The sequence below is a fragment of the Frankia sp. CeD genome, from assembly GCF_000732115.1.
Classification (GTDB): Bacteria; Actinomycetota; Actinomycetes; order Frankiales; family Frankiaceae; genus Frankia; species Frankia casuarinae.
Genome location: NZ_JPGU01000005.1, coordinates 1 through 45,099, shown reverse-complemented (window position 1 = coordinate 45,099; position 45,099 = coordinate 1). Strand labels below are relative to the sequence as shown.

The window sequence follows — 45,099 nt, the reverse complement described above, 5'->3', positions numbered from 1 at the left end:
CGGATGGTGCCTGCCGGCCGGATGGTCGCGGTGTCGGCTCTACTCCCAGTCGGCTCTACTCCCAACGGAAGGTGCGGGCGGCGAGCGCCAGACTCGCCACCGCCCAGGCCACGAGCACGATCAGGGGGCGTGCCCCCGGACCGTCGCCCTCTGCCAGGACGGCCCGCAGCCCGTCCGACAGCGCCGCGGTCGGCAGCGCCTCGGCGACCGCCCGCAGCCAGCCGGGAAGCTTCGACAGCGGGAACNCCNCCCCGCCGATCAGCAGCAGCACCAGGTAGACGCCGTTGGCGGCGGCGAGCGTCGCCTCGGCCCGCAGGGCTCCGGCCATCAGCAGGCCGAGCCCCGAGAACGCGGCTGTGCCCAGGACGAGTAGCGCCAGCACCGCCGGAACCCCGACCGGCCCGCCGGTCGGGTCCCAGCCCAGCGCGAATCCGACCGCCACCAGGAGCACCAGCTGGATGACCTCGACGGCGAGCACCGCCAACGTCTTGCCGGCGAGCAGGACCACGCGCGGCAGCGGGGTCGCCCCGAGGCGTTTGAGTACGCCGTAGGAGCGTTCGAAGCCCGTCGCGATCGCCTGCCCGGTGAAGGCGGTCGACATCACGGCCAGCGCGAGCACCCCGGGGACGAGGAAGTCCACCGGCCGCTCGGTGGAGCTCGGCAGCACGTCGACGGCGGTGAAGAAGGCCAGCAGACCGACCGGGATGATCAGGGTGAGCAGGACGGACTCGCCGCGCCGCAGGGTGAGTACCAGCTCGAGCCTGGTCTGTGCCGCCAGCATCCGGACCCGTGAGGCGGGCGCCGGAGCCGGGCGCAGATCGAGCAGCGGGACGCCGGTCATGAGCGCAGCTCCGATCCGGTCAGTTCCACGAAGACGTCCTCCAGCGTGCGTTGTTCGACCCGGAGATCCTCTGCCAGGATGCCGTTACCCGCGCACCAGGCGGTCACCGCGGCGAGCAGTTGCGGGTCGACCGTGCCCTGCAACAGGTAGTGCCCAGCCGGGCCCTCCTGCACGGTGGTGCCGTCGGGCAGCGCGAGCAGCAGCCGGCCGAGATCCAGCCCGGCGGGGGCCCGGAAGCGCAGCTGCCCCTCGGCGCCGCCCCGGGTGAGCTCCGCGGGGGAGCCGACCGCCACCACCCTGCCGTGGTCGACGATGATCACCTGATCGGCGAGCCGTTCGGCCTCGTCCATGGCGTGGGTGGTCAGCACGACGGTGACCCCGGCCGTGCGCAGCTCCTCGACGAGTTCCCAGGTGTCCCGCCGGCCCTGGACGTCCAACCCGGCCGTCGGCTCGTCGAGGAAGACCAGCTCCGGGCGGCCGACCACGGCCATCGCCAGCGACAGCCGCTGCTGCTGGCCGCCGGAGAGCCGGCGGAACGGGGTACCGGCGGACCCGGCCAGCCCGAGCCGGTCCAACAGCGCCGCGGGATCCAGCGGGTGGCGGTAGTGCGAGGCGACGAGGCGCAGCATCTCGCCGGCGCGGGCGCCGGGATACATCCCCCCGGACTGCAGCATCACCCCGACCCGGGGGCGCAGGGCAACGGCGTCCGCCCAGGGGTCGAGTCCGAGGACCCGCACCTCGCCCGCGTCGGCACGGCGGAATCCCTCGCAGATCTCCACGGTGGTTGTCTTGCCGGCGCCGTTCGGCCCGAGCAGCGCCGTGACCGTGCCGGTCGGGACGGTAAGTGACAGTTCGTCCACGGCGCGTATCCGACCATCGGGTGTCGTCGACGGTCGAGCGGCGTCGCCGGAAGGGACCGGCGGCGCCGGGGGCGCCTGGCGCACGGGGGGCGTAGGGGACGGCGTAGGGGACGTGGAGAACGCCGCGGGACCGCGCCCGGCCCGACCGGTGCGGGTCCGCCGCCCGGACCCGTGAGGACGACGACCGGAACGCGGGGAAGCGGACCGCGAGGAATACGTCTTCACGAGGTCCGTGACACTGACTGCCAGGATCTCGGCCACCTTGCGATCCTACGGACATCGCGGGTCGGGCGGAGGGCCGGTCCGCCCCGGCACGAGGCCTTCGGCTGGGTGGAACGGGCACCACCGGGCGGCCGTGCCCTAGTCCCGTTGCCAGTCCCGTTGCTAGCCCCGTTGCTGCGGCGGGCGGNCGGGCAGCGCCCGGCGGCGCCCGCCGACCGCCACCGGCTCGCCTGGCTCCACCAGCGCTCCCCAGGCGCCCAGCCGCTCGTACAGCATCGCCGGCGTGGTGCTGTAGAGCCGGGACAACGACTGCAGGTCGGAGCGACGCAGCCGCAGGACGTCGCGTGAACTGTCCGACCGCAGGACCTGCACGATGGCGATCCAGCGCCGCAGCGGTCCGGTGCGGGTCGGGGGCAGCTTGCGCAGCCGGCGCAGGTCGATGACCAGCGGCGGCAGATGGTCGGTCTCGCGGCGATCGGCGGCCGGCGGTACCAGCAGCGTCGCGGGAACGTCGTACAGCTCGGCGAGCTCGACCAGTCGATGCACGCGCAGGGTCCGAGAGCCTCGCTCGTAGGCGCCCAGGGTCCCGGCAGTCCACCGGCCATGCGTGCGCTCCTGGACGTCCAGCAGCGACAAGCCACGCCGGTTGCGCGCCGCGCGAAGCCGGCGGCCGAGCTCCAGGGCGTAGTCCGCCTCGGTCACGGTCTCCGTCCGGGTCAAGGTCGACAGGAGACGCCAACCGCCCCCTGTGACAGATTGTCAGGCCTCGGTTCGTCTGGCAGCCGGTTCGACCAAGAAGCCGCGAGGGAACGTGGCCCTGGCGTGGTCCCGCGGTCGCGGGGCGCAATCCGGGAATCGCGACAGTGTTTTTCCGGCCGCGCCAGCCCCGTCAGCCCGGTCGGCCGGTCAGTCCCGGTCGGCCCGGTCGGCCCGGTCGGCACCGTCGGCCCGGTCAGTCCCAGTCGGCGTCGTCGGCGTCCTTGGCCCAGTCCCGGGCCCGGTCCACGGCGCGCAGCCATCGCCGGTAGGACCGGTCCCGCTCGGCCCGGGACAGCCTCGGCCGGTACCGCTCGGCGCTGCGCCGATGCCCGGCGAGCTCCTCGCGGTCGGCGAAGAACCCGGTCGCGAGCCCCGCGAGGTAGGCCGAACCGAGCGCGGTCGTCTCGATGTTGTCCGGGACGTCGAGCTCGACGCCGAGCAGGTCGGCCTGGAACTGCATGAGCCAGTGGTTGCGGGCGGCCCCGCCGTCGGCCCGCAGCTCGCGCACCGGGAAGCCCGCGGCACCCATCGCCTCGACGACGTCCCGGGTGCGGTAGGCGATGCCCTCGAGCACCGCGCGGACGACGTGCGCCCGGGTGGTCCCCCGGGTGATCCCGAGCAGTGCGCCGCGGGCGCGGGGATCCCAGTGAGGGGCGCCGAGGCCGGCGAGCGCCGGGACGAAGTAGACGCCGTCGTTGCCGGTCAGGGAGGCGGCCAGGTCGGCGGTCTCGGTGGCATCCCGGATGATCCCCAGGGAGTCCCGTAGCCAGTCGACGGCGGCACCGGTGGACAGGACCGCTCCCTCCAGCGCGTACCGCACCGGTTCGCCGTCGAGCTGGAACGCCGCGGTCCGCAGCAGCGTCGACTGCGGCGCCGGCAGGGCCGAGCCGGTGTTCACCAGCACGAAGGAACCGGTGCCATAGGTGTTCTTGGCCTGGCCGGGTTCGAAGCAGCCCTGGGCGAACAGAGCGGCCTGCTGGTCGCCGATCACGGCCGCCACCGGGATCCGCACGCCGAGGAAGGCGTCCGGATCGGTCTCGGCGTAGACCCGCGAGCTCGGCGCGACAGCGGGCAGCACCTCGGCGGGAACGCCCAGCAGATCGAGCATCTCCGGGGACCAGGTCGCGGCGGCGAGGTCGAGCAGCAGGGTGCGGGAGGCGTTCGTGACGTCGGTGACGTGCGCGGCCCCGGCGGTCAGCTTCCAGACCAGCCAGGAATCGACGGTGCCGAAGGCGATCTCCCCCCGGCCGGCGCGCCGGCGCAGCCCGGGGTCGTCGTCCAGGATCCAGCCGATCTTGGTACCGGAGAAGTAGGGGTCGAGTACCAGCCCGGTGCGTTCCCCCACCGCACCCGCGTGCCCCTCGGCGGTGAGGCGTTCGCAGACCGCGGCCGTCCGCCGGTCCTGCCACCCGATGGCCGGGTGGACCGGGGCGGAGGTCCGCCGGTCCCACAGCACGGTGGTCTCGCGCTGGTTGGTGATGCCGAGGGCGGCGAGCTCCCCGGCCCGGCGACCGCAGCCGGCCAGGGCCGCGGCGACGGTGTCGACGACGCTGCGCCAGAGCTCGTCCGGATCCTGCTCGACCCAGCCCGGCCGGGGGAACCCGGGCCGGATCCCGGTGTAGCCGCGGCCGACGACCACCCCGTCCCGGTCGAGCAGGCAGACCGTGGTCCCGGTGGTCCCCTGGTCGACCGCCGCCACCAGGGATCCGCGTGCCGGCACGCTCATCTCGTTCCTCCCGCCCACGGGTCCGCTGACGCATGGTAAGGACGCATGGTAAGGAGGCATGGTAGGGGAGCGATGCACGGTAAGGAGAGGGACGCGGGGGAGGAAAGATAGACAAGGGGTAGGTAAGGCGGACCCGGCGTGCCGGGAACGGCGGCTCAGCCGAGGTTGGACAGGTCGACGACGTCGCCGGGCGGGGTGCCGGTCGCGGGCGTCCCGTAATCGTCGAAAGTGATCTCGTTGGTGGAGCGGCCGGCGACGACCACCTTCAACGGATAGCCGGGCCCGGTGTTGGCCGCCCAGAAGGCTGTTCCGTCGGGGCCCGCGGCCCGGACGGCCTGGGTGCCGGCCAGCTTCTCGGTCCGCACCGGGCCGGACAGCCCGACGACGTAGCTGGTCAGCGACGCGGCGAGCCGGTCGAGGGTAAAGTAGCTGTATTTCGCGGCGTCGGCGGGGGCTAGGCGGACCCAGCGGTCGGCGAGGAGGTTCCCGGCCGCGGCGTCACCGGTCCCCTCGTAGTAGGCGCGGCCGCGGCGGACGTAGGTGTCGTCTTTGATCTTGAAGATCTGGGTCCGTTGACCGTACTCGTCAATGGTGCCGCGGGTGACCGTGCCGGACATCACCAGGTCGTAACCGGCGGGGGCGTCCGAGCGCGGGTCGGCCTCGGTGCCGACGACGTGGACGCCGGTCGCGGTGCGCAACGCCTGCAGGGTGCGCGTGCCGACCTCGCCGGCAGGCAGCTTCTCCAGCCCGTTGCTCTTCTCCCCGCCGCCACTGCAGGCCGCCGAGGTCGCGAGCAGGAAAGTCAGTCCGAGGGAGAGCAGCGCCCGCCGGACCCCGCCGCGCCACAGTTGTGATCGCATCCGCCCGTCGCCTCCCGCCTGAGATCGTCTCCGGGTCGGTGGCGGCCGGGCGCGACCGCGCGTCGCGACCGTCGGCCCGCTGGTGTGCCGACCTGGTGTGCCCACCCGGGGTGCGCGCCCGGGTGGGCGCGCAGGTATGGCAGTGGGCGCAAGTCTGGCATTCCGCCGCCTGCGGTCGTCGGTCGGGTACGGCCCGTGGGTATCCGTTGTGTGCTCACGTCCGGCGGATGTGATCTGCGTCATGGCTGTGGCGAAGATCGCCCCATTGGGCTGTAGTTCCGGCGACCCCGGTTCGACTGCGCCCAGGAAATAAGGCACACTGGCGTTGTGAAATACGACCACGACGGGACGAGCGGGACGGCGGACGGCCGTACCCGCGACCGGGTCGTGCGTCTGCTCCTGGAGGGCGGCTCGGCCACGGCAGCCGAGCTGTCCCGTCAGCTCGGGGTCTCCCCGGCGGCTATCCGCAGGCATCTCGATGCCATGGTCGCGGATGGCATCATCACGCCCACGGAGAGCCGGTCCCGGGGGCCGCGTGGCCGGGGACGCCCGGCCCGGCGTTACGCGCTCACCGAAGCCGGCCATCAGGCCGGTCCCAACGCCTACTCCGATCTCGCGGCCGGTGCGCTGCACTTCCTGGCCGAGGTGGGTGGCGCGAGCGCGGTCACCCAGTTCGCCGATACCCGCGCCGTCGACCTGGAGCGGCGGGTGCGCGAGGCGGTCGTGGCGGCGGAGCCGGCGGATCGCCCGGCGGCGCTCGCCGAGGCGATGACCGCCGCCGGGTACACCGCCAGCGTCTCCGAGCTGCCCACCGGTCTGCAGATCTGCCAGCATCACTGCCCGGTCCAGTTCGTCGCGGAGCGCTTCCCGGCGTTGTGCGACGCCGAGACCGCGGTGCTGGCCCGCGTGCTCGACACCCACGTGCAGCGCCTGGCGACGATCGCGCACGGCGACGGCGTCTGCACGACCCACATCCCCGCGGGTCACCCGCCCGCGGGTCACCCGCCCGCGGGTCACACTGCCGTGAGCCACACCGCCGCGGATCATCCGCCCGCGGGCACGGCGCCCGGCATGGCTTCGCGTGCCCGGTCCGATCGGAACGGGTCCGATCAGAGCGGGTCCGGGAAGGACGGCTCCGCTCGGGTGCTGCCCGATTCCGCCGTGGCCGGATCCGGCCCGGCCCGGCCCGCGTCCCTGGCCTGTCCACCATCCTCGTCTTCGGAGGGTTTCGCCCTANGACCACCTCTGCCGAGACCGCCCTGGAAGGCCTTGGTTCCTATCGGTTCGGATGGGCTGACACCGACGCCTACGCCGCCGACGTGGAGCGCGGCCTGTCCGAGGCGGTTGTCCGCGGCATCTCGGCCAAGAAGTCCGAGCCGTCGTGGATGACCGACCTGCGCCTCAAGGGGCTGCGGCTGTTCGAGCGCAAGCCCATGCCGACCTGGGGTGCCGACCTGTCGGGCATCGACTTCGACAACATCAAGTACTTCGTCCGCTCCACCGAGAAGCAGGCCGAGGAGTGGGAGGACCTACCCGAGGACATCCGGGCGACCTACGACCGGCTCGGCATTCCCGAGGCGGAGAAGCAGCGCCTCATTGCCGGGGTCGCCGCCCAGTACGAGTCCGAGGTCGTCTACCACAAGATCCGGGAGGACCTCGAGGAGCAGGGTGTCCTCTTCCTGGACACCGACTCCGGGCTGCGTGAGCATCCGGAGCTGTTCCAGGAGTACTTCGGCTCGGTGATCCCGGTCGGGGACAACAAGTTCGCCGCGCTGAACACGGCGGTGTGGTCGGGCGGATCCTTCATCTACGTGCCGCCGGGCGTGCAGGTCGAGATCCCGCTGCAGGCCTACTTCCGGATCAACACCGAGAACATGGGCCAGTTCGAGCGGACGCTGATCATCGTCGACGAGGGCGCCTACGTGCACTACGTCGAGGGCTGCACGGCGCCGGTCTACTCGTCGGACTCGCTGCACTCGGCGGTCGTCGAAATCGTCGTGAAGAAGAACGCGCGCTGCCGGTACACGACCATCCAGAACTGGTCGAACAACGTCTACAACCTGGTCACCAAGCGTGCCGCCTGCCACGAGGGCGGCACCATGGAGTGGATCGACGGCAACATCGGTTCCAAGGTGACGATGAAGTACCCGGCCGTGTGGCTGCTCGGCGAGCACGCCAAGGGCGAGGTGCTCTCCATCGCCTTCGCCGGTGCCGGTCAGCACCAGGACGCGGGCGCGAAGATGGTGCACGCCGCGCCCCGCACCTCCTCGACGATCGTCTCCAAGTCGGTGGCCCGCGGCGGCGGGCGGACGTCCTACCGCGGGCTCGTCCAGATCAACGAGGGCTCGTCGGCCTCCCGCTCGACGGTCAAGTGCGACGCGTTGCTCGTCGACACGGTGAGCCGCTCGGACACCTACCCCTACGTTGACGTGCGCGAGGACGACGCCTCCATCGGGCACGAGGCGAGCGTCTCCAAGGTCGGCGAGGACCAGCTGTTCTACCTGATGAGCCGGGGTCTGTCCGAGGAGGAGGCGATGGCGATGGTCGTGCGCGGCTTCGTCGAGCCGATCGCCCGGGAGCTGCCCATGGAGTACGCCCTCGAGCTCAACCGCCTCATCGAGCTGCAGATGGAAGGTGCGGTCGGCTGATGGTCGTCATCGACGCCACCGGTCGGCCCCCGGCCGCCTCCGGTGCCGTACCCCGTCCCGTACGGTCCCGTAACCCGCTCGACCACGCCGTGCCCACCGGACGCGAGGAGGCGTGGCGGTTCACCCCGCTGCGCCGGCTGCGCGGACTGCCGACCGGCCCCGAGGCCGACGGCAAGGTCTCCGTGTCGGTCACCGCGCCCGCGGGGGTCGAGGTGGAGCAGCTCGCCGCCGCCGACGCCCGGATCGGTCGGGTGCTGACCCCGGCCGACCGGGTGGCCGCCTTCGCCCTGACCCGGTCGGCGGGCGCGCTCGCCGTCACCNTCCCNGCCGAGGCCGCGCTCACCNAGCCGGTGGTCGTGCACCTGCACGGTGAGAGCCCCAGGTCCCCGGCCGGGTTCGTCGCGACGAGCGGCGACGGCGGGCGGCGCGGCTCCCCGGGCGGGGTGGCCTACGGTCACGTCCTCGTCGAAGTGGGCCCGTTTGCGTCCGCCACCGTGGTGCTCGACCACACCGGCAGCGCCACCTACGCCGGCAACGTCGAGGTGTACGTGGGGCACGGCGCCTCGCTCACCTTCATCACCCTGCAGGACTGGGACGACGACGCCGTGCACCTCGGCGCGCACGCCTACTCGCTGGGGCGCGACGCTCGGCTGCGCTCGTTCACCATCACCCTCGGCGGTGATCTGGTGCGGCTCAACCCGACCGTGGACTACCGCGGGCCCGGCGGCGACGCCGAGCTCTACGGCGTGTTCTTCACCGATGCCGGCCAGCACCAGGAGCACCGGCTGCTCGTCACGCACGAGCCGCGTTCCTGCCGCAGCCGGGTCACCTACAAGGGCGCGCTGCGCGGGGACGCCGCCCACGCGGTGTGGATCGGCGACGTCCTCATCGGCGCCGGCGCCGTGGGCACGGACACCTACGAGCTCAACCGCAATCTCGTGCTCACCGACGGCGCGCGGGCCGACTCGGTCCCGAACCTGGAGATCCTCACCGGTGAGGTCACCGGTGCCGGTCACGCCAGTGCCACCGGCCGGTTCGATGACGAGGCGCTGTTCTACCTGCAGTCGCGGGGGATCTCGCCCGAGGAGGCCCGCCGGCTCGTGGTGCACGGTTTCTTCGCCGAGATCATCGACCGGATCGACGTGCCGGAGCTGCGGGAACGCATCATGATCAAGATTGCCGGCGAGCTGTCGGCCGACCTCCCGGACGAGGCTGCGGAGCCGTCGTCGGCGGAGTTGTCGGTGGAGGTGGGCGGATGACGACCGCGACCGGCGGTTCTGCCGCGGGCGGCTCCTCGGTCGCCCCGCGGTGGCACCGGGTGTGTGCCGCCGCGGACCTCGCCGAGGGCACCGCGATCGGCACCGAGATCGAGGGCGTGCCGGTGTGCGTGGTGCGGTCGGGCGGGGCGGTCTACGCCGTGCGTGACGAGTGCTCGCACGCCGACGTGATGCTCTCCCAGGGCGAGGCCGAGGACGGCAAGATCGAGTGCTGGCTGCACGGGTCCCAGTTCGACCTGGCCAGCGGCGTCCCGCTGAGCCTGCCGGCGATTGAGCCGGTGCCCACGTACGCAGTGACCATCGACGGCGACGACGTGCTCGTCGACGTCACACATTCGAACCCGGAACGAGGGTGACGGCAGCGGTGTCCACACTGGAGATCCGCAATCTGCATGTCTCGGTGGAGACGGACGGCGAGGGCACGCGCGAGATCCTGCGCGGGGTGGACCTGACCGTCCGCAAGGGCGAGACGCACGCGATTATGGGGCCGAACGGGTCGGGTAAGTCGACGCTGTCCTATTCGATCGCGGGCCATCCCAAGTACACGGTCACCGAGGGCAGCATCACGCTCGACGGCGAGGACGTCCTCGCGATGAGCGTCGACGCCCGGGCCCGGGCCGGGATCTTCCTGGCGATGCAGTACCCGGTGGAGATCCCCGGGGTCTCGGTGTCGAACTTCCTGCGCTCCTCGGTCACGGCCGTGCGCGGCGAGGCGCCGAAGCTGCGGACCTGGGTCAAGGAGGTCAAGACCTCCATGGCCGCGCTCGAGATGGACCCGGCGTTCGCCGAGCGCAACGTCAACGAGGGCTTCTCCGGCGGCGAGAAGAAGCGTCACGAGATCCTGCAGATGGCGTTGCTCAAGCCGAAGATCGCCGTGCTGGACGAGACCGACTCCGGCCTCGACGTCGACGCGCTGCGCATCGTCTCCGCAGGTATCGAGTCGGTGCGGGCCAAGGGGGAGACGGGCATCCTGCTCATCACCCACTACACCCGCATCCTGCGCTACATCCGTCCCGAGTTCGTCCACGTCATGGCGGCGGGGCGGATCGTCGACGAGGGCGGCCCGGAACTGGCCGCCGTGCTGGAGGAGTCCGGCTACGACCGCTACGTCAAGGGTGGCGGCGCGGCCACGCCGGCCGGCGTGGGAGCGGTGTCATGACGCTGACCGACGCGGCCGTGCGCCCGGGGTCCGGACCCCGGCTCGTCGGCGGGTTCGACGTCGAGCAGGTCCGCCGGGACTTCCCCGTCCTGGCCCGCACGGTGCACGGCGACCGGCCGCTGGTCTACCTCGACAGCGCCGCCACCTCGCAGAAGCCGCTGGCGGTGCTCGACGCCGAGCGGACCTACTACGAGCTGCACAACGCCAACGTGCACCGCGGCATCCACGTGCTGGCCGAGGAGGCCACCGGGCTGTACGAGGCCTCCCGGGACAAGGTCGCCGCCTTCATCGGGGCGGGCGACCGCCGGGAGGTGGTGTTCACCAAGAACTCCTCGGAGGCGCTGAACCTCGTCGCCTACGCGATGAGCAACGCCGGGGCCGCCGGCGCCGAGGCGGAGCGGTTCCGGGTCGGCCCGGGTGACGAGATCGTCGTCACCGAGATGGAGCATCACTCCAATCTCGTGCCGTGGCAGATGCTGGCCCGGCGCACCGGGGCGACGCTGCGCTGGATCGGGCTGACCGACGACGGCCGGCTCGACCTGAGCAACCTCGATTCGATCATCACCGAGCGGGCGAAGGTCGTCGCCTTCGTCCACCAGTCGAACATTCTCGGCACGATCAACCCGGTCGCGCAGGTGGTGGCGCGGGCCCGCGAGGTCGGCGCGCTGACCGTGCTCGACGGCTCCCAGTCGGTACCGCACAACCCGGTCGACGTCACCGAGCTCGGGGTGGACTTCCTGGCCTTCACCGGGCACAAGATGTGCGCGCCCACCGGGGTCGGGGTGCTCTGGGGACGCTACGAGCTGCTTGGGGTCATGCCGCCCTTCCTCGGCGGCGGCGAGATGATCGAGCTTGTCACCATGGAGGGCTCGACCTACGCGGCGCCGCCGCACCGGTTCGAGGCCGGCACCCCGATGATTGCCCAGGTGGTCGGGCTCGGCGCGGCCGTCGACTACCTGACCGCGCTCGGCATGCCGGCCGTCGCCGAGCACGAGCACGCGGTGACGGCCTACGCGCTGGACGCCTTCGCCGAGGTGCCGGGGTTGCGGATCATCGGTCCGCCGGCGGCGGACGCCCGCGGCGGGGCGATCTCCTTTGTGCTGCACGAGGACGACGGCCGGCCGATCCATCCCCACGACGTCGGACAGATCCTCGACGAGCGCGGCATTGCCGTGCGGGTCGGGCACCACTGCGCCCGGCCGGTCTGCCTGCGGTTCGGGGTACCTGCGACGACCCGCGCGTCGTTCCACCTCTACACGACGACCGGCGAGGTCGACGCCCTGGTGGAAGGACTGCACGGGGTCCGGAGGTTCTTTCTGAGGTGAAACTCGACTCCATGTACCAGGAGATCATCCTGGACCACTACCGCAACCCGCTCCACCGGGGGCTGCGGGATCCCTTCGACGCCGAAGTGCACCACGTCAACCCGACCTGCGGCGACGAGGTGACCCTGCGGGTGAAGGTCTCGGACGGGGTCGTCGAGGACGTCTCCTACGAGAGCGAGGGCTGTTCGATCAGTCAGGCGTCGGCGAGCGTCATGAGCGACCTCGTGATCGGCAAGTCGGTCGACGCGGCGCTGAAGCTCGAACGCGAGTTCCTGGCGCTGATGCAGTCGCGGGGCACCATCGAGGGTGACGAGGACGTGCTGGAGGACGCCGTGGCGTTCGCCGGCGTCTCCAAGTACCCCGCCCGGGTGAAATGTGCCCTGCTGTCCTGGATGGCGTGGAAGGACGCGACCGCTAAGGCGATGGATCCGAGTGTCGCCGTCGCCGGCGCATCCACCTCTGTCGCGTACCCCCGCGTCGCCCCCCTCGACGTACCCGAGCAGGAGAAGCCATGAGCGAGACGGTGACCGAGACGCGCTCGGCCGCGACGGGAGAAACCGCCGAGGCGGCGGATCAGCCCGCCGGGGTCCCGAAGCCGGTGCTGGACCCGGACCCGACGGGACCGGACGCCCCGCCGGAGCTCGCCAGCTTCGAGGACATCGAGGAGGCGATGCGCGACGTCGTCGACCCGGAACTCGGCATCAACGTCGTCGACCTCGGCCTCGTCTACGGCATCCACGTCGCCGACGACAACACCGTCACCCTCGACATGACGCTGACCTCGGCGGCCTGCCCGCTCACCGACGTCATCGAGGACCAGACCCGCTCCGCCCTGGTCGACGGCCCGGACGGGCTGGCCGCGGACGTGACCATCAACTGGGTCTGGATGCCGCCGTGGGGGCCGGACAAGATCACCGACGACGGTCGCGAGCAGCTGCGCGCGCTCGGCTTCAACGTCTGACGTCCCCCCGGCCCACTGGATGAACAACCGGTGGGGTTCGCGCAACGTACGGCTGGCTACCCAGCAACCACCGCTCACTCCGCCCGTATCCGCCCGCCAGGCTTGTAGGGTCGGAACCAGGCGATCGGCGTCGTCATCGGCCCATTTCGGCGGGCTTCCCGCCTCGTGGCGTGGTGTCCGGCCCCGCCGGTCGTTCGGAGATCGAGCCGGAAGACGGGAGCCTGTCTGTGCCGAGCCCGCGGGTCCTCGGTCTGGTGCTGGCCGGGGGTGCCGGACGGCGGCTGGCGCCGCTGACCGCGGACCGGGCGAAGCCCGCCGTCCCCTTTGGCGGGCTGTACCGCCTGATCGACTTCGTGCTGTCCAACCTGGTGAACGCGGGCTACCTGCGCATCGCGGTCCTGACCCAGTACAAGAGCCACAGTCTCGACCGGCACATCACGACGACATGGCGGATGAGCAACCTGCTCGGCAACTACGTCACGCCGGTGCCGGCGCAGCAGCGGCTGGGGCCGCGATGGTTCGCCGGCAGCGCCGACGCCATCCACCAGTCGCTGAACCTCGTCTACGACGACGCCCCGGACATCGTCGTGGTCTTCGGCGCGGACCATGTGTACCGGATGGACCCGCGGCAGATGGTCGCCCAGCATCTCGACAGCGGAGCCGGCGTCACCGTCGCCGGGCTGCGGGTGCCGAGATCCGAGGGCAGGGCGTTCGGGGTCATCCAGACGGCGCCCGACGGCCGCACGATCGAGGCGTTCCTGGAGAAGCCCGCCGATCCGCCGGGTCTGCCGGGTAGCCCCGAGGAGACGTTCGCCTCGATGGGTAACTACGTCTTCTCGACGGACGTGCTGATCGACGCCCTGCGCAAGGACGCCGCGGACGAGGACAGCGTCCACGACATGGGCGGGAACATCATCCCGATGCTCGTGGCCCAGCGGGCGGCGGCGGTGTACGACTTCGCCGGCAACGTCGTCCCGGGCACGACGGTGCGTGACCGCGGCTACTGGCGCGACGTCGGCACCGTCGACTCGTACTTCGAGGCGCAGATGGATCTGTGTGCGCTCGACCCGGTGTTCAACCTCTACAACCGGGAGTGGCCGATCCTCACCAGCATCCCCTCGCTGCCACCGGCGAAGTTCGTGCACGACGGCCTGCAGCGCACCGGCACGGCCGTGAACAGCATCGTCAGCAATGGAGTCATCATCTCCGGGGGCACGGTGCGCTCGTCGGTGCTGTCCCCGGGAGTGCGGGTGAGCTCCTGGGCCGAGGTCGACCACACGGTGCTCATGGACAACGTGCTCGTCGGCCGGGGGGCCGTCGTCCGCGACGCCATCCTGGACAAGAACGTGCACGTGCCGGCGGGCGCCCAGGTCGGGGNGGACAAGGACCGGGACCGCGCCCGCGGCTACACCGTGAGCGAGCAGGGCATCACCGTCGTCGGCAAGGGCGTCACGATCGCCGACTGAACCGGCCGCCATCCGCCCCATCCGCCCGCACCCGCCCCGCTCCTCGCCTCCACCGCCCGCACCCGTCCCGTTTGCACCCGTCCCGTCACGGCACCGTTGGGAGAGACCGCACATGCGCGTCGCCATGCTCACCCGGGAGTACCCCCCGGACGTCTACGGCGGGGCGGGTGTGCACGTCGAGTACCTGAGCCGGGAGCTCGCCCGGCTTGTCGACCTCACCGTCCACCGCGAGGGGCCGGCGCCGGGCGGCGGGTCGGCGGGCGGCGGGCCCGCGGGTGCGGCGCCGTCGACCGGCGCCGTCGACCGACCGGTGGTCGAGAGGGCGGGTGCCCCGGGGGTCGCCGCGGTCGCGGCGCACCGGGGCTGGGCCGCGCTCGCCGACGCGAACGACGCGCTGCGGACCGTGTCGATGGACCTGTCCATGGCCGCCGCGGCGGTCGGCGCGGACGTGATCCACTCGCACACCTGGTACGCGAATCTCGGTNGCCATCTCGCCGCGCTGCTCGGCGGCGTCCCGCACGTGATGACCTCGCACTCGCTGGAGCCCCGGCGTCCCTGGAAGGCCGAGCAGCTGGGCGGGGGCTACCGGGTGTCGTCCTGGTGCGAGCGGGTCGCGATCGAGTCGGCGGCCGCCGTGGTCGCGGTCAGCGCGGGCATGCGCGTGGACATCCTCGATGCCTACCCGGCGGTCGATCCGGCCCGTGTGCACGTCATCCGCAATGGCATCGACACCGACGAGTACCGTCCGGACACCGCGACCGACGTGCTGGAACGTCACGGGGTGGATCCGGCCCGGCCGACGGTGATCTTCGTGGGGCGGATTACCCGGCAGAAGGGGCTGCCGGTGCTGCTGCGGGCGGCTGCGGCGATCGACCCCCGGGCGCAGCTCGTGCTCTGTGCCGGGGCCCCGGACACCCCTGCGCTGCTCACGGAGATCACCGACCTGGTCGAGGGCCTGCGCGCAGGCCGCGACGGCGTGGTCTGGCTGCCCGGGATGCTGACGAAGCCGGAGGTGATCCAGCTGCTCAGCCATGCCACCGTGTTCGTCTGCCCGTCGGTCTACGAGCCGCTCGGCATCGTCAACCTGGAGGCGATGGCGTGCGGCACCGCGGTCGTCGCCTCCCGGGTCGGTGGCATTCCCGAGGTCGTCGACGACGGCGTCACCGGTCTGCTGGTGCCGCCCGGCGACCCCGGCGCGCTGGCCGGGGCCGTCAACGAGGTGCTCGCGGACCCGGTCCGGGCGGCCGCGATGGGCCATGCGGGCCGGGACCGGGCCGTCACCGAGTTCGGCTGGGCGGCGATCGCCGAGCGCACCGCGCGGCTGTACGCATCGCTGACCGGCGGCTGACGCCTCAGCTCGGCTGGAGCCGTCAGCTCGTCCAGGCCGTTTCGGAGACCGGGGAGCGACCGAGCAGCGGACGCCACCAGGCTTCGTTCTCCTTGTACCAGGCGATGGTCGACCGCATGCCCTCGGCGAAGTCGATCAACGGCGTCCAGCCCAGCTCGGTCCGCAGCTTGGTGGAGTCCNGCAGGTAGCGGCGGTCGTGCGAGGGGNGGNCGGGNACGATCGTCTTNANCGACGCGGGNAGACCGANNNNGGCNNGCACCGTGTCGGCGATCGTCTCGATGTCCGCCTCGACGCCGGATCCGACGTGGTAGGTCTCGCCGAGCCGCCCACGGTCCAGAACCGCGTCGATCGCCCGGCAGTGGTCCATCACGTGCAGCCACTCGCGCCGGTTCGTGGTGGAGGCGTACATCGGGAGCGACTCGCCCTGCAGCGCCCGGGTTACGANCAGGGGGATGACCTTCTCCGGGAACTGGTAGGGACCGTAGTTGTTCGAGCAGTTGGTGATCGTCACGGGGAGGTTGTAGGTGAAGCCGTAGGCGCGTACGGCGTGGTCCCCGCCGGCCTTCGCCGCGTTGTAGGGCGTGCGGGGGAGGTAGGGGGAGTCCTCGGTGAAGGCACCGGGGTCGTTGAGGTCCATGTCGCCGTAGACCTCGCAGGTGGAGATCTGGTGGAAGCGGGCCACCCCGACCGTGCGTGCCGCCTCGAGCAGGGTCTGGGTACCCATCACGTTCGTCGCGAAGAACTCGCCGGGGCGGATGATCGCCAGGCTGTTGTGCGACTCGGCGGCGAAGTTCACCACCACGTCCACGGAGTGCTCCCGCAGCACCGACTCGACGAGCTCCTGGTCACGGATGTCGCCGTGGACGAACGTGACGCGGTCCGCGACGTCGGCGAGGTTCTCCCGGCAGCCGGCGTAGGTCAGGGCGTCGAGCGCCACGACCGCGTCCTCCGGATGCCGCGTCCGCCAGTAGCGGACGAAGTTCGATCCGATGAACCCGGCGGCTCCGGTCACGAGGAGCGTCGACATGGTGTGCCTTTCGATCGGTGCGCCTGCGCGGCGACGCATGCGGCTGGGCGGTGGACGGACGTCGCCCATGTTCTCGTGGCGGGCGGGCAGCGGCCTGGCCGGCGCGCGGCCACCCGGACGACGGCGGGNGACCGTGGGNGCACGGGGCACCTTACGCTCTGGCGCGTGGCGGACCTGTTCGAGGGCTATCCGGCGGCCACGGCGCCCGATGGCTTCCGTACTCTTGAGGTCATGAGCATCGTCGTATCGTGATCGTCGCGCGCCCGACCGTGCCGTCCCTGGTGGGCACGGTGCGCGGTCTACCCCGTGCCCGACCTNCCCCGTGCCCGNCCTCGGTCGTCCCGGTTCGCCGTGCTCTGGTGGGGTCCCCGCCGTTGTCCGTGTCAACCCGACGTCGCCGGTGTAACGCTCTGACGCTCGCCCGGCGTTGTCTGGAAGCCCGAAAGAGGCCCTACCTCGATGATCATTGTGTCCGAGCTCGAACTGCGTGCCGGAGCCCGCACTCTGATCGAGCCCGTATCCTTCCGGGTGCAGCCGAACGACCGGATCGGTCTCGTCGGGCGCAACGGGGCCGGCAAGACAACGTTGCTGAAGGTGCTTGCCCGGGAGGGGCTGCCGTTCGCCGGCACCGTCGACATCCGGGGTGAGATGGGTTACCTCCCCCAGGACCCGCGTACCGGCGATCTGGCCGACACCGCCCGTGATCGGGTGCTGTCGGCGCGCGGTCTCGACGTTCTCCTGCGCGAGATGGAGAAGCTGCAGCTGGAGATGGCCGAGCTGGTCGACGCCACGGCGCGGGACGCGGCGATCCGCCGCTACGGCAGCCTGGAGGAGCGATTCGGGACGCTCGGCGGTTATGCCGCCGAGGCGGAGGCTGCCCGGATCTGCTCGTCGCTGGGCCTGGCCGATCGGGTGCTCGCCCAGCCCATCGGCACCCTGTCCGGTGGGCAGCGGCGGCGGGTCGAACTCGCCCGCATCCTGTTCGCCGGGTCCGGCAACGCCGACGCGACCCTGCTGCTCGACGAGCCGACGAACCACCTCGACGCCGACTCGATCGGGTGGCTGCGGGACTTCCTGCGCGCCCACACGGGCGGCCTGATCGTGGTGAGCCACGACGTCGACCTGCTCGACAAGTGCGTGAACAAGGTCTTCCACCTCGACGCCAACCGGGCCACCCTCGACGTCTACAACGTGAACTGGAAGACCTACCTCAACCAGCGCGAGCTGGACGAGCGCCGCCGTCGCCGGGAACGCGCCAATGCCGAGAAGAAGATCGACTCGCTGAAGGCGCAGGCCGACAAGATGCGCGCCAAGGCGACCAAGGCGCGGGCCGCCCATCAGATGGACCGGCGGGCCGAGCGGCTCGCGGCCGGGCTCGCCGAGGCGCGCGTCGCGGACCGGGTGGCCAAGCTGCGCTTCCCGGACCCGGCTCCGTGCGGCCGCACGCCGCTGACCGCCACCGGACTGTCGAAGTCCTACGGCTCGCTGGAGGTGTTCACCGGTGTGGACCTCGCGATCGACCGCGGCTCGCGGGTCGTGGTCCTCGGGCTGAACGGTGCCGGCAAGACCACGCTGCTGCGCATCCTGGCGGGCCAGGAGGCACCCGACGTCGGCCAGGTGCATCCCGGTCACGGTCTACGTCTCGGGTACTACGCGCAGGAACACGAGACGCTGGACACCAGCCGCTCGGTGCTGGACAACATGCGGGCCGCCGCGCCGGGGACGTCGGACGTGGAGCTGCGTCGCATCCTGGGCGCGTTCCTGTTCAGCGGAGACAGCGTGGAGCAGCGCGCCGAGACCCTGTCCGGCGGCGAGAAGACCCGCCTCGCGCTCGCCGGACTGGTCTGCAGCTCCGCCAACGTCCTCCTGCTCGATGAGCCGACGAACAACCTCGACCCCGCCTCGCGCGACGAGGTGCTTGCCGCGCTCGCCACGTACCGGGGCTCGGTCGTCCTAGTCACCCACGACCCGGGGGCCGTCGAGGCACTCGACCCGCAGAAGGTCCTGATGCTGCCGGACGGGGTCGAGGACAACTGGTCACCCGATCTGGCCGAGCTCATCACCCTGGCCTGAGCAGGGACCCTGCGCCGGGAACCGAACGGAGAACCTTTGTGAGTACGCAGGGCGGCACCAAGGCGGTAATGGCGGCACTGGCCGCCAATCTGGGTATCGCGCTGGCGAAGTTCGTCGCGTTCCTGGTCACTCAGTCGTCGTCGATGTTGGCCGAGTCCATCCACTCGGTGGCCGACTCCGGCAACCAGGGCCTGCTCCTGCTCGGCCAGAAACGTTCCGTCCAGCCGCCGGACGAGGAGCATCCCTTCGGGTACGGGCGGGCGCGTTACATCGCCGGCTTCCTGGTCGGGATCGTGTTGTTCAGCCTCGGCGGGCTGTTCTCGGTGTATGAGGGCGTCGAGAAGCTGCGCCATCCGCATGAGCTGGAGAGCGGGCTGGTCGCGGTCGTCGTCCTGCTGATCGCGGTGCTGCTGGAGTCCTACTCCTTCGCGACCGCCATGCGCGAGTCGAAGAAGACGAAGGGCGACCGGTCCTGGTGGCGGTTTATTCGGGAGGCGCGGGCCCCGGAACTGCCCATCGTCCTGCTGGAGGACCTGGCAGCCGAGCTGGGGCTGATCTTCGCGTTGCTCGGGGTCGGACTGACGCTGGCACTAGACGACCCGATCTGGGACGGCGCGGGAACGCTGGCCATCGGCGTGCTCCTGCTGATCGTGGCCGTCATCGTGGCGACCGAGGCGTACGGCATGCTGGTGGGCGAGGCCGCAGCCCCGGCAATGGTCGCCACCATCCGCCGCACGCTCGCCGCCGCCCCGGGCGTCGCCACGGTCATCCACCTGCGCACGCTGCACCTCGGGCCGGACGAGCTGCTCGTCGCCGCCAAGATCGGTATCGGGGCGGAACTGGCGATGCCCGAGGTGGCCGCCACCATCAACGGCGCGGAGGCGGCGCTGCGGGCCGCGGTGGCGGTTCCGCTGCGCATCTTCCTCGAGCCCGACATCCTCCGCGACGAGCTGGGTCGACGACGGGATCCGTCAGCCGGTGCCGCCGGCGAGGCAGAGCCGCAGCGCGAGCGCGCTCAGGGCGCCGAGGGACATCAGTACCACCGGCAGGTTTCCCGCCCGTAGCTTGTCCCCAGGCAGTTCCGGTCGGGGACGGGGCGCCACCGCGGCCACCAGCAACCAGGGGAAAACCGGCAGCCAGGACTCTTCGACGTCGCCCTCGGCCAGTCCGAGGACCGTCGCGAACAGCATCGTCGCGCCGGCCCCCACCAGCAGCGGCCAGCCCGGGGTCAGCCGCAGGCGGCGCGCCGCCCGGACGAGAACCGGCCCGCCGACGAGGACGACCACGGTCAGATCCACGGCGATCCAGGCCAGCGTGCCGGCGAGCCCCGGCCGTGGCGCGCTCGCCAGGGCCAGCCCGTCGGGCCAGGAGAAACCCCACGCGTAGAAGAGCCACAGCGGCAGGAGCGCGCCCAGGCCGGTCATGACGTTGAGGATCGGGCGACGGCGGACGAAGTAGGCCGCCGCGACCGCCACGCCAAGCCAGACCGAGGCGTAGCCGAACAGCCCCGCGAGGCCGAGCAGCAGCCCGCTTGCCAGCGCCCACCACATCGAGCGCCGACCCGGTTCGCATCCGACCACCCCCACCGCGACGGCCAGGGTGGCCAGGGTAGCCGTGACGGCGTCCGGGGACGCCGCCATCCATCCGTTCCACGGGGCCAGGACGAGGACGGGGACCAGGCGCCGGGCGGCCGTCTCATGGCACAACGAGCGCACCGCGATCGAGACGGCGGGGACGACCAGCGTGCCCAGGGCGGTGAACAGCATCCCGATCGCGACCGCGCCGTGCATCCCCACCCTGGTGAGCACCCAGACGGTCAGGACGGGGCCCGGAGGATGGGTCGGCAGGACGGCCGTAGTCCCCGCGGCGGCGTGCGTGGTGGTCGCGGTGTAGGAGGCGAGGAAGCCGAGCGGATCGTCACCGACGGCTTTTGCCGCCGCCAGGAGATCCGCCGGGATGCGAAGATCCGCCGTGATCTCCCCGGGTGCGACCAGCGCGAGCGTGCCGCTCCACGCCAGCGATCCGACGTAGCCNAGGACGAGCAGGACGGTCCAGGGCAGCCTGTTCGTCGGGCCGGTCGCCATGGCCGGGGTGTTCGGGGTGTTCGGGGTGTTCGGGATGGCCGGGGTGTTCGGGGTGTTCGGGGTGGCCGCCGGGGGGATGGTCGAGGCCCACCAGGCGGTGAGGGCAATCACGACCACGGCGATCGCGAGCGGGACCAGGACGAGGGAATCGAGACGGGGAGCCCATCCGCCGCGCAGCGGCGGGTCACCGATGCCCAGATCAAGGTCGCCGGTGGAGACGAGGAACATGCCGACGAGACCGCAGGCCACCAGGATGAGCCACAGCGCCGCCTCGCTGGCCTCGGTATGCCCGGCGGACCCAGCCCAGGGCCGGGACAGGCCGCCACGCGGTCCGGGCGACCGGCTGGAGGCGGCGACAGCGGTCGGGTCGGAGGCGCCGTCCGTCGCGCTCACCGGTCCGTACCGAGGCAGGCCGCGTAGCTGGGCACCTTCGGTGCCGACCCGGAGATCATTACGTCACCGACCACCACTGCACGGTAACGAGTCCGGNTCGCTCCCAGCGCCGCAGTTGCTCCCGAGCCGGATGCCGGAGGTGCCGGCGGGGGNGCGACGAGCCGTCCGCGGTCTCGCCGGATCGGGCCTTGGCACGGGAGCGGGCCCGGCCCCGACGAGGTGGACAACCGGTGTCGGATGTGAGGAATCAGTCGAATCGATCGGCCGCGTTCGCGGTCCGTCGGCTCGCTCTGTACAGTGATCGACTGATGGTCGTACCTGCAGCGTTGCATCGAGAGAAGATCTTGATCGCGAAGATGACGATGTTCGTGGCGACGCGCCGATGCTGTTGTCGGGCCGCGTACCGGGGATTGGGGACACTGGTCTCGGTAGCACTGTCGGCCATGCGCGCCTGCTGTGCCAGCGGGTGGGTGCGACCCGTGCCATCGCTGGTGACCGCCGGCATGGAGGAAGGAACGCGAGGGCACGGTCATGCACCGGCGTCGCGTGTGATGGATCACATCTGCTTCGAGTGGCGCGTTTACTCAAGCTGAGTGAAGATCGGTTCGCAGATCATCGAACACGGAGGGGGCCACGTTGGCCGAGCTCAGGAAAGGAACCCGGATCACCGGCGCCGAGCGGGACAAGCTTGCCGCCGAACTTCGGAAGAAGTACGAAGGTGGGCAGAGCATCCGCCTGCTCGCCGAGTCCTCTGGTCGTTCGTACGGGTTCGTCCACCGGATCCTCTCGGAGTCCGGTACGACCCTGCGCGGCCGGGGTGGTGCGACCCGGGGCACCAAGAAGAAAAGCGCCTGAATCATGGCGGTCCCCGCCGCCGCTGTAGCGGCGGCGGCGGCCGGGCTGCGCGTGCGGGTCGCCGGGCCTCTCGTCACGATCGGGATGACGGACCTCGGTGATACCGGCGGGGCCGGTTCGTTCCCGGCTCTCGCGTCGGCGCTGGTCGGCGAACTGCGTCGGTTGACCGGTGAGGTCCGGGTCCTGGTTGTCCGGATAGGTCATTGCCCCCCGCCTGCCGCTGACCTCACCGACCCCGCACCCCGGGTGGGCGAGGGAGGACCTGCGTCCGCCGAGGGGCGGCTGTCCCCGGCCGCGGGCTATCGCGCGTGGCGCGACGCGATGGGGCGGGTCTCCGACCGGTCCGACCTGATCAGTGTGGCCGTCGTGGACACGACGGTCGGCGACCTCGGTCTCGCGGTGACGGTCGCCTGTGACCTGCGGGTCCTCGCCGCGGATGCGCGCTTCCGGCTGACCTGGGCGCGTGACGGCTTCNTGCCCGCGGCCGGTGCCATGGGTCGGCTGGTCGAGCTCCTCGGATACGCGAATGCCCTGGACCTCTGCCTGACCGGCCGTGAGCTCGCCGCCGACGAAGCGGCCAGGATCGGGCTGGCCCAGCGGGTCCTGCCGCGTGAGCTGCTGGACGAGCAGGTCGGCGTGCTGGTCGCGGCGCTCCTCGCGGTTCCCCGCGACATCGCGGCCGAGGTGAAGGCGCTGATGCGCGGCGCGCGGCGTTCCCGTCCCGCCACCCGCTCCGGCCGTCTCAACGAGCGGGCCGAGGACGAGGCCTGGGAACGCGTCGTCATCGCCCGCTCCGCTGCCGGTGACGACCCCGCGGCGGGGTGAGCGGCAGCCAGCACACCCGACGAGCCGCATCCGCTGCGGGAATGCCCGTCCGCAATTCCTGCTTACCTCGTTACACACTAAACACCGCCGCCAGGGAGGGCTGATGCGACCGGGAACGGACGGTTGGTCCACGATGCGTACCTTCCAACAGGACCGTTCGGTCACCCGGACCTCGCTGCGGCCTGGCACCCTGCGCAGGATCGTCGCCTTCGCCCGCCCCCATCGGCGGCAGCTCGCCTACTTTCTCGCGCTCATCGTGCTCAGCTCGGCTGTCGGTGCGGTTGTTCCGATGATCTTCAAGACGATCATCGACGACGGCATCGTGCGCCACCGGGTGGGGTTCGTGCAGGCGCTCGCCGCGGTCGTCGCGGGCCTGGCGTTCCTGGACGCCGGTCTGTCGCTCGCGCAGCGCTGGTTCTCGGCCCGGATCGGCGAGGGTCTGATCTACGAGATGCGCAGCCAGGTGTTCCGGCACGTGCAGTGCCAGCCGCTCGCCTTCTTCACCCGGACCCAGACCGGGGCGCTCATCAGCCGGTTGAACAACGACGTGCTCGGCGCGCAGTCGGCGTTCACCAACACGCTGTCGTCGGTGCTGTCGAATATCCTGTCCGCCGGATTCGTGCTCGCCGCGATGCTGGTGCTGTCCTGGCGGATCACGCTCGTGTCGCTCGTGTTGCTGCCGGTATTTATTATTCCGGCCCGCTTGTTGGCGCCCCGCCTGGCCAGGCTGACCCGGGAGAGCTACGGGTTGAACGCCGAGATGAACACGACGATGACGGAACGATTCAACGTGTCCGGAGCGATGCTCGCGCAACTGTATGGTTCGGCGGAACGGGAGGACGAGAACTTCCGTGTTCGGGCCGGGCGGGTGCGTGACATCGGGGTGACCCAGGCCATGTACGGCCGCATATTCTTCGTCTCGCTCACCCTGGTCGCCTCGCTCGCGACCGCGATCGTCTACGGGATAGGCGGTCGGTTCGCTGCCCAGGGCAGCTTGGAGGTCGGTACCCTGGTCGCGCTCACGGCCTACCTCGGGCGGCTCTACGGGCCGCTCACTCAGCTCTCCAACGTGCACGTCGACGTCATGACGGCGCTGGTGTCCTTCGAGCGGGTCTTCGAGGNGCTCGATTTGGAGCCGGCGATCGCCGACCGGCCGGGCGCTGTCGATCTGCCGGCAGGCGCGGCGACCATCGAGTTCGNTCATGTCGGTTTCCGTTATCCGGCCGCCGACGAGGTCTCCCTGGCGTCGCTGGAGTCGGTCGCCGTACTCGACCCGCGGGTGCCCACGCCGGTGCTGCACGATGTCACCTTCCGGGTCGAGCCGGGGCAGGTGATCGCGTTGGTCGGCCCGTCCGGAGCGGGCAAGACGACGATCAGCCAGCTCGTTCCGCGCATGTACGACGTGCGGTCGGGGTCGGTACGCATCGGCGGGCACGACGTCCGCGATCTCACCCTTCGGTCCCTGCGGTCCGCCGTCGGTGTGGTCACCCAGGACGCGCATCTGTTCCACGACACCATCCGCGCGAACCTGGCCTTCGCCCGGGCGGACGCCTCGGACGAGCAGATGTGGACCGCTCTGGACGCGGCGCGGATCGGGCCGCTCGTGCGCTCCCTGCCGGACGGCCTGGACACGGTCGTCGGTGACCGGGGCTACCGCCTGTCCGGCGGGGAGAAGCAGCGGCTGGCCATCGCCCGGCTGCTGCTGCGCGAACCGGGCATCGTCGTGCTGGACGAGGCCACCGCGCACCTCGACAGCGAGTCCGAGGCCGGCGTGCAGCAGGCGCTGACCGCCGCGCTGGTGGGACGGACATCCCTGGTCATCGCGCACCGGCTGTCCACGGTGCGCGACGCCGACCGCATTCTGGTGGTCGACGACGGGCGGATCGTGCAGAGCGGGACCCATGAGGAGCTGCTGGCCCGCGGCGGGCTCTATGCCGAGTTGTACCGGACCCAGTTCGCCCCGGTCACGCCCGTCGGTGCTGATGCGGGGTGGGCCGAAGGGGCCAGTGCCCCACCGGTCGGGGTCTGACTCCTGGGCCACATCCGGGCGCGCCACGTTCGGGCGGCCGGCGTCGCGCCGACCCGACAGGTGGGCGGCGACCGGCCGTGGTCCGCGGCCGGTCGCCGCCCACGGCCGCCCGTCGTGGCGACACTAAGATCCGGGCTCGGCCGAACGAAGCGCTGCGGCCGTGGGGGAGCTCTCGCCGGCCGCGCTGCCGGCGTGCACCTCCGAGGCGACGACGCTGGTCTCGGCGGGAGCCATGACGTCGGCGACGGCGATGTCGATGTCGCCGGACGGCTGGCGGNGGATGGCGGGNTTTTGTTTCATATCGGCTCCGGGGGGNCTCGATCGTGCCCTACCGACTTCCGCATCCGAGGAAGCGGATCCCAGGAACGTCCGGCGCCCTTGCCGTCTTTCCCGTATCACGCGCGTCAACCGACAGGGGTGTGGCGCGGACGATATGAACGGTACGCCGCCGTGCGACCACGTGCAGCATATAACGGATACGCCTGATCTGACTACTTCTCGGGCCGCCGCGCGCGCCTCCCGGTGGCCCCCGTGTGCAATGACCGACGATCAGTACTTAGGCTCTGGGTGTGCCCCGTAGAGCCAAGATTGTTTGTACCCTCGGCCCCGCGACCAGCTCGCCAGAGAAGGTCCGGGCCCTCGTCGACGCGGGAATGGACATTGCCCGACTAAACTTCTCCCACGGAACACACGAACAGCATGCCGTCACTTACGCGCGGGTGCGCGAGGCCGCGGAGGCGGCCGGCCGCAGCGTCGGCACGCTCGCCGACCTCCAGGGACCGAAAATCCGGCTGGGGAACTTCGCCGACGGCGGGGTCACCCTGCTGCCCGGTCAGCGGTTCACCGTCACGATCCGCGATGTTCCCGGCGATCAGCATCAGGTCGGCACGACCTACCCGGGCCTGCCGGGCGACGTCGCGGCCGGGGATCGCGTCCTGGTCGACGACGGCCGCCTGGTCCTGCAGATCGACGGGGTGACTGACACCGACGTCCACACCACGGTCGTTGTCGGCGGGCCGGTGAGCGACCACAAGGGGATGAACATTCCCAACGCCGCGCTCACCGTCCCGGCGCTCACCGAGAAGGACGCCGCTGACCTGCGGTTCGCTCTCAACCTCGGGGTGGACATGGTCGCACTGTCCTTCGTCCGGAGCGCCGTGGACGCCGCGGCGGTGCATGCGATCATGGATGAGGTGGGGATCCGGGTTCCGGTCCACGCCAAGATCGAGAAGCCGCAGGCGGTCGCCGAACTCGACGAGATCATCGAGGCGTTCGACGGTCTGATGATCGCCCGTGGCGATCTCGGGGTCGAGCTGCCGCTCGAGGACGTGCCGCTCGTGCAGAAGCGCGCCGTCAGCCAGGCCCGGGAGCGGGCCAAGCCGGTGATCGTCGCGACCCAGGTGCTCGAGTCCATGGTCAGCGCGCCGCGGCCGACCCGTGCCGAGGCCAGTGACTGCGCCAACGCCGTCCTGGACGGCGCTGACGCGATCATGCTGTCGGCGGAGACGAGCGTCGGTGCCTACCCCATCGAGGCCACGGCCACCATGGCGCGCATCATCGAGACCGCCGAGGCCGACCTCGGCCGGATACCGCCCCTGCGGACCGAACCGCGCACGCTCGGTGGGGCACTCGCCCAGGCCGCCGCGTCGGTAGGAGCCGCGGTCGGCGCCCGTTACCTCGTGGCCCACACCCTCAGTGGTGACACGGCCCGGCGACTCGCCCGGTACCGTACCGAGGTCCCGGTGCTGGCCTTCACGCCGATTCCGGCTGTCCGCAACCAGATGGCGCTCTTCTGGGGCGTGGAAACCTTCCTCGTGCCGTTCGCGGACAGCACGGACGAGATGGTCCGCCAGGTCGACAGCGCCCTCTTCCATATTGGCCGATGCAAGCCGGGTGAACTGGTGGTCGTCGTCGCCGGGACGCCGCCGGGCGTGGCCGGCATGACCAACATGATGCGGGTCCATCGCATCGGGGAGGCCATCTGACCCCACCGTCTGAACCGACCCCACCGTCTGGTGTCAGCGTCGCATCCCTGATCTTTGATCCCTGACCGAGAACTGGCATACCTCGAGCACCCCGAGCCGCGCCGACGCCGAGTCCGCCGGTCACCGGCGGCCCGCCGGCGCGGCCCCCCGTTGTGCCGTTGCCGTTCTGGCACATGTCAGGCGTGGACCGATGACTGTCATGATGAGGCCCAGCTGGGCCTAGGCGGACAAGCTGGGGGCGTGGTACGGCCCGGGGCCCGGCCGCCTCCGGTCCGTACCGGTCCGTACCGGGTCGGCCGGCGGCCTGTTGCACACGGTGTATGTCAGGAAGTGGTGGGATGGCCGAGCAGGGAAGTGGGACGGACGGTCAGGCGTCCGACGCCCGGTCGACGAACGGCGACGCCGCGGCCAATCCCGAAACCGGAGTACCCCGGACCGGGCAGAGCGGTGGGACCACGGAGAAGACCGCACCGCGCCCGGGGGCCGGGAGGAACGCGGCCGCCACGTCCGCCCGTGCGCCGAATCCGACCTCCTCCCAGAGCGGACGAGCAGCGAGCGCGAGTTCGGCCGATGCGGATCCGGCCGGCCGGAGCGGTGCGGAGCGGGCCGGAAGCCCGCAGGGCACGACAAAGACAGAGAATCCCGGAAAGCCGGGAAACTTCGGAAAGCCGGGAAACCCCGGGAGCGCGGGGAGCGCGGTTGCCGCCCCGCGGCAGGGTACCGGCCGTATCCCGCCGACGTCGGTTCCACCCTTGGGAGGAGCTTCACCGGCGCGGTCCGTGGGCGGCGGGCAGCGGTCGGTGCCGCCGGCTCCCGCCCGGCCAGCCGCGGCGGACACCCCGGAATCATCGAAGCGGTCGACGCCACCGAAGACCGACACACCCGGCCAGCCTGCTTCCGGCCAGGGGCGCGGCGCCGTCCGACGGCCCCCGGCTTCGTGGCCCGGGCCGCCCGTCTCNCCCCCGCCCNCCCCGGCGGCGGCGCCACCGGCCGCGAGCCGTTCGGGTAGTCCCGCGGCACCGCCTCCCCCGAGTCGCGCGGGGAATCCGGTCAGTTCGGCCGGAAGCGCGCGTTCGACGCCCGGCCGTACGAGTGCCTCCCCACCGCCGGTCCCCGCGCCGCTGCCGGCACCGGCGCCGACCCGGGCTCGCCCGCCGGCGCCGTCCGAGCTGTCCGCCAGCCCGTCCCATCCCGCCGGACAGTCCCCGATCCGGGAACGGATCAGCCCGTCGTCGCCCGACGGTCCACTCCCACGTCGCGGGGACGAGGGCGGCCGCGGATCTCGTCCCGACCGGCCGGTACCGCGATCCGGGGCGTCCGGTTCGCCGACGCCGACGCCGACGCCGACGCCGACGCCGACGCCGACGCCGACACCGACACCGACACCGACACCAACGCCGACGCCGACGCCGACACCGACGCCATCCCGACCCGCGTGGTTCGAGCGCGACGTCTCGAGGACCTCCGCCGGTTCCGGTGCCAGGGTGCCACCCGTTCCCGGCGTTGAGGAGGGTCCTCGGCCGCGAGGAGTACCGGCGCCCGTTCCCGTCCGGGATCATCGAGAACCTGGAAGGGATCCCCTGGAGGCCGCGGCCGGGCGTCGGATGGCCGCCCGTACCGACGGGGATGATCATGTGCTCGATCATGATCGTGGTCGTCCACGGGCGTCGCGTTCCACCGACCCGCCGACCATGCAGGTGCGCCGACAGCTCAGGCCCGATCTCGAACCGGATCCGATGCCCTCCGGCACGAGGGACGAGGCGTGGCCCCTACCGGTCTCCGGCGCGGGGCCGGGCGGCGAGCCGGTGACCGATGCCTATCCCTACCCCGACCCGGCCTTTGACCGCCGGCTGCACGCGTATCCCGGGCGGAACCGGGGCGCGGGTGACGACCATGACCTGGAGGGTCAGGAACGGCGTGCGGACCCGGGGCCGCGGCCGGTTGTCCCGCGTCCGCAGGCCTTGCCCGAGGCGCATCGTCCGTCGACGCCGTCCGAACAACCGACGCCGTCCGAACAACCGACGCCGTCCGAACAACCGACGCCGTCCGAACAACCGACGCCGTCCGAACAACCGACGCCGTCCGCTTTCCCGCCGGCCACCGCGCCCCGGCCGGTCGCCGCGCTGATGGTGGTGCTGGCGGCCGTCGGCGCCGGCATCGGTTCCGTCCTGCCGTGGAGCGAGATGTCCAGCGGCGACGAGACACGTACGTTCAGCGGTCTTGTGGTCGGAGACGGGCGCATCGTCGGTGTCCTGGCGGTCACACTCGGTGCCATCGGGGTGGGACGGTTGGTGCGTCGGCCGCTTGCCGGTGCGATCGATGTCGCCCTCGCCCGAATCATCGCAGTTCTGATCGTGATCATCACCGCTCTGGACCGGGTCTACGGGCCGCCGACCCTCGCATCGTTCCGCGCGATTTCCGCGGATGCAATCTCGATCCGTCCACAGGCAGGGATCACGGTGTGCCTCGGCGCCGGCCTCCTCGCCCTGATCGGGGCGATGCTGCTCCAGCCGAGGACGAAGCCCCCTCGAAGATGACCTGTCCGCATCGATCCGGTCTCGGCGGTCGTGCTTCGAAGTCCTTCCNCTGACCCCTTGACGGGGGACAACGGATTCGGTGGATGTGGGTCATGACCGAATCGTCATTGTCCGCGAGGATATTCCTGGTCAAGGAGACACGGGGGAGGCAAGGGGACACAGGGAGGACAGGCCGCCGGGCCAGGGGATGTCCGCCGAGGTGTTCCGTTCCTTGATCGGGCGCGCGCTCTCCCGCTGTGCGGGGGGTGGCGCGAGGGCGCGCGCCGGGTCCACCTCCTCGTGATCACTCTGGTGGCGCGGTCAGGCCGTTCCCTCGGCACCGGGGTTGAGATGACCGTCTTCCACCGCGAGTTTGTAGAGGTCGACCTTGGTGCTCGCGTCCCGCCCGGCCTTGCGGTACTTCGACCGGACCCGATCGATGTACTGCTTCGCCGTTTCCGGGGAGACGTTCATCTTGTGGGCAACCGTCTTCATGGGCATTCCGGTCGCATAGAGACGCAGTGCTTCTACCTCTTTGGGCGACAGATCCGGTTTGTCCGTAGCGTCATCGGTGAGCAGCAGGAATGCCAGCTGCGGCGAGATCCACCCCGTTCCCGCGGCGGCGGCGCGGATCGCGGTGGCCAGATCCTCGATGTCGTCGGTCTTCGGGACGAAGCCCGACGCGCCGGCGCGCATCGCGTCGCGAACCGTCGCGGGAGCCGCCGCGGCGCTGAAAACCACGACCGCGCGGTCCACCGCGAGCAGCCGCTGGATGTTATGGGGCGGCGCGGTGCCATCGCCGAGATCGAGATCGAGCAGGATCACCTGGGCGCCGCGCCCCGGACCGGCCAGCAGGGCTTCGATGGAGTGGGCGGTGCCGATCAGCCTGAAGTCCTCGACGTCGTGAAGGAGGTCCGCGAGGCCGCGAAGCACGATCGGGTGATCGTCCACTGCCGCCACGGTGATGGCGCCAGGTACTGCGGGTACTGTGGTTCCGTTCGCTACGCTCATGCTGGTCCAGTCGTTCTCCCGGACTTGCCGGCCACGAGGCGACAGACCTCGTCAGGCCGTACGGGCGTTGGTGCCCGCTGGCGGAGCGTGGGGGCGCCACCGATCGCTGGGTGCGTCGGGGACACCGCATCCAGCGACGCCAACCATTTCAGCAGATCCCCACCGGGTAGCTGGTGGAGCATGGGGAGGGCCCAGCGTGGCGAGCGTCACGAGGGACACGTCCATCAGAAGACGATCGTAGATCGTCGGCCGTCCACGCCCGAGCGCGGCTCGGACGTGCTAGCGGCTCGTGGCGAGTTCGTCGGCGTCGGCGCGGGCAATGGGTGCTACGCCAGCGGCGCGCCTGGAGCCAGGCCGACCGTGCTGTCGCACGACCCCGGCAGCGGGCGCCGACGACGGCTAGCTCGTCCAGTCCTCCCAGCTCAGGCCGGTGACCCGGCTGAACTCCGAGGTGTTCGCCGTAACGACTGTCAGCCCGCGCCGCAGTGCCTGCCCGGCGATCAACAGATCGTAGGCGCCAATCGGCGTCCCGGCCTTCTCCAGGACGGCGCGCACCTCGCCGGCAGCACGGGCATCCTCGTCATCGAAGTCAAGCAGGTCCAGGTCACCGGAGAGCAGTATCCGCAGGCGCTCGGTGTTCTCCGGCACCTGAGCGCTCTTCGCCACGCCGTACCACAGCTCGAACAAGACGACCGACGAGAGCGCGAGATAATCCTCTGACGCTTCGGCCTCCCGGTACCGTTCCCGCACGCCGACGGGCTTGTTCCGCAGCAGTGCGACCACAGTGCTGGTGTCCAGGAGGCAGTTCACCCGAAGAAGTCCTCCCCGGCGGGCGTCGGCGGCTGGTTCCTGCCGTCCTCGAACAGCGGCACGTCCACGAAACGGTCCAGCTCGGCGAACCAGGCGTCGACATCGGACGCGATCGGCTCTAGCAGCACGCCGTCTCCCATGTGCCGGACGCGCACCCGGTCACCGGGCAGCCGGAACTCCTTCGGGAGCCGCACTGCCTGGCTTCTGCCGTGCATGAAGAGCCTCGCGATCGCCGTGTCCGCCACAACGCCTCCCGCACATGATAGCTATCGATAGTATATACCAGGTGTCCGCGGCCGACTCGGTCAGATGGCGGTAGCGCGGGCACGCTGTGGCATGAGGCGGCGGTGCTGGCGGCACGTACGAGGGCGGCGACAGCCGAAGACGCGCTGGCTGGTCGGCCTGCGGGCAGGTGGCCGCCGGGGCGTCAACGATCGTAGGCGATGCGTTCGAGCCCCATGGCCAGCCTTTCGAACTCCGCCGGATCGGTATAGACGTGCGCGCTCGCGCGGAGGACCGGCCCGGTGAGATCCCGGGAGCGCTCCACGGGGATGGCACTGGTGAGCACCCGGTCCTCTCGGTAGAGCCGGTCCCGGACGGCCACCGGATCGGTGCCGGGGGGCGGTTGCATGGTGATGATGCCGCACGGTGAATCTGGGTCCTCGCGCNCCCGCCAGCCGCCGGCCCCGTCGAGAAGGCGTCTTCCCTGACCGGCCAGCCGCGCGATGCGGGCGAAGACAAGTGACGGGCCGGAATCCGTCAATTCCGTGACGGCCTGCCCCAGGCCGATGCGGGACACGGTCGCCGCCTCGCCTATCCCGAGCCGGGCCAGTCCGGGGAGAGGAACCGGACGGTCGTTGCGGTCGAAGCGTGCGCTGTGCAGGCTCGGCACGGCGATATCAAGAAGATCGACGCTGCCTTTCCGGACGGCGAGAAATCCTGCTCCTCGTGGCCCGCAGAGCCATTTTCTCGACGTTCCGATATAGGCGCTGGCCGCGGTCTGGCGCACCTCGACCTGGCCGAGGGACTGCGCCACGTCGAGTACCAGGGGGACGCCTTCGGCCGCGCAGCGCGCACCGATCGCGGCTGCCGGCTGAACGATGCCCCGTTGGCTTGGCACCTGCGGAAACACCACGAGGTCGAGGTCGGCGAGACCGATGCGCCCGGGTGCGTCGGCGCAGGCTACTCCGGCCCGGTCGAGCGTCTCGACGTCGATGACCCCGGTCTCGTCGACGGGAAGATCGACCAGCGAGACCGCGGTGCGCAGCGCCCGGGCGGCGAGTACGAGCATGTTGGACCCGTACTCGCTTGGTACCACGCCGATCCTCGCCCCGGCGGGGAGCCGCCAGGCCATCAGCAAGCTGGCGAAAGCCGCGCTCGCCGAATGGTGGAAGCTCAGGTCATCAGCGTCGAGTCCCGGGCCCATCAGGCTGACGAGCCTGGCCCGCGTGGCGTGGAGCCCGCTGCCTGCCTCCACCTCGGCGGCGTACGCGCCGAGTGCGCTCTCGCGCTCCAGGNACGCGGCCTCGGCCGCGATCGTGGCCCGACTGGGGCGGGCCGCGCCGGCCGAGTCGAGATGAACCACCGACGACGGTGACCGGGCCGCACGCCAGCGGTGGAAGAGCCGGAGCTGCTCGGGATCTTCGTTCGGCCCGGGATCGTCGCTGTCGGTGAACCGGCGCTGGCGGGGCTGATGGATCGACGGTGTGTCCACGGGAACAGGGTGACACCTCGACGACGCGTGCGGCACCGTGCCGACGGTATGGACGTCGTGGTTGCGACGGTGTTTCCGTCGGTCGTGGGTTCGAGTCCCACCCGCTCCACCAGTTTTTTGATCATGCATCCGACCTGGACGAATGCGGTTTGCGATCTATCACTTTGAGGTCCGGCTCTGTGGAACGGTGCTGGTCAGGACCTCGGCCGCTGGTTCGAGCCCCGGCTGGACGACCACTTTGCCGCCGTGCGAACCGCGTCCGCCTCGTCGAGGTACTGCGTAGCGGCGACTTCCGGCGACGACACCCGTCGTCGCCACCGGCAGCGACCGGGTCAGCACCAAGAACGTGCGGGGCAATCTGTTCGCCGAGGGCCTGGACAGGGATGAAGGGGACAGTCACGTCCAGATGCCGTCCGCCATTGTCGTGGCCCCGGACCCGGACCGGACCCCCGGCGCCGCCGTATTGGGTGAGCCGGCAGGGACCGTGAGCCGGCAGGACAATGTACATGGCCCTGACCGCTTCGTGTCTGTGGCCTCTCTCGTGGACGTCCTCGATTCGGCGGCGGAGATCATGTCTGACACCTCCCGCGCACACTTCTTCGGCAACCTCGACGAACTGGTGGCCACCTCGCGGCTGGTGGTGGACCGCCGGCCGGCAGCAGGCACCCGCGGGTGCCGCGGGCCGTGTACCCCGTCGACTACGGCTACTTGGAGGGCACCGTGGCCGCGGACGGCGGCGGTATGGACGTCTTCCGCGGCAGCGCCGCCGGCGCCGGTGTGGTGGGATTCTTCGTGACGGCGGATCCGGGCAAGCGCGACGTGGAGGTCAAGGTACTGATCGACTGCACCGCCGACGAGGTCGAGCGTGTGCGGCGGCTGCTCGACGACGTCCTGGGGATCGGCGGCCTGCTCGTGCCGCGGTGCACGGAGACCGCCACTACATGAGAGCCACACAGGCTGGCCGAGCCCCCGGGCCGTTCACATTCGCTGTGTCAAACTGCGGGCGGCCGTCGTGGCGTGTGGCGGGCGATGTTGGTCTGCCCGTGCCTGACTATTCTTCGGCTGGTGCCGACCCTCATCTGGATCAACGGTCCGAACGCCGTCGGGAAGACCCAGGTCGCCCACAACCTGCACCGCAGACTGCCCGGAAGCTTCATCAGTGACCCCGAGCACCTCGGCTTCGCGATGCGCCGGATGCTCCCGAAGCCCCGGCGCATGGACTTCCGCGACGTCCCCCTGTGGCGCCAGGCGGTCAGCGAAATGCTCCACCTTGCTCTCCAAGGGCCCGAGGACCCGGTGATCGCGCCGATGACCATCCTCGACCCCGGCCTGCTCGGCGAGCTGACGGCCTCGGCCCGCGCCGCCGGGCACCGCGTCGAGCACGTCACGCTGCTTGCCGACCGCACGACGATGATCCGCCGCATCCACCGACGCGGTGAGACGTCCCGCAGTTTCAGCGCCCGCCAGCTCGACCGTGCCCTCGACGTCCTGCGGGCTCCCGAGTTCGCTCGTCATCTCCCCACCGACACCCTGTCGATCTCCGCCGTGGCGGATGACGTCGCAAGCCACACGGGGTTCACGCTCAGCCCTGACACATCAGGGCGACTCGTGCGACAGGGACGCCAACTCGCCGTCCAGCTCCGCCACATCCGCCTTAACGCTTGAAGATCACTCGACTANCGGCAGCCATGCCGCCGCAAGCGCGTCAGAGCCGCTGGCCCGACGGCTCGCGAAAAACCGGGTGCGCAGACGTGGCACCAGCAGGGACCATGGGGCGTGGCCTGGTTCATGACCGGAAGCATTGAGGAGTTTCTCGCGGTGGCGGGCGAGTTTCTGATGTCCCAGCTGGCCGAGAACACCGTGTTGGTCACCGTCGCCGAGACGCTCCAAGCGCGTGGCATGGCGGCATTCGGGGATGCGGCTCCCCTGTTCGGTTGGTGGCTGGAGGCTGGCGGACCCATCGAGAGCGCATTCGTGCATACCCCACCGAATCCCGTCCTTCTGACGACCGTTCCGCCGCGGGCAGTCGAGTCGCTGGTCGCGTCCTGGCCGCGCGGAAGGCCGCTGTCCGGGGTAAATGCGCCAGCGCAGGTGGCCAGCGCATTTGCCTCGTCCTGGCACCAGGGGACAGCTGCCGCGCCATCTCTTCATCGCCGGGAGCGTTTGTATCGGCTCGGAGACCTCGCAGCGCCCCNGCCAAAGCCCGCAGGTCGTCCTCGTGCGGCCGAGGCAACCGACAAGGACCTGCTCGTGGCCTGGGTCACGGCGTTCCAAGAAGAGACCGGTGCGGCCGCCGGCAACGCCCCGAGGCGGGTCGATGACCGTCTCAGCTATGGCGGCTTCACCCTGTGGGNGGNCGACGGTGCGCCGGTGTCGGTGGCCGGAATTACCCGGCCGGTAGGCGGGATGATCCGCATCGGGCCGGTATATACCCCGCCGGGCTTCTGGCGAAGAGGCTACGCCGGGGCGGTGACAGCGGCGGTGAGCCAGACCGCGCTGGAAGCGGGNGCGCGCGAGGNCCTGTTGTTCACCGATCTGGCCAATCCGACCAGCAACAGCGTGTATCAGCGGCTCGGCTTCGAACCTGTCGAAGACCGCGTCGTGCTGCTGTACGAGCGCACGCCCACGCCTTCGATCTGACCGGAAAAGCGATCCAGACAGCGATGCCGCGCACTGAGTCAACCTCCCCTGGAGAGCGGTGGTTCTTCTCGCGGCGTGACTGGCGGNCGGATCGGCAACCCAGCACAGCCGCGGTCTCGGACCAGCCATGTGACGATCGGAGCCCACCGTCGCCCCTACGATCAGAGCCGTGTCCGGTCGCGATCTTTGCCGACGGTTCTACGAACAGGCAGTTCGGCCGCTGATCCCTGGCGTGCCCCACGCTGCCGCGTTGCTCGGTGAGGGTTCCGAGGTACTCGGCTTCGACGACGAGGTCTCCACGGACCACGATTTCGGCCCCCGCGTGCAGCTGTTTGTCCCGCCAGGTCTCGATACCACGCCGATCGAGATCGCCATGGAGAGGCTGCCAGCGCGGTTCGACGGTTTCCCGGTTGTCTATCCCGACGGGGACCGATACGACGGCTGGCCACATCACCAGGTGGAGNTGACCACTGCGCGGGTGTTCTTCGTCGACCGGCTCGGCGTCGACCCGGCCGACGGGATGGATCTGGCGGACTGGCTGCTGGCCCCGACCCAGATCCTGGCCAGTCTCACAGCCGGTGTGGTCCTGCACGACCCGCTCGATCTGCTCACCGCGCGGCGCCGGGCGCTGGCCTGGTACCCAGACGACGTCTGGCGCTACGTCCTGGCAGCCGGCTGGCTGCGGGTCAGCCAGGAAGAACCGTTCATCGGCCGCACCGGCAGCCGGGGCGACGACCTCGGCTCGCGCATACTCGCCGCCCGCCTGGCCCGTGACCTCGTCCGGATCGGCTTTCTCCTCGAATGCCGCTGGGCCCCGTACAGCAAATGGCTGATGACCGCGTTCGGGCAGTTGACCCTCGCGGACCAGGTCGGCGAGCACCTGGGCCGCGCGCTCGATGCGCCGCGGTGGCGGGACCGCGAAGCAGCGCTGTGCGCCGCGGCCAGTCACCTCGCCACCGCCACCAACCGGCTCGGTCTGGCCGAGCCCGTCGACCCCGCGCCGCGACGCTTTCACTCCCGAAACATCCAGGTACTCGGCGCGCAACGCCTCACCCGCGTGCTGACCGACGCGATCAGCGATCCGGGGCTGCGGGCCCTCCTCACCCGGCTCGGACACCAACCCGACGGCCCGCTTGGCCATCTCCCCGGCGCGATCGACCAGGCTACCGACAGCGTCGAAATCCTCACTCAACCGAACCGCCGCCGCGACTACGCAGCCCTCCTTGGCCTCTGGTCCTGAATGTTCCGGAGCACTGATCCGATGGCGCGCGGACGTCGGGGTGCCTCGTTCGAGCTGGGGATGGGCGCGGTGGCCGTCGGTGGATAGCTACCAGCGCATGGTCGGCGTAGAATCGAGCGAAACGAGCATGCCGATCGCCCCGATCGCCTCGATCGTCCTGGAGGCCGTTCATGACCTCACCCACCCGACCCGAACCGCTCCACGACGAGACGTACCTGCCAGGCGAGGACACCGGTGAGATCATCGACTTCCTGGCCGCGCTTCGCGACCGCGGCCGGCAGACCGCCGACCCGCGACCTCGGCTCACCGGCCCGGACGGGCACAGCGTCGAGCTTCCCGAGCCGATGTTCAATGTCCTTCTGCAGGTCGCCGCGGCGATGAAGGCGGGCCTAGCCGTCACGGTGGCGCCGCACCATCTGACGATGTCCACCCAGGAAGCCGCGGACCTGCTCCGTATCTCCCGCACCACCCTGGTTCGGCTGCTGGAGAGCGGCGCCATCCCGTTCGAGAAGCCCAGCCGCCACCGCAAGGTCCGCCTCGACGACCTCCTGGAGTACCGCCGACGCCAACGCCACGCCGCCGACCTCGCCTTCGCCGACATGGTCGCCGATACCGAGCGTCTCGGCCTCTACGACGTCAGCCCCGACGAGACCCGGGCGGCACTGAAAGCCGCACGCAAGAAGACCGAAGGCTGACCGGGATGTTCTCAGCGCTACTCGACACCTGCGTCCTCGTGCCCAGCAGGGCGCGCGACATGCTGCTTGAGATCGCCAGCACCGGTGCCTACCGGCCGCTCTGGTCGAGCGAGATCCTGGACGAGCTCGAACGGACCCTGCGCACGCTGCTCGCCAAGCGTGGCGTGTCACCAGAAGAAGCCGATGCCTACCTCACCCGCCTCTTCCGGCAGATGAAGACCACCTTCCCGGACGCCCCCGTGACCGGCTGGGAACGGCTCGTGCCGACCATCGAACTCCCTGACCCCGACGACCGGCACGTCGTCGCCGCCGCCATGGCCGGCCGAGCCGACGTGATCGTTACCGACAACCTCACGGACTTTCCACCCGCCGCGCTTCCCATGCCCCTGACTCGCCAGTCCCTCGACGACTTCTTCCTTGACGAACTCGACCTCCACCCGGACCTCGTCGTCAAGGCCGTTCGTGCCATCGCCGCCCGGACCGGCAGATCCGGCCCCACGCTGACCGCCTACGACATCGCTACCTACCTGCGTGCCCACGGCGCCCCGGCATTCGGCGCACGCCTTCTCGTTGCACTCGATCAGACGGCAAGACCGGCTCCGTAGCGACGTGGCCCGGGCTCAGCGCATGTCTGGTCGCTCGCCCGCACCACAACCCCCGCAATGACGGTCAGCAGACGGGCGGAAGTGCCAGGAACCACCAGGTCTGCGGAACGCACGTTCGAACCGGTTGTCGATGTTGCCGGTCGGACGGTCACTGGGAATCGGCCCTGGTCAGCGCCCGAGTGCCGACCGGCCGGATGGCGATTTCAGGGCCTACAACCAAGATCAGTCGATTCGGATGCTGGTGCACATGGTCCACCACGCAGAGTAAANAGCCTCCGACCCGGCTAGATAGCTTTGACCTATGAATCGAGCCTGGCTGTCTGCGTCCATCGCCACAGGTAGTCATGCATGAGCGGCTGGTTCGCGCAATGCCGGGACTCCTACGCCGACCGGCTCATGCGGNCACTCTCGGCGTCCGGCACGGATCGCCGCGCCCGAGACGCAGCCGTCCGGTGTCCTGTGCCGGGTTGCCGTTCTGGCGGCGAAGGCCAGCCGGTCAGGTGGCGCGGCCAGCGGCGGGAGCTGAGGCCGGGCTGAGCATGGCGGCCAGCGCTGCCATCGCATCGGGAATGGACCTCTCCGCCCCCAGCGAGGGCGCCGACAAGCTGCTCGCGACCCTCGACGTCCGCCCCGTCAGCGACTGGCGCGATGTCGAGGGTGGCCTGTTCGCCGTCGTCGACGAGACCGCGGCGGTGCCGACCGCCGGCTGACCCCTCCGAGACCACGAGCGCCCCGGCCTGGGTCCAGGCCGGGGTTTCTCTTTGCCCGGACAAGGTGGGGGCGGCGCGCGCGACCAGGCGGCGCGCGGCGGGCACGCAGTGGATCGCGACCTGCGGTTTCGTCGGGAACCGGTAGTTCTTGGACGGTGCCGCCAACGAGGATCAGATCGGGACTGGATGCCGCCCACGCTCGGCACCTGGTCGGTCCACCGTCGCCGGGTAGCGGCCGGCGTGAGCAACCAGGCTGGCGAGTCGCCGATCCGGGCGTCCGCCGAGCGAAACACCCAGAGCAGCCGGCCGGTTTGGACGCCGGATCAGGTTGGTAACCCGTAGATCGCGATCAGCGACGGGCGAACCAGCAGCCGCGGACGAACACTGCCGAGCCAGCAGCCGTCTGCCTCCGTCGTCGCACCGCGGTCGGCCGCCGTCCGGATCAGCCGGCGGAACGGGCCGGCTCCGGACCGGTCAACGGGAGCCTCTACTCCGGATCAGCAGTGGAGAGGATCTGCGTCCTCCCGGCCAGGCCATCCGGCCACCCATACGAGCAAGGCGTCGAAACAGTGGCTGGCAATTGTCCAAATCACACATTCCCAATTCACAAGGTGAGGAAAGTTCGGTGGGAACTTTCACGACCCGAGCGTTCAGCGGAAGCACCTTACTCGCCAGACGATGACCTCTGTCTCACATCATCTTGGCAGGTAGGGCGAGGGCGACGCCCAAGGTTGACGCCGACCGAAGGCAGAGCCCTTCGAACTTCATTGCTTACTACTGATGACATCACAGGTCCCCGGAGCCCGCAGGCAGCTACAGGAAGCTCTCATCTATACGCCATCGATGAGAGGGGACGCGACGATCAGAGCCCGGGAGTCGGCCCAGGCTAGNTGCGGCGTCGGCCCTCGACATACCGATATCGACGTGCCGGAAGATATCGACATCCGCTTAATGGGATGCGCAAAGGGTCACGGACCGCGTTTACTTNCAGTAGCCGGAAGAGATCGCAATTCCCGCCTCTCGATGAGTCGAGCATTGCGCTGGCCTTGTCATGCGCCATCGCCAGGTGTAGCGTGTCGCTAGGCGTCGACTGACCGTCAGAAGACGCGTCAATTCGTACCGCCCGAATAGACCATCGGAGGTCTTCACTTTCCGATGCCCTGAATTCGTGCACCCCATTCTCGGGAACTCTTCACCAGGTAGGCACGGAAGACCTGGTCACGCCGGAACAAGAATCCGGACAAGCTAATCGGCTGATCGGAGGCCGGAGATCATCGTACGTAGGCTTCAACCACCAGCACGTAGCGTACTCCAGGTCATGAACCGAAGGACAGGACGGCCAGCCTAGGGATGATCACGAGGATGTCGAACGAAGCCTACATCGAGCCCGAACCCGCGAAGCGCTTCGTCGACCACGCGGTGGAGGAGTATCAGCGGTGCCTGGCGAGTAGGAACGCCGATGGTGTGCCAACTCATCTACCGCGTGCCTCCGGCCTCCTGTTCGGTGTCGACAATCGCCACGGGATCACGATCGGCGACATCGAATTCGTGAAGAATGTGCGCGACAGCGACGCGGACGTGATAGCCGAGTTCGAAGATGTAATCGCACCGCAGTTCGGCGACGTGTACAGGAACCCCGGCCGCGGGTTCTGGTGCTCCGGCGAGGACGTCTTTCAGGCGGTGAAAAAGCACGAGGCGGCGGGTCTCGAGCTGATCGGCTCGATTCATTCTCATCCGAACTGGCATGAGATCGGACCTCAGCATGAGCGGACGCAGCGGTTGAGCGAGAAGCCGACCCGGATGGATGAGTACCTGTTCCGTCAGTCCTCCTGGCCGGTCAACCTGATCTGGTATGTCCACGCGGGCCGTCAGGGCCTCGCACACCGGGTCGCCGCATGGAAAGCAGGGCCAGAGCGGTGCGCAGAGCTCGACCTACACATCCCGTCGCAGATCCGGGATGAGTTCGGACTGGGATGACGGTCCACCGCGGCGGCCTCGGAAGACACGACGCGTCAATCGCGTGGCCTCGGTACAGGCCAGAGGAGGAGACAGGATGAACGGAACGCAGAACGGCGCTCGCGAGGGTCTTCCACCGCCCATGGTTACCATCAAGATACCAGCGGCCTTCCGGGCGCTGTCCGGCGGGCAGCGGCAGGTCGCTGCCAAGGGCGAGAACATTCGCGAGGTGTTCGCCGACCTGAACGAGTGCCTGCCCGGGCTCATCGACAAGATCATGGACGGCCAGGGGTCGGTCCGACGGTATATCAACGTCTATCGAAATGACAACGACATCAGAGGCCTGGAAAATCTCGAGACCCGCGTCGAGGAAAGTGACGTGGTCTGGATAATACCTGCAGTGGCGGGAGGNAGCATTCGTCCGGCGGTCCAGGAGCCGAAGGNGCCAGAGGTTCTGCCCTCGGAGTTCTTCCTCAATCCTGGCCCATCACCGCACGCGACGAACGCCGAGCTCAGATCGAAATGCCCCGTCCACCAGATTAACTATCCTCCGGGAAGTGAGGCATACGCCGTTCTCGGCCACAGGGCCGTGGCGGAGGCCTTCACCGACTCGCGCCTGTCCAAGGAAGCGGAGAACCTACCTCCCAGGTTTCGCGACAGGGCTCTGTCCAGCAGCCTCCTCATGGTGCGTAACCTGGGATTCGCGGACCCTCCCGACCACGCCCGGCTGAGGAGGCCGATCAGCCGGGCATTTCTGCCGAACGCGATCGCCGACCTCCGCCCCCGCATCCAGGATGTCGTCGACGATCTCATCGACACATTCCCCGCGCCCGGTGAGATCGACCTCCTCGGCGCGTTTGCCCTGCCGCTTCCACTCACTGTCATCTGCGAGTATCTCGGGATACCTGTCCAGGACAGACCACTCTTTCTCGAGTGGGGTTACATTCTCAGCCAGGATCCCTTCCAGCACGCGGAGTCCGAGCTGAAGGCCGCGACCGAGGAATTCACCGACTACTTCACCCGGCTGGTGGCCCGACGCCGCACGGATCTGCGGAAGGACCTGCTCAGTGAGCTCGTAAGGGCGGCAGACAGTGACGCACTCAGTGAACGCGAACTCCTCTCCACCATTCTCCTCCTGCTCATCGCGGGCCACAAGACGGTCGCGAACCTGATAGGAAATGGGACTGCTCTGCTACTCGGCCACCCAGGCCAGCTCGACCTGCTCCGAACCACTCCCGAGCTGATTCCCGCCGCGGTCGAGGAGATGCTGCGCTTCGAGGGTTCGGCCGCCTGGGCATCCATGCGGGTCGCCGTCGAGGACATGCGGCTCGCCGGAACAGAAATTCCCAGGGGGAGCTTCGTGCATCTCTTGCTGTCCAGCGCGGGGCACGATCCGGAGGCATATGACGAGCCGGAGCGGTTCGACGTCACCCGATCCCCGAACCACCATCTGGCTTTCGGCCACGGCGCGCACTTCTGCGTTGGTGCCCCCCTCGGCCGGCTTCAAGGAGACATCGCCTTCACAACGCTGCTGCGCCGGTTGCCAGGATTCGAGCTGGCAGTCCGTCAGGACGAGGTGGAGTGGCTCGCCGACAGCTCGCTCAGCCGGGGGCTCAGAGCGCTCCCCATCCGGGTCCGGGAGCGGTTGCCGCGATGAGCACCGTATGCCACGGCCGCGGAATTNCCCCCCGCCGGTCGTCTCCCGTGAGCGATCAGCGATGACGGCACGAGCAGGCGGACCGAGGATCGCGGTGGTAGGCGCGGGCGCGGTCGGTGGGTATCTCGGCGGCCGCCTGGCCGGCGCCGGTCACGAGGTGGAGTTCCTCGCCCGGGGCGAGAACCTCGCCGCGCTCCAGAAGAACGGGCTGCGGGTAATGGATGACTCAGGTTGCTGGTCGGTGCCGGATGTAAGCGCCTCCGACGACCCTGACGACATCGGAAGAGTCGACTTCGTTCTGCTCTGCGTAAAGACGGGACAGCTTTCCGATGCCGTCGAATCGCTGGGCCTCATGGTCGGCCCGGATACCGCGGTCCTCACTCTGCAGAACGGGGTCGACGCTCCCGGCCAGGTCGCGGCGAGGATTGGCCGCCGTCGCGTGCTGCCCGGAACGATAAGGATCGCGGCGACGATGGCCGGTCCTGGCGAGATTAGACACGCCGGCACCACCTGCGAGGTAAGTTTCACCGCGTGGGACGGCCAGGCATCAAGGCAGGTGACGCGCCTTCGTGAGCTCTTCCGAGAATCCCAGGTGACGGTTACCGAGCCTGACGATATTTGGGCCACCCTGTGGGCGAAGTTCCTGATGGNGGTGCCGGTCGGCAGTCTCGGAGCCGCCACCGGCGGCGCGACCATCGGCGAACTCCGTTCTCGGAGCGGTACTCGCCAGCTCCTGATCGCCGGCATGCGGGAGATCTACGAGGCCGGTCTCGGGCTGGGAATCTTCCTGCCCGACGACGCCGTGGACACGGCGATGGGACTGGTGGACAGGCAATCAGCCGGGGTCACCACCTCACTTCAGCGAGACATCCTGACCGGTAGGCGGTCGGAGCTGGACGCGTGGACCGGGGCCGCTGTCCGGCTGGCCCACGACGCAGGTCTGAGCGCGCCGGTTCACGAACTCCTATACGAGTTGCTCGCCATCCGAGAGTCGCGTGCGGCCGAAGCGGCCTAGACCCTGCCGCCCAACCTCTGCACGGGGTCTCGGGATTCGGGAGGAGGGTCAACGAGCACAGCGGACAGGTACCAGCAGAAGTGCAGGGACGCAGGCGATGCTCCCTCGTGATCTCAGGAGTCCCAAACGGTGAAAGTGAGATTCGCCGGCCGTGACCCGCTGCGGGACGTTACGGCCTATCGGAGCACAGAGCCNGCGAACACGGCNGCAAACGAGCCCGGGCGGTTCGACCTGTCAAGCAACGAACTCGTGCTTCCCCCACTGCCCCCACTGCCCACAGTGCTCTCGGTCATCGAAGATGGCCTCAGCCGGCTGGCCCGTTACCCCGACCCGACGGCACGGACCATCACAGAGGAGATCGCGAAGCACCTGCACGTCTCCCCAGACGCGGTAGCGGTGGGCCCCGGAAGCGCCGGGGTACTCCAACAGATTCTTCTCGCACTGTGCGGCGTCGGCGACGAGGTCATCTACGCGTGGCCGGGCTTCGACGCCTACCCGCTCCTGGTCGCCATCAGCGGGGCCACGAGCGTTCACGTTCCGCTCACGTCTACCGGTGATCACGACCTGGACGAGATACGTGCGCGGGTCGGCCCGCGCACCAGGGTGATTCTTCTCTGCTCTCCCCACAATCCAACCGGCGTGGTCATTGATCGCCATCGTCTGGACTCCTTTCTGCGCTCACTGCCGGGCGACGTCCTCACGGTGCTCGACGAGGCCTACGTCGAGTTCGATCGCGGCGAGAATCCCCCGGGTACTCCGGATGTTCTCAGCCGGCACCGCAACATCGTCGTGCTCCGGACCTTTTCGAAGGCCTACGGGCTAGCGGGCCTGCGGATCGGCTACGCCGCGGGCCCGGAGCGGATCATGGTGACCGTCCGCAAGGCCGGTCTTCCCTTTGGGGTCACCCACATCGCGGAGCAGGCGGCGATCCTCTCCCTGCACAGCGAGGGTGAGCTACGCGGTCGCCTGGACACGGTGACCGTGTCGCGAGACGAACTGACCGCTGGTCTCCGGTGGTCGGGTCTGCCGGTGCTGCCTTCTCGCGCCAACTTCGTCTGGCTCCCCCTGGCCGCTGCGGCCGACTCCTTCGCGCAGGACCTGGCGGAGGCAGGAATCAGGGTCCGCCCCTATCCGGGGTATGGCGTACGGATCTCCGTCGGAGCACCGGAAGCACAGGAGAGCCTCCTGAGGTCCCTTGGCCGAGGCGTACCCACGATCTGGGTGTGAGGACCGCGTCATCTCCGGCTCGGCCGGCAACGGATCCTGCCGGCGCCGCGGGCGTGGGCGTCTCGGCGCACGAGCGCGCCGTGTCTTTCTAGCGACCGAAATTCGAGGTGGGAATCTAATGAGGCTTCTCCTTATCGCCATGCCATGGCAGGGACTTGACACACCGTCCAGTGCGCTGGGAGTACTCGGGCCTTCCGTCCGCGAACGGAACTTGTCAAGATTTTTAGGACAAGATTCTTTGTGAACTAGCCTGTGTTCCGTCCCTGTCGTGATCTCGGTCGAGGGATGACTTCTGATCGTTCGGGCACGCCGTCGGCTGGTTCGGCCTGGTCATCCGGCGTGTGGTTGATCCCGGCGGGCTTCGGGAGCGGCGGCGGGACCGGGGGCTGGTTCACGAACCGTTCCGGATGCGCGGCGTAGGCCACGTCGAGGACACGGCTGCGGGCAGCGTGTACCGCCTCGGCCTGGCCGAAGTACACGGCCGCCGGCGTGAGATAGCCGATTCCCGAATGTCTGTGCTCATGGTTGTACCAGGCGAAGAACCCGCGGCAGAACTGGCGCGCCTCGGCAATGGTACCGA

General features: G+C 69.9%; 41 protein-coding genes and 1 pseudogene. 28 read left to right on the top strand and 14 right to left on the bottom strand.

What is annotated here, in order from left to right:
• Positions 1–55: 55 nt before the first annotated feature.
• The 5 genes from CED_RS05225 to CED_RS05205 all read right to left on the bottom strand — a co-directional run bounded on the left by CED_RS05225 (position 56) and on the right by CED_RS05205 (position 5,268).
• A complete protein-coding gene (locus CED_RS05225; protein ID WP_035908897.1) occupies positions 56–841 on the bottom strand; it encodes an ABC transporter permease in 786 nt (261 codons plus the stop codon).
• Positions 838–1,962 (bottom strand): ABC transporter ATP-binding protein, encoded by a 1,125-nt coding sequence (locus CED_RS05220; RefSeq protein WP_035730264.1) that lies wholly within the window; start codon positions 1,960–1,962, stop codon positions 838–840. The genes CED_RS05225 and CED_RS05220 overlap by 4 nt, the downstream gene beginning before the upstream one ends.
• Before the next feature lie 123 nt (positions 1,963–2,085).
• Entirely contained in the window at positions 2,086–2,625 is a 540-nt protein-coding gene (locus CED_RS05215) for a transcriptional regulator (protein WP_035909002.1), read from the bottom strand.
• 250 nt (positions 2,626–2,875) lie between these two features.
• Positions 2,876–4,408, bottom strand: coding sequence for a glycerol kinase GlpK (gene glpK, locus CED_RS05210; RefSeq protein ID WP_023841557.1), 1,533 nt, complete (start codon positions 4,406–4,408; stop codon positions 2,876–2,878).
• 155 nt (positions 4,409–4,563) lie between these two features.
• A complete protein-coding gene (locus tag CED_RS05205) occupies positions 4,564–5,268 on the bottom strand; it encodes a hypothetical protein (protein ID WP_011436097.1) in 705 nt (234 codons plus the stop codon).
• A 327-nt stretch (positions 5,269–5,595) separates the two neighbouring features.
• On the opposite strand from CED_RS05205, the pseudogene CED_RS05200 reads away from it, so the two are divergent.
• From CED_RS05200 to glgA, 10 genes and pseudogenes are all read left to right on the top strand, one after another.
• Positions 5,596–6,261: pseudogene (locus CED_RS05200) on the top strand (helix-turn-helix transcriptional regulator); the annotation flags it as partial.
• Between the two features lie 215 nt (positions 6,262–6,476).
• The gene (gene sufB / locus CED_RS05195; protein WP_063613407.1) at positions 6,477–7,916 is read left to right on the top strand and encodes a Fe-S cluster assembly protein SufB; all 1,440 of its coding nucleotides are present in this window, start codon (positions 6,477–6,479) and stop codon (positions 7,914–7,916) included.
• Positions 7,916–9,175 (top strand): Fe-S cluster assembly protein SufD, encoded by a 1,260-nt coding sequence (sufD, locus tag CED_RS05190; RefSeq protein WP_035908896.1) that lies wholly within the window; start codon positions 7,916–7,918, stop codon positions 9,173–9,175. Before sufB ends, sufD begins: the two co-directional genes overlap by 1 nt.
• On the top strand, positions 9,172–9,549 hold the full coding sequence (locus CED_RS05185; RefSeq protein WP_011436101.1) for a non-heme iron oxygenase ferredoxin subunit: 378 nt from the start codon (positions 9,172–9,174) through the stop codon (positions 9,547–9,549). The genes sufD and CED_RS05185 overlap by 4 nt, the downstream gene beginning before the upstream one ends.
• 8 nt (positions 9,550–9,557) lie before the next feature.
• The gene (gene sufC, locus CED_RS05180) at positions 9,558–10,352 is read left to right on the top strand and encodes a Fe-S cluster assembly ATPase SufC (protein WP_011436102.1); all 795 of its coding nucleotides are present in this window, start codon (positions 9,558–9,560) and stop codon (positions 10,350–10,352) included.
• The gene (locus CED_RS05175; protein ID WP_011436103.1) at positions 10,349–11,677 is read left to right on the top strand and encodes a cysteine desulfurase; all 1,329 of its coding nucleotides are present in this window, start codon (positions 10,349–10,351) and stop codon (positions 11,675–11,677) included. The genes sufC and CED_RS05175 overlap by 4 nt, the downstream gene beginning before the upstream one ends.
• Positions 11,674–12,192, top strand: coding sequence for a Fe-S cluster assembly sulfur transfer protein SufU (sufU, locus tag CED_RS05170; RefSeq protein ID WP_011436104.1), 519 nt, complete (start codon positions 11,674–11,676; stop codon positions 12,190–12,192). Before CED_RS05175 ends, sufU begins: the two co-directional genes overlap by 4 nt.
• On the top strand, positions 12,189–12,638 hold the full coding sequence (locus CED_RS05165; protein WP_011436105.1) for a metal-sulfur cluster assembly factor: 450 nt from the start codon (positions 12,189–12,191) through the stop codon (positions 12,636–12,638). Before sufU ends, CED_RS05165 begins: the two co-directional genes overlap by 4 nt.
• A 227-nt stretch (positions 12,639–12,865) precedes the next feature.
• Positions 12,866–14,104 (top strand): glucose-1-phosphate adenylyltransferase, encoded by a 1,239-nt coding sequence (gene glgC / locus CED_RS05160; RefSeq protein ID WP_035730389.1) that lies wholly within the window; start codon positions 12,866–12,868, stop codon positions 14,102–14,104.
• 112 nt (positions 14,105–14,216) lie between these two features.
• The gene (gene glgA / locus CED_RS05155; protein ID WP_035908893.1) at positions 14,217–15,452 is read left to right on the top strand and encodes a glycogen synthase; all 1,236 of its coding nucleotides are present in this window, start codon (positions 14,217–14,219) and stop codon (positions 15,450–15,452) included.
• Between the two features lie 22 nt (positions 15,453–15,474).
• Here glgA and rfbB read toward each other — a convergent pair whose 3' ends face one another.
• The gene (gene rfbB, locus CED_RS05150; RefSeq protein ID WP_035908891.1) at positions 15,475–16,479 is read right to left on the bottom strand and encodes a dTDP-glucose 4,6-dehydratase; all 1,005 of its coding nucleotides are present in this window, start codon (positions 16,477–16,479) and stop codon (positions 15,475–15,477) included.
• 459 nt (positions 16,480–16,938) lie between these two features.
• On the opposite strand from rfbB, the gene CED_RS05145 reads away from it, so the two are divergent.
• Complete coding sequence (locus tag CED_RS05145) at positions 16,939–18,552, top strand: ABC-F family ATP-binding cassette domain-containing protein (RefSeq protein ID WP_011436109.1); 1,614 nt, start codon at positions 16,939–16,941, stop codon at positions 18,550–18,552.
• 38 nt (positions 18,553–18,590) lie between these two features.
• Complete coding sequence (locus CED_RS05140) at positions 18,591–19,616, top strand: cation diffusion facilitator family transporter (RefSeq protein ID WP_011436110.1); 1,026 nt, start codon at positions 18,591–18,593, stop codon at positions 19,614–19,616.
• On the opposite strand, the gene CED_RS23395 is transcribed toward CED_RS05140, so the two are convergent.
• On the bottom strand, positions 19,524–21,029 hold the full coding sequence (locus tag CED_RS23395) for a hypothetical protein (RefSeq protein WP_023841551.1): 1,506 nt from the start codon (positions 21,027–21,029) through the stop codon (positions 19,524–19,526). The genes CED_RS05140 and CED_RS23395 overlap by 93 nt on opposite strands.
• Before the next feature lie 636 nt (positions 21,030–21,665).
• Between CED_RS23395 and CED_RS05125 the strand changes: the two genes are divergently transcribed.
• The 4 genes from CED_RS05125 to pyk all read left to right on the top strand — a co-directional run bounded on the left by CED_RS05125 (position 21,666) and on the right by pyk (position 26,723).
• A complete protein-coding gene (locus tag CED_RS05125; RefSeq protein WP_009399485.1) occupies positions 21,666–21,884 on the top strand; it encodes a helix-turn-helix domain-containing protein in 219 nt (72 codons plus the stop codon).
• A 3-nt stretch (positions 21,885–21,887) separates the two neighbouring features.
• Positions 21,888–22,709, top strand: a complete 822-nt coding sequence (locus tag CED_RS05120) for an enoyl-CoA hydratase/isomerase family protein (protein ID WP_035908888.1) — start codon at positions 21,888–21,890, stop codon at positions 22,707–22,709.
• A gap of 103 nt (positions 22,710–22,812) precedes the next feature.
• Complete coding sequence (locus CED_RS05115; protein ID WP_035908886.1) at positions 22,813–24,738, top strand: ABC transporter ATP-binding protein; 1,926 nt, start codon at positions 22,813–22,815, stop codon at positions 24,736–24,738.
• 569 nt (positions 24,739–25,307) lie between these two features.
• Entirely contained in the window at positions 25,308–26,723 is a 1,416-nt protein-coding gene (pyk, locus tag CED_RS05110) for a pyruvate kinase (RefSeq protein WP_011436116.1), read from the top strand.
• Positions 26,724–27,090: 367 nt separating this feature from the next.
• On the opposite strand, the gene CED_RS23390 is transcribed toward pyk, so the two are convergent.
• Both CED_RS23390 and CED_RS24605 read right to left on the bottom strand, forming a co-directional pair.
• Positions 27,091–27,348 (bottom strand): hypothetical protein, encoded by a 258-nt coding sequence (locus tag CED_RS23390; protein WP_152569697.1) that lies wholly within the window; start codon positions 27,346–27,348, stop codon positions 27,091–27,093.
• A 596-nt stretch (positions 27,349–27,944) separates the two neighbouring features.
• Positions 27,945–28,148, bottom strand: a complete 204-nt coding sequence (locus CED_RS24605) for a hypothetical protein (protein ID WP_035908884.1) — start codon at positions 28,146–28,148, stop codon at positions 27,945–27,947.
• 179 nt (positions 28,149–28,327) lie between these two features.
• Between CED_RS24605 and CED_RS21350 the strand changes: the two genes are divergently transcribed.
• Positions 28,328–29,260 (top strand): hypothetical protein, encoded by a 933-nt coding sequence (locus CED_RS21350; protein ID WP_051868674.1) that lies wholly within the window; start codon positions 28,328–28,330, stop codon positions 29,258–29,260.
• A 300-nt stretch (positions 29,261–29,560) separates the two neighbouring features.
• Here the strand turns inward: CED_RS21350 and CED_RS05090 are convergent, their stop codons facing one another.
• The 4 genes from CED_RS05090 to CED_RS05075 all read right to left on the bottom strand — a co-directional run bounded on the left by CED_RS05090 (position 29,561) and on the right by CED_RS05075 (position 32,774).
• Entirely contained in the window at positions 29,561–30,250 is a 690-nt protein-coding gene (locus CED_RS05090; RefSeq protein WP_011436118.1) for a response regulator transcription factor, read from the bottom strand.
• A gap of 399 nt (positions 30,251–30,649) precedes the next feature.
• Positions 30,650–31,060, bottom strand: a complete 411-nt coding sequence (locus tag CED_RS05085) for a type II toxin-antitoxin system VapC family toxin (RefSeq protein ID WP_011436119.1) — start codon at positions 31,058–31,060, stop codon at positions 30,650–30,652.
• Positions 31,057–31,305, bottom strand: a complete 249-nt coding sequence (locus CED_RS05080) for an antitoxin (RefSeq protein WP_011436120.1) — start codon at positions 31,303–31,305, stop codon at positions 31,057–31,059. Before CED_RS05080 ends, CED_RS05085 begins: the two co-directional genes overlap by 4 nt.
• Before the next feature lie 182 nt (positions 31,306–31,487).
• On the bottom strand, positions 31,488–32,774 hold the full coding sequence (locus CED_RS05075; protein ID WP_235186895.1) for an aminotransferase class V-fold PLP-dependent enzyme: 1,287 nt from the start codon (positions 32,772–32,774) through the stop codon (positions 31,488–31,490).
• Between the two features lie 672 nt (positions 32,775–33,446).
• On the opposite strand from CED_RS05075, the gene CED_RS05070 reads away from it, so the two are divergent.
• The 11 genes from CED_RS05070 (at position 33,447) to CED_RS05025 (ending at position 44,519) form a co-directional block, all read left to right on the top strand.
• A complete protein-coding gene (locus CED_RS05070; RefSeq protein ID WP_023841967.1) occupies positions 33,447–33,719 on the top strand; it encodes a hypothetical protein in 273 nt (90 codons plus the stop codon).
• Positions 33,720–33,839: 120 nt separating this feature from the next.
• Positions 33,840–34,439 (top strand): ATP-binding protein, encoded by a 600-nt coding sequence (locus CED_RS05065; protein WP_232235203.1) that lies wholly within the window; start codon positions 33,840–33,842, stop codon positions 34,437–34,439.
• A gap of 111 nt (positions 34,440–34,550) precedes the next feature.
• On the top strand, positions 34,551–35,414 hold the full coding sequence (locus tag CED_RS05060; protein ID WP_035908882.1) for a GNAT family N-acetyltransferase: 864 nt from the start codon (positions 34,551–34,553) through the stop codon (positions 35,412–35,414).
• Between the two features lie 169 nt (positions 35,415–35,583).
• The gene (locus CED_RS05055) at positions 35,584–36,654 is read left to right on the top strand and encodes a DUF4037 domain-containing protein (RefSeq protein WP_035908880.1); all 1,071 of its coding nucleotides are present in this window, start codon (positions 35,584–35,586) and stop codon (positions 36,652–36,654) included.
• Between the two features lie 170 nt (positions 36,655–36,824).
• Positions 36,825–37,349 carry a helix-turn-helix domain-containing protein gene (locus tag CED_RS05050; protein ID WP_011436292.1) on the top strand — a complete coding sequence of 175 codons (525 nt, stop codon included), beginning with the start codon at positions 36,825–36,827 and terminating at the stop codon, positions 37,347–37,349.
• Positions 37,350–37,354: 5 nt separating this feature from the next.
• Complete coding sequence (locus CED_RS05045; RefSeq protein ID WP_023841970.1) at positions 37,355–37,954, top strand: PIN domain-containing protein; 600 nt, start codon at positions 37,355–37,357, stop codon at positions 37,952–37,954.
• A gap of 539 nt (positions 37,955–38,493) precedes the next feature.
• Positions 38,494–38,664 carry a hypothetical protein gene (locus CED_RS23380; RefSeq protein WP_023841971.1) on the top strand — a complete coding sequence of 57 codons (171 nt, stop codon included), beginning with the start codon at positions 38,494–38,496 and terminating at the stop codon, positions 38,662–38,664.
• Positions 38,665–40,026: 1,362 nt separating this feature from the next.
• Complete coding sequence (locus CED_RS21345) at positions 40,027–40,641, top strand: hypothetical protein (RefSeq protein ID WP_011436295.1); 615 nt, start codon at positions 40,027–40,029, stop codon at positions 40,639–40,641.
• A 76-nt stretch (positions 40,642–40,717) separates the two neighbouring features.
• The gene (locus CED_RS05035; RefSeq protein WP_235186893.1) at positions 40,718–42,277 is read left to right on the top strand and encodes a cytochrome P450; all 1,560 of its coding nucleotides are present in this window, start codon (positions 40,718–40,720) and stop codon (positions 42,275–42,277) included.
• Positions 42,278–42,338: 61 nt separating this feature from the next.
• The gene (locus CED_RS05030) at positions 42,339–43,292 is read left to right on the top strand and encodes a 2-dehydropantoate 2-reductase (protein ID WP_035908877.1); all 954 of its coding nucleotides are present in this window, start codon (positions 42,339–42,341) and stop codon (positions 43,290–43,292) included.
• A gap of 129 nt (positions 43,293–43,421) precedes the next feature.
• Positions 43,422–44,519: a histidinol-phosphate transaminase gene (locus CED_RS05025; RefSeq protein ID WP_011436298.1), complete on the top strand. Its 1,098-nt coding sequence runs from the start codon at positions 43,422–43,424 to the stop codon at positions 44,517–44,519.
• Positions 44,520–44,764: 245 nt separating this feature from the next.
• Here CED_RS05025 and CED_RS26025 read toward each other — a convergent pair.
• Positions 44,765–45,099 (bottom strand): integrase core domain-containing protein (locus tag CED_RS26025; RefSeq protein WP_035908876.1); only part of this gene is annotated, 335 nt, incomplete at its 5' end.

What these genes read in the sequence shown, in the direction of transcription:
- CED_RS23380 (WP_023841971.1), top strand. Translation starts at nt 38,494, where the DNA reads ATGGCGGCCAGCGCTGCCATCGCATCGGGAATGGACCTCTCCGCCCCC.
- CED_RS21345 (WP_011436295.1), top strand. Translation starts at nt 40,027, where the DNA reads ATGTCGAACGAAGCCTACATCGAGCCCGAACCCGCGAAGCGCTTCGTC.
- CED_RS05090 (WP_011436118.1), bottom strand. Translation starts at nt 30,250, where the DNA reads ATGAGCGTAGCGAACGGAACCACAGTACCCGCAGTACCTGGCGCCATC.
- CED_RS24605 (WP_035908884.1), bottom strand. Translation starts at nt 28,148, where the DNA reads ATGGCGTCGGTGTCGGCGTCGGCGTCGGCGTTGGTGTCGGTGTCGGTG.
- CED_RS05175 (WP_011436103.1), top strand. Translation starts at nt 10,349, where the DNA reads ATGACGCTGACCGACGCGGCCGTGCGCCCGGGGTCCGGACCCCGGCTC.
- CED_RS05205 (WP_011436097.1), bottom strand. Translation starts at nt 5,268, where the DNA reads ATGCGATCACAACTGTGGCGCGGCGGGGTCCGGCGGGCGCTGCTCTCC.
- CED_RS05185 (WP_011436101.1), top strand. Translation starts at nt 9,172, where the DNA reads ATGACGACCGCGACCGGCGGTTCTGCCGCGGGCGGCTCCTCGGTCGCC.
- CED_RS05145 (WP_011436109.1), top strand. Translation starts at nt 16,939, where the DNA reads ATGATCATTGTGTCCGAGCTCGAACTGCGTGCCGGAGCCCGCACTCTG.
- CED_RS05050 (WP_011436292.1), top strand. Translation starts at nt 36,825, where the DNA reads ATGACCTCACCCACCCGACCCGAACCGCTCCACGACGAGACGTACCTG.
- glpK (WP_023841557.1), bottom strand. Translation starts at nt 4,408, where the DNA reads ATGAGCGTGCCGGCACGCGGATCCCTGGTGGCGGCGGTCGACCAGGGG.
- CED_RS05165 (WP_011436105.1), top strand. Translation starts at nt 12,189, where the DNA reads ATGAGCGAGACGGTGACCGAGACGCGCTCGGCCGCGACGGGAGAAACC.
- CED_RS21350 (WP_051868674.1), top strand. Translation starts at nt 28,328, where the DNA reads ATGGCCGCCCGTACCGACGGGGATGATCATGTGCTCGATCATGATCGT.
- CED_RS05045 (WP_023841970.1), top strand. Translation starts at nt 37,355, where the DNA reads ATGTTCTCAGCGCTACTCGACACCTGCGTCCTCGTGCCCAGCAGGGCG.